This window comes from Pedobacter sp. SYSU D00535 (assembly GCF_017355855.1).
Classification (GTDB): domain Bacteria; phylum Bacteroidota; class Bacteroidia; order Sphingobacteriales; family Sphingobacteriaceae; genus Desertivirga.
Genome location: NZ_JAFEWD010000015.1, coordinates 1 through 57671, shown reverse-complemented (window position 1 = coordinate 57671; position 57671 = coordinate 1). Strand labels below are relative to the sequence as shown.

The following is a 57671-nucleotide window of genomic DNA, read 5'->3' as shown; positions in this document are numbered from 1 at the left end:
CATGGATCTTTAGAGAGGTAAAACATTTTTTTAAAACAGGAGAAATTTTGCCTGGCCCCACAATTTCTGAACGGGTAGAAGTCTGCAGAACTCATCTGGAAAAGTCAATTGCCTGGAAGGGTCCCAAAACAGGTATTTTTGAGATGCGAAGGCATTATGCAAATTATTTTAAGGGCATTCCAAACTTCAAGGAATATCGGATGAAATTAGTGTCTTCAGACAATCTCGAAACTATTTTTAACTTGTTGGATGAGATAAAATTGAATTTTGAAATTGAGATGGCTTGATTTTTGAAATTGAGAACTACATCTTTATCTTAAACCCGAGAAAGCTATGGTAACACAAATTACTGAAGGCGTTAAAATATCGGTAGATACTGTCTACCAGCCTGAATATTCCAATCCGGCAAACGATCATTATATGTTTGCCTATAAAATCACCATAGAAAATTTGACAGATTACAGTGTCCAGTTAATGCGCCGCCATTGGTACATATTTGACTCGAATGGTACACACAGGGAAGTAGAGGGAGAAGGAGTAGTTGGGCAACAACCAGTCATTGAGCCAGGTAGTTACCATGAGTACGTATCGGGATGTAATTTGAAAACTGACATGGGAAGCATGAAGGGTACATATGAGATGAGACGCCTTGTTGATGACGAGGAATTTGATGTTCAAATTCCTGAATTTTATATGGTTGCCCCATATAAACTGAATTAAACTTGTTTGTACCCCATAAAAAGAGAGGCTGCCACTTTTTGGGACAGCCTCTCTTTCTATATAAAAGCGCCAGCGCTTAAAACCCCTTACAAGCTGTAGATTAGCACTCGGCAGCAGTTATTCTAAATTATTCAGTACAGCATCCTACGGCACGTTTGGACTACGTTCTTATCACGCAGTTACCAACTTTCCTATTGCAAACTGGTGCGGAAAGGGATTTACCCGTTAAAAACATGTAATGGAGGTTGATATAAAAGCTTAAGTTAAGAAGAAGAGGAGCAAGGAAGCCCTGACTACCAGTATTGAGTGTAAGTGTAAGAATAGTCACAAGGTAACAAGTAGATAATAAGTGCAGGTTTTTCCGGCAAAACCTGCACTTAAGGTGCTAGCAACGTGCACTCACCGTGCACTCAAAAGCAATGTAAAGCGCACAAGAGCCGTGCTGGTACATTAGCGCAGTACTTTTTGTGCCATTCTTCACCGTATTTACGAATAAGATGGGTCCTCGAGGAATTTATAAACAGGGGCCTTTAACCCTTTACAAAGGAACAAAAAAAGGAAGCCCATACAAACAGGCGAGCAGAGTACCAACTACTGCGAGCAAAGATTTGTTAGTGTCTAACTGGTCTTCGGAAATATAAAAAGCAATTATGCTTGCAAGCGCTCTGTTTCGGGGATAACCAAGGTGGAGATTGGGTTGCTTTCGATCCTTCAAAGAGAAAGTAGAAAAGCAAGCGTGTTCTTCTCGTAGTCGCTGACAGAAGCAATAACCTGTTTGAAAAGCCTTCTCCTGATAACAAAAGCTAAATCTTCCCTCTAAATAATATCGGGCTCGGCAGGCCATAAAAAGAAGGCGCCTCATAATTCACTTATGAGACGCCTTTTTTTCTAATTAGCCTTCAATCTTTACTAATCGTCACTTCTGCCACCAAATAGCATCATTGCTAAATAAAGCAATTGCGCTACTGATCCAAGCGCCGCAACCACGTAGGTCATGGCAGCCCACCATAGTGCATCTTTCGCTTGTGTATGTTCTGTGCTTGTTTGCATAATTCCACGGTTCGTCTGCAGCCAGGCTAACGCTCTGTTGCTTGCATCAAACTCCACGGGCAGTGTTACCACGCTAAATAAGGTAACAACAATCATTGCTCCGAAGGCGACCAGTAATAACGTGTGGCCTATACCGGAAGCAAATAAGATGATTCCCAACATAAAGACCCATTGAAGCAGATTGGAAGCAATATTCACTACCGGAACCATTGCTGAACGGAATTGCAACCAGGAATATGCTTTAGCATGCTGAACAGCATGACCGCACTCATGTGCTGCTACCGCGGCCGCTGCAATACTACGTCCATGATAAACTTCCGGGCTCAGATTTACCGTTCTGTCACCCGGATTATAGTGATCAGACAAAGAACCTTCTACAGAACGGATCTGAACGTCATAAATTCCGTTGTCATGAAGCATTTTTTCAGCAATATCTCTACCTGTTAAGCCAGCATGTAGTGGCGTTTCTGAATATTTTCTAAACTTACTTTTAAATCTGGCCTGGACAATAAAACTGATTATTGCGATACCAATAAATAATATCAAACCCATAGTGTTATGTTTTTATGCTTATATGTTATCAAAAAGTGTTCCCTGCTAAATTTAAAGGATTTTATAAATTTTAAACGAATTAACGTCAGAAAAAATATGCTCTCTGCTGACATTTCTGCAGTTTTCGATCGTCCAGATTTCCCTCGCCTCTTCTTTCATTCCTTCTGTTATAATCATTATTTTTGATAAAATTTTTAGCAATGTACATACAAATACTTCTGGCAATAATAATTTTATTAGTTGTTCTACTATTCCTATCACTGCTAAAGAACAGTTCTCTCCGCGCTAAAGAACAGGAGAACCAAAACCTGAGAGTTGAACTGGCACGGTCAGAAGAAAAAGCTAATTTTTTTAAATCAGAAAAAGAACGGATAGAAGATGAATTGAAACAGGAACGTCAGAAATTATTAGAAATTAATCAATCTTACGAAAGTACCCGGTCGTATTTCCGTGCTCAGCAAGAGAAAATTGCTGAACAGAAACTAGAAATTGAACGACTGCAGGAGAAATTCAACAAGGAGTTTGAATTGATAGCAGGAAAAATACTGGAGGAAAAATCGGTCCGCTTCACAGAGACTAATAAAAGTAACCTCGATTCTTTGCTTAATCCATTAAAGGATAAAATTAAGTCGTTTGAAGAAAGAGTAGAAAAAGTATACAAGTCTGAATCGGACGAAAGAAACGTTCTGAAAGGCGAAATTTCCAAATTGATCGAGCTGAACAAGCAGATAAGTCAGGAGGCTCATAATCTTACCAGAGCCTTAAAAGCAGACTCAAAAAAACAAGGGAACTGGGGTGAGGTGGTACTTGATCGGATATTGGAAGCATCGGGTTTAATAGCGGGGGAAAGCTATCAAAAGCAAAATAGCTTTACGGACGAAATTGGAAACCGCTATCAGCCTGATGTACTTATTTCGCTCCCTGATAACAAGCATTTGGTTATTGACTCTAAAGTTTCTCTCCTGGCTTATGAGCGACTGGTTAACTGCGAGACGGACGATGACAAAATTATTTACTTAAATGATCATCTTTTCTCTATTAAAAATCACATCAAAAACCTGAGTTCAAAGAATTACTGTGACTTGTATGGGATAAATTCACCAGATTTTGTCTTACTTTTTATTCCAATCGAGTCCTCGTTTTCGATAGCTGTTCAGCACGATGTCGAGCTGTTTGAATTTGCCTGGCAGAAACGGGTAGTAGTGGTTACTCCTTCGACCTTGCTGGCTACTTTAAAAACTATTGCATCTATCTGGAAACAGGAGCAACAAACACGGAACGCCATCGACATTGCTACAAAAGCTGGCGCCTTATATGATAAATTTGTTGGCTTTGTAAGCGATTTGCAGAAAATCGGATCTAGTTTAGATAAAGCCCGAGATTCTTATTCAGAAGCTTTCAATAAGCTGAGCACCGGTTCAGGTAACTTGGTGGGTAGGGTGGAAAACCTACGCAAACTAGGTGCAAAAACATCTAAAGTATTGGAAGAAAAGTTGTTAAACAACGAGTGAATCACCACTTCTCCTCCTGTTCCTCGTGGAACTAAGACTAATCTTTTTTGAAGGAATTCCAGCCCTGCGCTTTCAAGGGATGCACATTTCCCGACTTGGAAACAATATTCATCCCCGCACTTTTTTCGGTGATATGACCGATAACACTGATATCAGGACTGAATTTTATCTTCTCATAATCCGACTGCTTGATTGTGAATAGCAACTCATAGTCTTCACCTCCGCTTAACGCACAGATTGTCGGGTCAAGGTTAAAATCGCGAGCTGTTTCATAAGTCATCGGATCAATAGGTATCTTATCCTCATACAAATTGCAACCCTTTTCTGATTGTGTACAGATGTGAATAACTTCAGAAGAAAGCCCATCAGAAACGTCAATCATGGAAGTTGGTTTCACTCCTAAATCGCGGAGTATTTCTATGATGTCTTTCCTCGCTTCCGGCTTCAACTGTCTTTCGACGATATAGTCTTTCCCTTCCAAATCGGGTTGAATGTTTGGGTTCTCAAGGAAAATCCGCTTTTCCCGTTCCAGTAGTTGCAATCCAATATAAGCCGCTCCTAAATCACCGGAAACACAGATCAAATCTCCTTCCCCGGCAGTATTTCTATAACAAATCTCCTCTACGTCTGCGTAACCGATACTCGTTACACTGATTACTAAGCCCTGTTTTGAAGAGCTCGTATCACCTCCAACCAAGTCGATATTGTACTTTTTGCAGGCTATCAATATCCCTTCATAAAGCTCTTCTATCGCTTCTAGCGGGAACTTGCTTGACAACCCAAGTGACACGGTTATCTGTGTAGCCGTCCCATTCATGGCATAAATATCACTCAAATTAACCTGAACCGCTTTATAGCCAAGATGCCTCAATGGGGTATACGCTAAGTCGAAATGGATGCCCTCAAGCAGCAAATCGGTCGAAACCAACATTTTCTTACCACTAAAATCCAGTACGGCGGCATCATCACCAGCACCTTTATTGGTCGAAGGATTTCTTAATTCGATGTTTTTCGTAAGATGATCTATTAGACCAAATTCCCCCAGCGTACCAATATCGGTTCTTTCTTTATTTTCAAACACAGAAATTAAAATTAAAAATTAAATTTTGCCAATTTGAACAACTAGCGCAGGTAACTGATAGAAGATGAATTATTTACAATCCAAGTCTCGCTGAAATTTCCAGCATCCGTTCAATTGGTAACCTTGCTTTTTCTATCACGTCCATAGGAACAGATACTTCAGGCAATTCATTTTTCATACACAAATACAGCTTCTCCAGTGTATTTCTCTTCATGTGCGGACAATCATTACATGCACAAGTATTATTTGGAGGGGCAGGAATGAACACTTTTCCCGGATTTGCCTTCTCCATTTGATGAATAATTCCGCTTTCTGTTGCTACAATGAACTCTTTCGCCTCGCTGTTCATTGTGTATTTTAACAATCCTGTAGTAGACCCGATATAGTCTGCTGTTTTTAAGATGGCATCTTCACATTCAGGGTGAGCTATAAACTTTGCCTCAGGATGCTGAGCTCTTAGCTTCGCTATCCGCTGCATCGAAAATATCTCATGAACCATGCAAGCACCATTCCACAACACTAAGTCTCTTCCCGTTTTCTTCGCTACGTAAGTACCCAAGTTTCTGTCGGGACCAAATATGATCTTCTGATCTTTCGGTAGGCTCTCGACAATCTGAACCGCATTTGAAGACGTACAAACAATATCACTTAGTGCTTTCAGCTCAGCAGAGCAATTTACGTACGTAATCACCAGGTGATCAGGATATTTCTCTTTAAACTTCGAGAACAAATGCGGCGGACAACTATCCGATAAAGAACATCCGGCTTTTAAATCCGGCAGCAGTACCTTTTTCGTTGGTGATAATATTTTTGCCGTCTCTGCCATAAAATGCACGCCAGCAAAGACAATAATATCAGCATCTGTTTTAGCTGCTTCCTGCGATAAACCAAGGCTGTCCCCGATATAATCAGCTATATCCTGAATGTCCGGCTCCTGGTAATAATGCGCCAGGATCACTGCATTCTTTTCTTTTTTTAATTTCTCTATTTCTTCAAAAAGATCTAGAGTGGGATCAATAGGTTCGTCGACAAAACCCTTGATATTTATTTCTTCAAAAATATCCATTTCTGACACTTCAATAAAATACAATTATTCTTTTAAAAGATATTCTTATGGTTTATTAGGGTGTTAGTTATGTGAAGAAGATGTGAAACTAATTTTTGATTTTTTTGTTTTCTACTACTTTTCAACATATTACTAACACTGTGGACTATACAATCGCTTGGTTTCTAAGTTTTTGAATTTCTAAAATTTTTCTGGCTGGATTTTTACAGTGAATTTCTTTCAGTAAGTAAAACGTTAAGAACTCCCATTTCTTCTGCTGAAAACTTTCTTAAAATACGGCGGTTTTAACACTTTAATACCGTCAAGTTTTTCTTGTTAGAAAATATTAAACTTCTTTTTGTACAAAATTAACATCTTTACAGTGTTTATCCACATAAGCACGGTAAGATTACAATTAGCAAATTATTTATTAGATGAAGAATGTTGATTTCTTAGTTGTTGGTTCTGGTATTGCTGGTTTAAGTTTTGCACTTAAGGCCGCCAAACATGGTAAAGTTCTGATAGTTACGAAAGCGAATGAAGACGAATCAAACACTAAGTATGCTCAAGGTGGAGTTGCCGTAGTTGTGGATAAAACAGATTCTTTCGACAAACATATAGAAGATACCCTGATCGCAGGGGATGGTTTATGTGATCCGGCCATTGTGGAAATCGTAGTGAAGGAGGGTCCAGAGCGCATTCAGGAGATCATTGATTATGGGACTAATTTTGACCAGACAAAGCCCGGTTCATACGATCTGGCAAAGGAAGGAGGCCATTCAGAGCATCGTATTTTACATTATAAGGATATCACAGGATTTGAAATAGAAAGGGCGCTGCTAGAGCAAATACATCAGAATCCGAACATTGAGATTCTCACGCATTATTTTGCTGTTGAAATCATCACTCAGCACCATTTAGGTGAGTTTGTGGGTAGACGCTCTGATAATATAACTTGCTACGGAATTTATGCATTGAACACGCATACTAATACTGTGGAAAAGTTCCTTTCGAAGGTTACAGTGATGGCAACGGGAGGTGCGGGACACATTTATTCGAATACTACAAATCCAACTATTGCCACCGGTGACGGTATTGCTATGGTGTACCGGGCGAAGGGAAAGGTGCGAAACATGGAGTTTATTCAGTTTCACCCCACTGCTTTATATAATCCGGGGGAGTATCCGTCTTTCTTGATATCTGAAGCTGTTCGGGGATTTGGTGGGGTTTTGCGTGATCGAAATGGAAATGAGTTTATGCAGAATTACGACGAGCGCGGTTCATTAGCCCCAAGGGATATTGTCGCCCGCGCTATAGATTCGGAGATGAAAAAGTCGGGAGACGATTTCGTTTATCTGGACATTCGTCATCGCTCGAAAGACGACATTCTTTCACATTTTCCTAATATTTATGCTAAGTGCTTAAGTATCGGTCTGGACATGACCAAAGATCTTATTCCGGTTACGCCAGCTTGTCACTATATGTGCGGGGGAATTTTGGTTGATGAATTTGGTCGCTCTTCTATCCAGCGCTTATACGCTTGCGGCGAATGTTCCTCTACTGGGCTTCATGGTGCTAATCGTTTGGCTTCCAACTCTTTGTTAGAGGCAACCGTTTTTGCTCATCGGATTTATCTCGCAGCTATGGAGGAGTTTAACAAAAATATCATTCCTGAGGATATTCCCGAGTGGGACGATACAAACACTAAACTTTCAAACGAAGATATCCTCGTGACTCACAATCTGCGGGAAACACAGAAGATAATGAGTGACTATGTAGGAATTGTGCGCTCGGATTTTCGTCTTGACCGTGCTTTCAGAAGGCTAGGATTGCTGTATGAAGAGACGGAGGACTTTTACAAAAAGACAAAGCTTTCAGTAAAATTATGTGAATTGCGAAATGTGATTCAGTGCGCCTACATTGTTATTAAGTCTGCTATGATCCGTAAGGAAAGCCGCGGTCTGCATTATACAACTGACTATCCCAAGCATTTAAAAAATCCTACCGACACCGTGTTTTAATATTTTAAGAATCCTACAGATGGCATTAATATTACCAGTAAAAGGAAAGTCGCCCGCTTGGGGCCAGAACTGCTTCATAGCGGAGAACAGTACCCTTGTTGGCGATGTAGTAATGGGCAACAATTGCTCAGTTTGGTTTAATGCGGTGGTTAGGGGAGATGTTAATTTTATTAAGATTGGGAACAACGTGAATATACAGGACGGAGTAGTTATTCACTGTACGTACCAGAAAGCTGGAACTACTATCGCCGATAACGTCTCCATAGGTCATAATGCCTTAGTTCACGGCTGTACTCTACAACGTAACACGCTAATAGGAATGGGAGCCATTGTTATGGACAATGCTGTGGTAGAGGAATTTACTATAATAGCGGCTGGCTCAGTGGTACTGGAGAATACAGTTTGCGAATCTGGTTTTATATATGCAGGCAGCCCTGCAAAGAAGGTGAAGGCAATTACTGAACAACAACGACAGATGTTGGAGCAATTGCCTAAAAACTATGTAATGTACTCAAGCTGGTTTACGGAAGAGGAGGAATAGTTAATTCTTCCTCTAAGTCCCAGTTGGCCCTTAACGTTATTTCCTTACCACTATTCCAGATCTTTTCTGGCTGTTTTCCCTCTTTAACGTTCCCTGTATCCCATTTCTGATTTTTGTTTTCATCGTATATTACCCTGAAGGTGTATTTTCCGAGGGAAAACATTTGGTAATTAAGCGTAGTGTTAGAAGTGATAGCATCAGTTTGCATCACTTCATCTTCAGCATCGAGAAGCTCAATAACGTAATTTCCTGATTTTGGCGGTACTGTTACTTTTAATGTGAGATTACCATAGTTCTCTTCATCGTCTCTTAGATATTGCTTGTTGAAAAGCTTATTTTTTCCTCCAAACAAGCCCGTAACAGCGTTATCGTCAATATTTAATATATATTGTCGTTCCTTCCGCCAAGGATAACGGAACGCAAAACGCCTTGTCGAACTGCTATCCGGTATTATTCGTAAGCCGGTTACGGGAACGGAATCTTGCAGAAGGCTTATCTTTTTTGGATCGATACTGGCAACAGGGCCTGAAAAGCTGATCGTTAGGTCGGTACCGGGTTTAATCCTGCCGCCTGATGTGTTGTCAGTTGCTGCTAATGTCTGGTTATAGGTATCTCGTTTGCTCCTTCTTATGACAGTAGTGTCGAGGTTTTTACCCATATTTTGGATAGCTACCGTGATAGAGTCAAAGTTCATGTTCTCTGTCCAAACATAGGCTGTATCTCTTTTTTTGCTAAACTCAACAACTTTGTTTCGGTCAAGAGCTGCTGGGTTTAAGATTTTGATAGAAGGCTGTTCAAGCTGTTTATTAAAGGCATAGACAATGCGACCGCTGTTTTCAATTTTGCGGTCTGTAATCCGGAAGTTTGCAGGTTCCTCCTGGAATATCTCGAGCTTTATGTCTGCTGTATCTTTAGTAAGTGCAATAGGATTATTTAAAAACGCTATTGCCTCGTTAGCAGAGTTGTAAATTTTATCTCCTCCTCCTTGTTCTTTAAGCGCGTATATACGGTAAGTATTCTCCCGAAGATAGCTTAGCTTGAAGTTACCAGAAGAGTCGGTAGTGGTAAATATATTTGGGCGTCTCTTTCCGAAAATGGTATCTTGACTTAAGGGAAGCAGAAACACCGTTGCGTCTAGTTCGGGTTTTTTTGTAACCGCATTGGTAACAGTACCGCTTATTGACAATGAGTCTATTTTAGCTCCTGTAGAGAAAACATAGACATAATTTTTCAGAATGTTATTTTCGTTGTAGTCGCCAATCGCTCTACCAAAATTGATCGTATAAGTTGTATTTCTTTCGAGCGTGTCCTGAAGTCGGATATTTAACGTTTTCTTTCTAATTCTGTATTCTGGTATTTTATCAACCGCTGGTGAAAGACTGATTTCTTTAAAAGCTTCATTAAGTTTAAAAAACTCATCAAACACGATGTTGATTTCGTCAGCTTTAAAATTGACGGTAAAATTCTTAGGTGACTCCTCAAGGATCTTAGGAGGGGTCGTGTCTTTTGGCCCACCAGTAGGAGCTTGAATACTAGCACAGCCAGAAAGCAGAAAAAAAGCAAAAATCTGCTTTATAAAAACGAGCCAAATATGCTGTTTTCTGTTATTAGTCATTTTTAGGCGTTTTAAGCGATTTTACTCGTTTTTGGAATATTATCATTCGATTTTAGAGATCTTCTTTTATATGGGTTTAAATCGAGTCATTTATTTAAAATGTAACTTCCTGTATATCAGTAATTTACTCTTATTTGGATAGATGAACCATTAAAACTGATATATCGGATGGTGAAACCCCAGAAATACGTGAGGCTTGCCCCAGAGTTCGTGGTTTTATCTTTACCAATTTTTCCCTGGCCTCTTTAGAAAGGGACACCAACTTATGATAGTCAAAATCAGGGTTAATTTCCTGATCTTCCATTTTTCTCATTTTCCCAACGATCTCCATCTCCTTTTCGAAATAGCTTTCGTACTTAACCTTTATTTCGGCCTGCTCAATAGTTTCCTTAGGATAGTTTTTTAGGAGATTGTCGAAGGCGTTGTTCATCTTTCGTAAATCAGAAAGCGCTACCTGGGGGCGGGTGAGAAGCTGGAACATTTTTACATTTTGAGAAAGGGGAGAAGTTCCCAGTTCCTCCAGCAATCCGTTCACCTCTGGCGCTTCAACAGAAGTGTTTTTCAGGAAGCGGACGATTTCATCTGACTCATTAATTTTTCTTTTTACCTTTTCCATACGGTCCTCGTTAATTAAGCCAAGCTGATGACCAATTGGTGTTAACCGAATGTCAGCATTATCCTGACGAAGTAGAAGACGATGTTCAGCTCGGGAAGTAAACATTCGATAAGGTTCTTCAGTTCCTTTCGTTACCAGGTCGTCGATTAGTACACCGATGTACGACTCAGACCTTTTCATAATTAGCTCATGTCTATCGTTAATTTTTTGGTGAGCGTTTAGGCCTGCGATGAATCCTTGACTCGCAGCTTCCTCGTAACCTGTTGTGCCATTGATTTGACCTGCAAAAAATAAATTACTAATGCGCTTTGTTTCTAACGTTAGACTCAGTTGAGTAGGAGGGAAGTAGTCGTACTCAATAGCATATCCCGGGCGAAACATCTTTGCTTTTTCAAATCCTGGAATCAACGTTAACGCCTTGTATTGAACGTCTTCGGGCAGGGAAGTAGAGAAGCCGTTAACATAGATCTCAACAGTATTCCAGCCTTCAGGCTCAACAAATATTTGGTGCCGCTCTCGCTCTGCAAAGCGATTTATTTTGTCTTCTATAGAGGGACAGTACCGGGGGCCTAGGCCCTTAATCCGGCCAGTGAACATAGGCGATTTTTCAAATCCCTCTTTTAGGGTTTCGTGAACTTTGTCGTTGGTGTATGTTATCCAACAGCAACGTTGTTCAGTCGGAAGCTCTACCTCGGTATAAGAGAAGCGGCCTCGTTCTTCGTCGCCCCATTGTTCTTCCATCTTCGCGTAATCCAGACTTCTTCCATCAACCCTTGGGGGAGTGCCTGTCTTCATTCTACCTGCTTCAAATCCCAGCTCTACAAGCTGTTCAGTTATTCCTGTTGCAGCCTTTTCAGCAGTCCTTCCACCGCCCATTTTTTTCTCACCGATATGTATTATACCGTTAAGAAATGTTCCATTGGTGAGGACTACAGCTTTCGATTTAATCTCTATACCTAAGGAAGTAACAACTCCGCAGACTGTCTCGTTCTTCACCAGAAGGCTCTTAACCATATCTTGCCAGAAGTCGACATTTGGCGTTTGTTCCAAAATTAGGCGCCATTCTTCTGCGAAGCGCATGCGATCGTTTTGAGCTCGAGGACTCCACATAGCTGGTCCCTTAGATCTGTTAAGCATTCGAAACTGAATCATCGACTTGTCAGTAACTATTCCCGAGTAACCGCCCATAGCGTCAATCTCCCTTACAATCTGACCTTTTGCTACTCCTCCCATCGCCGGATTGCAGCTCATTTGAGCGATCGTCCCCATGTTCATAGTAATGAGCAAAACAGAAGATCCAAGATTTGCGGCAGCAGCAGCAGCTTCACAACCCGCGTGTCCTGCTCCAACAACAATTATATCGTATTCTTTAAACATTCCTTTTGTTCCACGTGGAACGTTTTTCTTTTGTTCCACGTGGAACAAAAGAAAAACGTTCTTTTTTAACTTTCTTTAATTTCTACAAGTTCCATCCACCGAAGTGTAAACTCTTCAAGCGACCGTTTTTTGTTTTCTATTTCAGTAGCGATTTTAGCTAGCTCCTCCGGATCTTGAGTGTCATTCAAAGATCTTGTTAGCTTCTCGATTACCAATTCTGTGTCTGTTATACTCGATTCAAGGCTCTCTAATTCTCGCTCTTCTTTAAAACTTAGTTTGCTTTTTGGTGACGACTCAGTCACTTTCTCAACTTTGGCTTCCTTCGCCCTGTTTTTATTTTGCTGATCTTCCTCTTCTTTGTCGAGGCGATATTCTGTGTAATTTCCTGAATAAATCCTAATATATACACTCCCATCAAGGATAAAGAGCTGATTGGTCAACTTATCCATCAAGTAGCGGTCGTGGGAGACCAAGAGGAGGACGCCATTGTAGTTCTCTAAAAACTCTTCTAGTACATTGAGGGTATCAATGTCTAAATCGTTAGTAGGCTCGTCAAGTATTAAAAAGTTTGGGTTGGTCATTAATACCCTCATTAATTGCAAGCGCTTTCTTTCTCCACCGCTCAGTTTATTTACGAAGGTATGTTGTTTGGCGGGAGGAAAGAGGAAGTGAGTAAGTACTTGAGAAGCTGTCAGTGTTTTTCCATCGCTCATAGTAATGTATTCAGCCACGTTTTTAACTACATCAATTACACGCTCATCCTCTTTTATTGTCAATCCATCCTGACGATAGTATCCAAACACTGTTGTTTCGCCGATAATGACTTCGCCTTGAGCAGGTTTAAGCGTTCCTGTTAGAATATTTAATAAGGTACTTTTTCCGGTTCCATTTCGTCCTGCTACACCTATCTTATCTCCCTTTTTGAAGGTATAACTGAAATTGTTGAAAATCTGCTTTTCCTGATATGCGTGAGACACGTTATGCAGTTCCAGAATCTTATTCCCTTGTCTTGAAACCTTCGTGGCTAATTCTACCTTTTGATTGATTTTTTGGCCTCTTGTTTTTTGTTCTAAATCATAAAAAGCATCAATTCTTGATTTTGATTTTGTCGTTCTGGCCTTAGGCATCCTTCTCATCCATTCCAGCTCCTTTTGTAGAAGATTTCTGTTTTTCTGAAGTGTCGAAGCTTCTTCTGCTTCTCTAGCAGCTTTTTTTTCTAGGAAGTAGCTGTATTTACCATGGTAGTTATATAGTTTCTTGTTTTCGAGCTCTATTATATGGTTACACACATTGTCCAGAAAATACCTGTCGTGTGTTACCATGATAATAGTCTTGTTTCCAGTAGTAAGATAGTTCTCTAGCCACTCAATCATTTCTATATCCAAGTGATTAGTTGGCTCATCAAGAATGAATACGTCGGAGTTGTCTATTAGAAGCTTCGCAAGCGCCAGCCTTTTTCTCTGACCACCTGAAAGACTTTCAATTTCTTGATCGGGATTGTAGATGGAAAGCCGTTGTAAAATTGTTTTAATCTCGTGTTCATACTCCCATGCATTTAACTCACTAAGTTCGTTTATCAATCTATTTAGTTCGTCTTCTTCGTAGGAGGGAGAGGCTAGTAACTTTTCGTATTTCCTTATTAACTGCTGCTGAGGATTTTCTAGACTATAGATGTAATCAGCAACAGTTCGCTGCCCTCCGAAGTTGGGATCCTGTTCCAGGTATCCTATATTTAGATCCTTTTCTTTAACTACTTTGCCTTCTGTTGGGGCAATTTTTCCGGCTAGAATTCGCATAAGCGTCGTTTTGCCTGATCCATTAATCCCAACAAGTGCTACTCGCTGTCCGCGCGCAAAACCCACGGTAACATCTTTAAATAACCAATTATCGTTAAAGGAATGACCTAATTGTTCTCCTGATAGAATGCTCATGCTAATCGCTTGATAATATTTGAAGGGAAGATTTGTATCCCCAGTTTGTTATAAAATGTCTGATTTACCATCGCCTGTGCGATGGTTTCAGCTTCAATGCTTTTGTATTTTTCTAGCGGCCCCCATAAAAAAGGATTAATAGTGCTCATAAAGGCCGCTGCCACTTTTTCAAACGGTCTTGATTCTAATCTATTGCCCGTTATCAGCGATGGTCGGTATATCAGGGTGGAAGGCAGGTTGACTGCTCCGATATCTCGCTCTGTCTCTCCTTTAACCCTGTTGTAGAAAATTGAGGAGTTGGCGTTCGCTCCCATAGCTGATATCAAATGATACTGGTTTATACCGTTCCGAGAAGCAAGCTTTGCTAGCTCAACCGGGTAGTCGTGGTCTATTTTATAATATGTGTTTAGATCAGGAGTTTTCTTTCTGGTCGTTCCCAGGCAACAGTAGACGGCATCTCCTGTAATTTCCCGACCGTAGGAGGAGAGCTTGTCAAAGTTTATCATGATCTGTTTCACTTTGGTCGATAGCCCGGGAATTAACGTTCTAACCAATAGCACAATCTCCGTTACTTCAGGCTGCTCATTTAGAAGTCTCAGAAGGTGACTGCCTACCAGTCCAGATGCGCCGGCTATTACTACTTTTTTCAATTCAAATTATTAGGGACACAAAAATACAATAAAATAAGGCTATTATATTTTGATGTTTAAACATCTATCTGTAAGATAATTCGAAAGATTCAGTGTAGATAATAAAAGAATTTAGATAATGTGATTGTCTTAGAACTCCCGAAGAGCTAGGTATTGATCTTCTTTCTGAGTCATAAGAGCTTTTTGATCCTTTGACTTGTCTTTATATCCCAAAAGGTGCAGAGTTCCATGAATAATTACCCTATGAAGTTCGTCTACAATATTCACTTCAAACCGATCAGCATTCTCATGAACTCGTTCATAGCTTATAAACACATCGCCTACTATCAAATTTACTGCGTCGGAATTGTCAAAAGTGATGATGTCAGTAAGGGTATCGTGATTTAAGTATTCCTGATTGATGCGTAGCAAATACTCGTCGCTGCAGAAAATAAAATTAAGCTCGCCAAGAGATTTACCTTCTCTGTTGATGGTGTCCCTGATCCAGGATTTTAGCTTAATTTTATCTTTGATTCTTAAGGTTAGGTCTTCTGTGAAAAAGTTAATCTTGCCCATTAAACCTTGAAATGTAGTTCTACCTCATTTCCTTTAAGGTTAAATATACATTGATCCGCCAAGTGCTTGATTATAAAGACACCTCTTCCTGTAAGATTCTCTAAGTTCTCCGGTGCAGTAGGGTCTGGTAGTCGGTTGTAATCAAATCCATCTCCCTCGTCAGCTACAGTAAACTGCATTCTTTTTCCGTGATGAACTTCAAGATTGATATAGACCTTTTTGTTCTCGTCTTGTTTATTTCCGTGAATGATAGCATTGATAGTTGCTTCACTTAAGCAAGTAAGCATATTGGCGTAGGTATCATCCTCCAGCCTGTATTCCTCTTTTAAGTTGTCTATAAAGTTCTCAACCGTGGTAATGCTTTCAATTTTTGACGGCAATTGCAACGTGTATAATACAGTGTCTTCTGTGTCTACCCGGTTAGTTGTCATAATATTATTTAGTATTTAAAAGTCTAAAATAATCGCCTACTTTCAATTTATAAAATGAATTTAACGAAGGGGGTACAGTTTTTAACAATTCCACCTCACCTTGCTTGAGTTTTTTAAACTCTTCAAGAACTATTTTATAATTTGGGGCTTGATCTCGGCCCTGATTGCTCTCCCGCTGCGTATCTAGCTCGCGTTCCCGATCAGCTTTTTCAGCTTCAAGTAATTTTGTTAAAATTTCTTGCTGCCTTATTAACGTTTCCTGCTGAATTTTCTTGTGTACGAGATCAGCCTCACTTTGTTCCATTTCTTTAGCCAGCTTATCTAAATTACCTAACCCTGCTTTGCCATCTTTGTTTAGATCTCTGTTAATTTCCTGCAGCGCCTGCCTGATCATTTGCTGTTCTCTTGCCATTTTCGCAAGTTGTTCACTCATAGGACCTTTGCCTTGTGCCCGTTGTGCAGATTGCTGACCCTGTTGCTGACCCTGCTGTTGCATTTGCTGTCTTGCCCTCTGCATGTTCTTGTTCAGTTCTTCCTGCATTTTGCTTAGTTGCGACAGACTTTTTTGCTTGCCTTTTCCTCCCTGTTGCGCATTTTGCATCATTCGTTGCAGTTGCTCCTGCACCTCGCTTAGCATCAGCGCGAGATTATTAATAGAAGTCATCGCATATTGCTGATTTCTGTTCGCCTCCGAAGTACGTCTTTCTCCCAAGTGTGTAAGGGCCGCATCTATATTCTGGTTGATTGCCTGAATCTCTTTATTTATTACAGATTCAATCTGCGGTGCTTTTTTACTAAGCGCATACAGGCTGTCCTGTACTGTTCTTAAATTATCTTTAATGTCTTTTTGTTTTTGAGTAAGACGAACATAATTTGGGTCGTTAGCTGAAATACCCCTTAATTCCTGCATAACTTTCTCCTGATCAAAAGATGAGGTTAGAAGATTATCCAGAATCTCCCGGAGGTTTTGCATGTTAACCTGATTTTCCTCCTGTTCATTCTCCTGCTGCATTTGCTCCAATTTTTTCGAAAGCTGTCGCATCTGCTGAGCAGCATTTTTTTGATTATCAGCCGCTTTTTTAGAGTTCTTGCTTTGGAGGTTTTTCTCGCTTTGTTCTAGTTGGTTTTCGATTTGATTCTGTTCCTCTTTAGGATTTTCAAAATCGTTCTTTTTTTCAAGCTCTTGATTTTTTTCTTCGAGCTCTTTTAGATCATCCTTCACGTCCTGGAACTGCTCATTAATTTCTTGCTGCTCGTTTTTTAGCTGCTGCATGCCGCTCTGGGCAGCAGCGTTATCAGTTTTATTTTTCAGTACTTCCTGTTTCTTTGCCAGATCTTCCAACTTATTGGCTGTTTCGGCGAGTTTCTGATCAAACTCCAATTGCTTATACAGCTCCAAAATGCGGTCAAGTTCCTTCTGTAACGTCTTATTATCTGCCTGCATTTTAGAAAGTTCCTGCTGCGTTTGAGTCTTGTTATTTTGCTCTAACAATTTTTCTATGTTTTTCAGTAGCTCTTTTGTTTTCTCGTCTAATACATTGTTGAGCAAGTCTTCAATTTGTTTCTGCTTCTCAAGGATTTCCTTGTTTTGTTCTCGTAAGTCCTGGCGCTCGAGCTGATTCTGTTTGTTCTCTTGTTTTACCTCATTCACGAGTCTCTCCAGGTCTTTTTGTTTTTGTAGTAGTTGCTCTACCTGTTTTTTCTCGTCGAAGGAAAGGTTTTTCTTGTTAAGAAGTTCTTGGTGGAGCTTTTTAGCTTCCCGCTCCACATGCGAAGCCTGCCGGATGGCTTGCTCCATCTTGTGTTCAATTGCACGGCTCGTTTGTTCTATTTTCTTTTCAGTTTCCGTTTCGGAGGGGAGTCGGTATGTTTTAATTTCAGATCTGGTAGTCTTGGGTCCATTAACTGCATCGTTGTCGACTATTTCGAAATAGTACTCAATCTGTTCTCCAGGGTTCAAGGCTGCGTCCTTGAGGTTCCATACATGGAAAAAATTACTTTGTACTGCATTCCTGCCGACAGAAAGTTGTTTACTGATAGTTTTAAAGACCTTGCCCTTGTCCAAGACTTTGTAATTGAAGCGCAAGGCCGAAAAGCCGTAATCATCGTTCACCTGACCTACAAAGTAAAGCATTTTGCTGTTTAGAGAGTCAGCGCGCTCATTGACTTGAATAGTAGGCGATAAGTCTGCAATTACCTCCAGCTTATAAGAAACACCTTCATTTGAGCTAGCGTCCTCATTCAATGGCTTAATCGCAACTTCGGTACTTTGCAGGGCGCGATAGGAGAAATTGAAGGTGTTATCTTCGCTCGGTTTGATGTTATGGCTTCTGTTGCCCATCGTTACTGCCATAGCGCTGGTATTTCCCGTTTTGAATCGCCAGTTGACTCTGGTGCCAGCAGGAACTTTTAAGTCGCCAATATTACTGAGTGTCTCGTTTCTTTTACCCGTATATGCCGGATATTGGAGGAATATATCGAAGTTCAGAAGAGACGGTTTCTTTTTTACTTTAATAAGACAGGGTTCTGAGGAGAACTCTCCGGCTACTAGACGTATTTCCTTACTGTTCTGAATATTTCGAAATGTATAATTAAAATTAACTATGTTCTCCTTTTCCAACTTGAAACTGTTGACTCCGTCCTCCAGGTAAATATCCTGGGGGATTTCGTTCCCGGTCATTTTTACCTCCAACACAAAGTCATCTCCCTGCAGTGCCGAAAGGTTTCTATTCACAATATTGAATTGAAAGGGAGCCTTCTTGACAAATTTTTGATCGTGTTTAAGTAGCCTTCTGGTGCTTTCGCTCAGAATAGAGGGTGCAGTGGCTCCAATAAACAGTAAGATGGCAAGGGGAGGGAGGACGAACCTTAGGTATTTGCGGTTCTCTTTAATTTTGATTGCTGAGCTAAAGGGTACCGGTCTCAGCTCTATAATTTTTTGGTCGATACTCGCCTCAATCAACTCTCTCTGCTCCGGATTCTCTTCCGCAAGTTTTTTTAACTGCAGAGTGTTTAATAACTTGTCTTTTACGTCGGCGAAGTGTTGCCCTATAATGGCTGAAGCCTTTTCATGGGAGATCGTGTTTCCGAGTTTGTAATAGGAGAGCAAAGGGATAATAATCCATTTCGATAAAATTATCCCGTTAAGGAAAAGAAACCCGTAAAAGAGTAGTGTACGGACCAAAGAAGAGAAATTTCCAAAATATTCTGCCAAAGCAACCAGAACGTAGCTGGCAAAAAATGAAGCAAGAAGGTAGAAGCACCCCCGCACTACCATATTGAAGTAGTACTTCCGGATAAACTCATCTATTTTAGATAGGAGATAAGAGTAATTATCGGTAGAAGTTCTCATAACAGTGCTGTCCAAATTATGAAGTTAACGATTTTTTGTCAGGAAATCGTATTGTAATAATAGATTACGTCCGCTCTTAGAGTGGGAGGTGAGATACGAAAGCCAACAGTATAGAAATAAAAAAGTTCGGTGCCAGCCCGAACTTTTTATATATCACTTCCCAGCGTGAAGTACTGGTCTTATACGAACCGTTAGATCAACATGCAAGCACCAACAGTAGTGTGAGCGGTCTCGTCAATCAAAATTGCTCCGCCGTTCGCTCTTAGTTTGTTATAGCTATCGAACACTACAGGAGCAGCGGTCTTGATAGTAACATGTACTACGTCATTCAAGCCAGCCTGATCGATGTTTTCAATCTTTTCAAGTGTGTTAACATCGAGCTTGTAATTGATTTCCTTTACGATGCAACGAACTCTTTTACTCTGAACCTGCAAAAGGTACTTGTTGCCAGGAATCAAAGGACGAGTATCCATCCAGCATAGGGTAGCTTCAATATCCTGCGAAACTTTGGGCGAACTGCTTTTAGTTACAATTACATCGCCCCGGTTGATATCGATATCGTCCTTTAAGCGTATTACTGCACTTTGGGGAGCAAAAGCTTCTTCAACTTCTTCTCCGTGAACTTCTACCGCCTCAATCACTGAATCTATTCCGTCAGGAAGAACAGTAACAGCATCTCCCTTTTTGTATGTTCCACTGATCACCTTTCCTGCATAGCCCCGGTAATCATGGAGTTCGTCTACCTGTGGTCGAATTACATACTGCACAGGGAAACGGGGATCAGTGTAATTTACATCATGGGCAACGTCTATGTTTTCGAGCAAGTGCAATAGGGTTTCTCCCTTGTACCATGGTGTATTTTCAGAAGGATTCACAATATTATCCCCCTGCAGGGCAGAAATAGGGATGAAAGTAACGTCCTTTATGTTTAGCTGCTGTGCGATCTTTGAATACTCAATGACGATATTATTGTACACTTCTTCAGAATATCCCACCATGTCCATCTTATTAATGGTCACAACTACATGCGGAATTTGCAGGAGTGAAGCAATAATACTATGACGGCGTGTTTGCTCGATAACACCCAGACGAGCATCGATCAGGATGATAATCAAGTCAGAGTTTGAAGCACCGGTAACCATATTCCGGGTATACTGGATGTGACCAGGAGCGTCAGCGATAATGAATTTTCTTTTTTCGGTATTAAAGTACTTGTACGCTACGTCAATAGTGATTCCCTGTTCACGTTCAGCACGAAGACCATCCGTAAATAAAGCAAGGTCAATTTCACCCTCTCCTTTATTCTTACTTTGCTTTTGGATGGTTGCCAGCTGGTCAACCTTAATAGAATCTGTATCATATAAAAGGCGGCCGATTAAGGTACTTTTACCATCATCAACACTACCTGCAGTTATAAATCGAAGTAAATCCATGTTTATATAAGTATGAGGATTTAAGTATGAAGGTCAATACTTTTCCTGCCAGTACTAGTTTTGTTATGCCTTTTTAAAAATACCCGTTTTTCTTTCTGTCTTCCATTGCAGCTTCAGATACCTGATCGTCGATACGGGTTTCTCCACGCTCGCTGATATTAGTTCTGTTGATTTCTGCTATAATATCGTCGATGTTAGATGCAGTAGATTCAACTGCCGCAGTACAGGTCATATCTCCAACGGTACGATACCTAACGTTACGCTTCTCAATGATATCTCCTTCATCGATCCGGATGTAAGGCGAATTAGCCACCAGGAACTCTCCGTGTACTAGCACTTCCCGCTCATGAGTGAAGTAAATTGACGGAAGTTCAACCCCTTCGCGTTTGATATAGTTCCATACGTCCAGCTCCACCCAATTGGAAATAGGGAACACACGCACGTTCTCCCCTTTAGCAATTTTACCGTTGTAAAGGTTCCAAAGTTCAGGACGTTGTTTTTTAGGGTCCCACTGACCGAACTCATCTCTTACAGAAAATATCCGCTCTTTCGCTCTGGCTTTCTCTTCATCACGGCGCGCGCCACCAATACAAGCATCAAATCCAAACTCTTCGATAGTATCTAACAGCGTGTAAGACTGCAGCGCATTTCTGGAAGCAAACTTACCTCCCGGTTCTTTCAACCCTTTAGCTTTGATCGTGTCTTCTACTTTCCGAACAATCAGCTTCGCGCCAGTTTCTTCTGCCAGACGATCCCGGTATTCAAGTGCTTCCGGAAAATTATGTCCAGTGTCAATATGAACCAGGGGAAAGGGAATTTTTCCCGGTTTAAATGCTTTTAATGCTAATTGAACAAGTGTAATGGAATCCTTACCTCCCGAAAACAAAAGGGCGGGACGCTCAAACTGACCTGCTACTTCACGCATAATGTGTATCGATTCAGCTTCAAGCAGATCCAGGTAATCTAATTTAGATGGCATAGCTATTTTTTCCAATATTTATGAATGTGCGTGCAGTCCGCACTCTTTACTCGTTTTATCTTCCCACCACCACCGGCCGGCACGGAAATCGTCTCCAGGCATAATCGCCCTGGTACATGGGGCGCAACCAATACTTACAAATCCTTTATCATGCAGGGTATTATATGGAATACCATTCTGGTTAATAAATGCTCTCAGGTCGTCGGTGCTCCAGTGAAGAAGTGGATGAAATTTGATGATACTGTTTGTTTCGTCGAATTCGATCATTGGAAGGTCGCTTCTTTCCGGCGAGTGTTCGGCACGAAGGCCGGTAATCCAAAGCTCATTTCCAGAGAGTGCCCGCTGCAATGGCTCTACTTTTCGAATATAGCAGCAGCTTTTTCTGTTCTCCACTGAGTCGTAAAAGGCATTCGGTCCTTTTTCGGTTACAAACTCTTCCAGGAGGGTTGCGTTCGGATAGAAGGCCTCAATGTGGGTATTATACATCTCGTTCGTGCGGCTCCATACATAATATGTTTCACCAAACAAACGGCCGGTATCTAACGTGAAAATCTTAATGGGCAAATTTTGTGATAAAACCATGTGGGATATCACCTGATCTTCCCAACTAAAGCTGGTTGAAAGGATTATTTTCCCTTCAAATTCCTGAGCGAGCAAGGCAAGCGCTTCTTGCGGAGGCATGCTCGTTACTTTAGCAGATAGATCTGCCATTTTTTGTTTCAGGATGTCTGCTGTCATCGTAATAATTTGAATTGCTTTTCTAGGAACTAATGTATAGTCTATAGAAAAAGTAGGCAAAAATACACAGAATTAGCGACTTACAAAGGATCAATTTTAATTTAGGATCATCAAGAGGTAATCTTTAAAGCAGAAGAGCTATATTTTTACAGGAAGCTTATCTTTGGCCCGTCACTAAAATAATTGCCTTATGTCAGAGAAAGTACGCGTTCGTTTTGCCCCGAGTCCCACTGGTGGATTGCACCTTGGGGGGGTAAGGACAGTGTTGTTCAACTATCTTTTTGCTAAACAAAATGGAGGAGATTTCATCCTCCGGATTGAAGATACCGACCAGACGAGATTTGTGCCCGGAGCAGAAGAATACATCATCGAATGTTTGAAATGGTGTGGCTTAAACCCTGACGAAGGAACTGAGGCTGGAGGAGCCTACGGTCCCTACAGGCAAAGTGAGCGGAAAGAGATTTATAGAAAATACGCCGAGCAACTGGTAGCAGATGGCAAAGCATACTACGCCTTTGATACCCCGGAAGAGCTTGAGGAAAAGCGGGCTGAGATTCCCAATTTCCAGTACGGACATACCCATCGCATGCAGTTGAAAAACTCGCTCACCCTTCCGGCAGAAGAGGTAAAGCGACTTCTTGATGCTGGCGAGAGATACGTTATCCGGATCAACATGCCTTCCGAGGAAACCATCCGATTTGATGATCTTATCCGCGGAGAAGTTAGCTTTGATACTACTTTGGTAGATGATAAAGTTCTGCTAAAGGCCGACGGAATGCCTACCTATCACCTGGCAGTTGTGGTAGACGATTATTTGATGAAGATAACGCATGCTTTTAGGGGAGAAGAGTGGCTGCCTTCGGCACCAGTTCACCTGTTGCTTTGGCGATATTTAGGCTGGGAAGAGCAAATGCCTCAGTGGGCCCATTTGCCATTAATCCTGAAACCCGATGGAAACGGCAAATTAAGCAAGAGGGACGGGGCTCGTTTAGGATTTCCTGTTTATGCTATGACTTGGACAGACCCAGCTACTGGTGATGTGACTCCAGGTTTCCGTGAAATAGGATTTCTGCCCGAAGCCTTCAACAATTTGCTGGCGATGCTTGGCTGGAATGATGGGACAGATCAGGAGATTTTTGGCATTGACGAGCTGATAGAGAAGTTCTCTCTGGAACGCGTAAGCAAATCTGGTGCGAAGTTCGACTTTGAAAAGGCGAAGTGGTTCAACGCTGAATGGATTAAAAGGCTTCCTGCCGAGCGGCTGAAACCCGAAATTTTAACCATCCTGCAAAAAGAAGGGATCGAGGTTTCAGACGAGGATAGACTGTTGCAAGTGATAGATTTGGTAAAAGACCGTTGTACGCTGTTAACTGACTTTGTAGCCCAGGCATCTTACTTCTTTCGCGCACCTCAGGAGTACGATTTGGGAGCAGTTACTCCAAAATGGAATGAGCAGAAGGAGGAATTCTTTAAGAGTTTTGCCGACAGTATAGGTAGTGCTCAGAATTTTGCTGCCGCGGATCTCGAAGCAGAATTTAAAACATTGGCGCAGGAGAAAGGATTTAAAATAGGCGACGTAATGTTACCTTTCCGAATCATGTTGGTGGGTGGAAAGTTCGGACCGACCGTTTTTGATATCGCTGTTCTTCTTGGTAAAGATGAAACAATCAGCAGAATCAATAAGGCCCTTCAAGCCTTTAAGTAATTTCTGAAATGAGTCGTGCGCGGGCAGAGCTGCGCATGACTTAACTATTTCTACTAACTAAAAGCAGCTAAGACTCCACACTGCTGTCCATTTTTGTGACTGGCTTAGCTTGACGATCCCGTCCTTCTCCTCAATATTTTGATTATGATTTTCCCTGTCCGGTAGTCCAAACCAGGGCTCAATACAAACAAACGGGGCGTTTCTGGCGGCCCAAATGCCCAAGTATGGGAATCCCTTGAAGTCGTAATGCAGTCCGTGGGCAGTTTTATCACTGCAAATGGAGATGCGCTTAGATTTCAGATCTTTAAAGATGAGCGCGTCTTCATAAAAAAGGCTTTCTTTCAACTGCAATTGGCTTTGATAGTGTAAATAAGGAATAGAGCCAGTCAGAAGATTGCCCTTCAGTGTTAACCTGTCTGAGTTCTCCTCTTCACTGAACTCCAGATAGTAGTCCTCATAGCTCGTTCCCTTAACTAGAGGAATGTTGAAGGCCGGGTGAGCACCAATTGAAAAAGGCATGATATCATTCGACAGGTTTTCTACCTCGTAGCGGATAGATACGCTATTACCATTCAATTGATACTTAATTCTAAGTAGAAATTCAAATGGGTAAATATCCAGAGTCTCATTAGAACTTCTGAGGATGAATGATACTGAGTCACCGAACGATGCCTCCACCTCGAACTGCATGTCGCGGGCAAAACCATGCTTGCTCATCCTGTATTCCTTATTTTTGTAGTGGTAGGTGTCGTTAAGCAATCCGCCAACGATTGGAAATAAAACGGGAGAATGTCGCGGCCAATAGCGCTCGTCTCCGTTCCATAGATACTCAAGGTTGTTCTCTTTGTTAAAAAAGCTCTGTAGTTCTGCTCCTTGCGGGCTCACCAGAGCTTTTATAAAGGCGTTTTCCAGGACGATCATTTTCACTCAGGTATTTAGATAAAACGTAAAAGTGTTTGAACCGTTTAAAGATATATTTTTGCCAGCGCTAGTATTCTCATTTTTATGAAAAAAACACTCATTCAAATCATATTTATCTCTGCCTTTATTTATTCCTGTTCATCTAATCCCTACGCACCCGCAAATAAGATTTACAGGCGGCAAGCTAAAGAATTGACCAAGTCTTTGCGAGAAGTTCCCCCGGTTAGCACAGTGGGTATGCCAGCCACTCATCCTGCAGGGACAGTAAATTTCAACCTTCGCAAACCAAATTACGTTGTTATCCATCATACCGCCCAAAGTGCCTGTGAGCAAACGCTAAAGACTTTTATGCTTACAAAAACACAAGTGAGCGCGCATTATGTAATTTGTAAGGATGGCACAATTCATCATATGTTAAATGACTATTTCAGAGCCTGGCATGCAGGAGTGGGAAAATGGGGTAACCTGACAGATGTTAACTCAGCATCTATTGGAATTGAGTTGGATAATAACGGTTCGGAGGTTTTTCCAGAATCCCAGATACAAAGTCTTGTACGATTGCTGGGAAAACTGAAGAAGGATTATAATATACCACAAGCAAATTTTATCGGTCACTCTGATATAGCTCCATCCCGTAAGGTAGACCCTAATGCTTTTTTCCCCTGGAAAAAGTTATCAGAGCAAGGCTTTGGCTATTGGCCTGATGCAGTTTTAGACTCTGTGCCTGCTAATTTCAACTCCATACATGGTCTTCGGATGATTGGGTATGATACTAAGGATAGCGTTGCTGCTATTAAAGCATTCAAACTTCATTTTATCCAGAGTGATTTAACACCTGTACTCACGGATAGCAATAAGATGGTTATTCAAAATCTCGTTAGAAAGTACTGAAAGGCGGTTCTTTAAACTTTTTTCAAAAAATTTTTCAAATTCATTTTCCCTTCATCTTGCCATTGTTGCTTTGTATAAGAAATCACACAAAGATTCACTTAAAAACGAACAACATGAAAAGAATAGGATTATTTGCTACCGCCCTTTTTATAGCTGGGGCAGCTGGGGCGCAAACATCAGAACCGAAAAATGAACATGGGGTAAAAGTAAGTTCGGCTGCTAAATCACACACAGAAGTAAGTACTAACAAGGGGGAAAACGTTAGTGCTATTGCATCTTCAAAATCACAAGCATCAGTTTCTGCCGCTAACACACACACTTTAGATAAAGCAGAAAGAAAAGAAGAAACCAAAGCGTTAGCCCGTTCTAAAAAGGCTGAGGCTAAAGCTAGCCTGGAATCAGAGCTTGAAGCGAGGAAAGAATTTGCATTTGATCGTTCCAGCGAGGCAAAAGAGTCGGCTAGAGAAAAAAATGCTACTGCGAAAGCAGAACTCAGAGCTGAGCTCGAAGCTCGTAAAGAGGGCTTAGAAGCGGGTAAAGCTGAAGTTGCTGCAGCAAAAGCAGAACAGAAGGCTGCCCTGGAAGAGCGAAGTGCAGAAGTTAAAGCAAAAGCTCGTGCAAATGCAGCAGTAGACGCTACTTCAACTGTGGGGGCTGAAGTAAAAAATAGTGCTAAAAAACGGGTGAAAGCCGCGAGAGTTGATGCAGGCGTTAAATCTGCAACAAAAGTGCAACTTCGCCGAGCAGGTGTATCAGGTAGGGTTGGTGCAGCAACTCGCTTACACTTGTAAGGCTTCCTAATATAAACACACACTTTACTTTGTTTGCCTCATAATTGAGGCAAACTTTTTAATTTTATTTTTTATGAAGGCGCCATTGATATATAGACTGATTTTAGGGAGTATGATGCTGGCGCTGCCTTTCGGGGGAGTGGCAAAAGAACTGGGCTTTAAAAATGAGCTTATCGAAGATTCCGGTGCTTTACGGGAATTCCAAAGCGATCAAAGTTTTCAGGAGGAACCGAGGCAAGAGGACCCTAAGCAGGAAAAGAAGCCTAAAAAGGGCGAAAGTACACCCTCCGATGATCGGAAACCGGATAGCCGTAAGCCAGAAGTTAAGGAAGTTCCAAAGTCGCGCCGGCTTCCTAAACCAACCGCTGTCACTGACCGGGTAAAAGTAAAGCGACCGCCTGTGAAGGTTCAACGCCCTAAGTTGATCAAGCGACATTAATAGAAATCGACTAATCCAGTATACATGAAAAATACTTATTCTCTTTTAGCGATGATGTTTACCATGTTGGCTGGTGCTGCTTCAGCTCAGGACAGCGCGGATTCGAGCAAGTTCTCGATTTTTACTGTCGGAGCTAGTGCCGGAAATACCGCCAATTATTACGGACAAACTACTGCGGCTAAGCTGCCTTACGGGTCCTTCGATGTTTCCTACAGTCATAAATCCGGTTTATGGCTTTCGGGTACCACGCTGAAGTTTAAGAACACAGCCGATGGAATATCGGAAGTAGATATAGCTGCAGGATATGATTTTGATATCTTACGGAATCTTTCCGGGTCACTTAGCTATACAAGGTTCTTCTTTCCTAAAGATTCACCCTTGCCACAATCTATAAATCCAAATACAGCTAGCGCAGGATTGAAGTATTCCTGGTTTCTTGAAACTGCTGGCTATGGCGATTACGTATTTGGCAGCCAAGGGAGTGATTATTATCTTACCCTAAGTAATTCAAAGCTGTTTGACCTTGGAAGTCTTTTCAGTAAATCAGATTATATCACCATTGAACCCTCTATCAGCTTGACAGGAGCTACACAGGTGGTAGGATATGAAACTACTGAATCTGGCTCGGACAACAATGAAAGTGGCGGGAGCATCTTGGATGATTTAACTGGAGGTAAAAAGCCTCTGAAAGATAAAAAGAAGTTGCCGGGACCGAAGAACGGCCTTTTAGGCAGCGACGACGTTACAACCGTTAACTCTTACAACCAATTAAGCCTACTAAATACGAATGTCAGACTTCCTTTAGCATATAATCGGTCTAACTACTCGATAGAGGCAGCTTACCAGCTTTCTCTGCCGAATAAGAACTTTGACGGTATTGATCAAAAGGTTCGCTCATTTTTTACTTTAGGTTTTTACTATTCCTTTTACTAATACGCTGTTGAAAGTACTAATTGTAGAAGACGAAAAAACGCTTGCATACGAAGTAGAGGCATTTCTTAAGAAAGCCTTTTATGTGTGTGATTTGGCCCATAATGCCCACCAGGCGTTAGAAATGATAGATCTGAATCAGTACGATTTTATCCTCCTCGATTTGGGCTTGCCTGATAAAGATGGGTTGATCGTCTTAGAACAAGCTAAAAAGCAAAATTCAGAAGCTGCATTCATTATACTTACAGCGCGGGGGAATATTGAAGATCGGGTTAAGGGACTTGATTTAGGTGCTGATGATTATCTCCCAAAACCCTTTTCGTTGCTTGAGCTTCAATCAAGGATGCAGGCGATAGCGCGCAGAAAATTTGGGATTAAAGATCAGGCAATTAAGTTAGGAGATTTTTCTGTCGACTTGCAGAAGCGCGTGGTGTTACGCGATACGACTGAGGTTGAACTGACCCGGAAGGAGTTTGATTTGCTGAGTTATATGCTTTTGCATAAGAATCGCGTTCTTACCCGTATTCAGCTAAGCGAACACATTTGGGGAAGTTTTGTAGATGATGATTATGATTCGAACTATATCGACGTTCACATCAAGAACATTCGGAAAAAGCTAAGCGCTCATGCTTCAGTTGATTGGTTGGAGACAGTGAGAGGGGTTGGATATAAAATTAAAAAACAGGATTGAGATTACGTACCAAGCTTACACTCTTCATTACTTTATCGAAATTGGCAGTTGTATTACTGTTTGTTTTGATGTTGCCGTACCTGGTAGAGGAAATAGCTTTTACCTACACAAACAATTATTTGCAGGAGCAAAAGAAGAAGGTAATGCAGGTAATCGCCAAAGATGGCATTGATTACTACCTGCAGGGTGAAGACAGCTACGGTAGTTATACGATGCTGAAGGAAGAGTACATTTCTCTCGAAGAAGTAAATGCCGGGTTTAACCTTGATACCATAGAGACTACGCAACGCGTGTTTGAAGGGACAGACACGTTAGAGTACCGATTGCTTAGTCATACTTTTAACGCCGGTAACAGCAATTATTTGCTGGAGATTGGAAAAACGACGGCCACAATCAATCAGTATAACCGACCGCTTCAGCGAATTGCCTCCTATGTCCTTGTTGCCTTAATTCTACTGACAACAATTATCGACCTGTTTTACACACGCTTTCTTCTGCGTCCGCTGGAACTGGTTATCAAAAGTAAGCTGGTGGATCGTAAATTCCCCTTTAACGAAGATCCGGTGCCGATTCAAACCAGCACATCAGATTTCCAATATCTAGACAAATCGCTGATTCTGCTGATGGATCAGATTCACGAAGCGTTTGAGAAGGAAAGGGAGTTCACTGCAAATGCTTCCCATGAACTAATGACACCCATTAGTATTCTTCAGAATAAGATCGAAAATTTAATGGCTGATGCAGAGGTAACTCCTCAGGTACAACAACGTTTGGTCGAAATGCACCGGACCTTAAACAGGCTCAAAAAGATCGTAAGCTCCCTCTTGCTGATATCCCGGATCGATAATGAACAATTTACTCGAGGCGATGAAGTAGTCGTAAATGAACTGTTTGAAGATGTAATGGAAGATATTTCGCATCGGCTGGAGGAGCATGAAATTCGCTTCCAAATGCAGTTAAGCAACGTGTTGCTGAAAAACTGTAACCGGGACCTGCTTTTCCAATTGGTTTACAACCTTATCAATAATGCTATAAAATATAACAAGCCGCAGGGAAGTATATCGGTCACTGATAATATTACTGATCCAAGGTTCTACACGATAATGATCGCTGATACTGGAATTGGCATCCCACAAGATGATTTGCCCACTATTTTCAATCGCTTCAAGAAGTCAAACCTATCTGAGGGCGGCGGTTATGGATTGGGACTTTCCATAGTTCAAAGCATCGTACAATACCATGGTTATACTATTTCCGTAGAATCAGCCGTAGGTAAAGGCACCGCCTTCAAATTAACAATACCTCAGAGTGCTATATCTTTTTGAGTCCTCATAGATTGTATCTATAGCGTATAGAAAAATGCAATGCCAATTGTCTTGCTTCAAGCGCTCCCATTAGTATCTTTGCAGAAAATTTTAAAGAAGTAAATAATGATAACTATAGGACAAAAATTCCCATCGTTTGAGAAAAAGGCAGTAGTAAGTCTTGAAAAAGGTAAAGAATTCGAAACGCTGACTTCTGAGTACTTGGCCAATGAGGATAACGTTTGGACCGTAATGTTTTGGTGGCCAAAAGACTTCACTTTCGTTTGCCCGACAGAAATTGCTGAGTTCAACAAAGCTTTCGGTGAGTTCCGTGATCGTGATGCACGTTTAATTGGTGCTTCTACTGATTCTGAGTTTGTTCACCTTGCTTGGAGAAAAGATCATGACGATTTACGCGATCTTAAATTCCCTATGTTGGCTGATACTTCTAAATCACTAGCAGAAGATTTAGGTATTCTTGAACCAAACGAGAAGATCGCTTATCGCGCTACTTTCATCATCGATCCTCAAGGAATCGTTCGTTGGGTATGTGTGAACGATTTGAGCGTTGGTCGTAACGTGAAAGAAGTTCTACGTGTTCTTGATGGTTTACAAACTGATGAGCTTTGCCCATGTAACTGGGAAAAAGGTCAGGAGACATTGAGCGCGTAATTGAAAATAACAGATTATTAGTCCCCGTTTATCGGGGATTTTTTTTGTCGACTAATTATTAAAATAATGAGCGAAACTACAGAAGTAATCAAAGAATTATTAGAAAGTATTAACCTCCCAGCCGAGTATCGGACCAATAGTTTGGAACTACTTGAAAAGGGTGAGTCGCGATACGTGCGGGATTTGAAAGTGAATTTTAGCAGTACCCTTACCTCCGATCATTTATCAGCAAAGGAGATCGGTCTAATAGGTGCGAGCATAGCTGTTAATAATCATAATAAGCCTCTGCTATCGTTTTTTACAAACTTTGCAGAAAGTAACGGTGCTACAGCAGAAGAAATAGCAGAAGCAGCTGCCTGTGCATCTCTGTTGGCTTCCAACAACATTTTTTACCGTTTTAGGCACTTCACACAGAAGGAGAAGTATACCCAGATTCCTGCTCGTATCCGCATGCAAATTATGATGAAGCCCGTTACCGGTAAAGAATTTTTTGAACTGATGAGCCTTGCTATATCTGCGGTTAATGGTTGCGAGATGTGTGTGAATGCCCATGAGGATTCCCTGATTAAGCTTGGCACTACGGAAGAGAGGATCTTTGATGCGGTGAGAATTGCATCCCTAATAACGGCAACAGGAAAACTAATTTTTTAATAAAATTTCAGCGGTTGAGTGAATTTAAAGCTAAAATTGAAAAAGGTAAAAAAGCCGTTATAACATTTTTTTTAAACCAGCAAACTTTCGTATTTTAGCTTTAAGGTTAACCGCCTTGAAGCTCGAAAAATTTTCTCCCAAGGATTAGCTCGTTATTGAGCGGAGGCTTTAAGGGTAAGGTTTTTAATTGTTAATTTTGGGATACCGTTGTATGAATAGACCATACAACGGTTTTTTTATGCTTTAATTAATTTAGCTTAAATACTATACGAATAATTACTTTTGAAAAAAAAATGATATGAAACTACAAGAGAAAGAAAATCAGGACGGGCTTTACTATATCCTTGCAGTAATCTTTGGAGTATTAACAGGCTGGGTAGTTACTGAATCGATACTATGGGCTTTTGCCGGATCTATATTTGGGCTTTTAACAGCGGCATTCTATGTTAACGTGGTCGTTAATGGCAGCAAAAACAGGAATCTATAGATGTATAAAAAATAAAGCGTCCCGAACATTGCCGGGACGCTTCAACCTAAACCTTATCACAATTAAACCAACTCTCGCTGGTTATAAATAGAAACGGCACTACTTGCCAAATGTTTTGTGAATATTAAATTTTCTTAAACTTTATCTGCAATAAGTTCACTATCCTGGTAGCGTTTAACAGTGTTGTACGCGTCTGCAATCGAGTCACTAATGATGGTGATAAGCTCTCCCGGGCGGACTTTTCCAATAATATATTTCCAAGCCTCCTCACTGTTCGGAATTATTTTTATGTCCAGCTCTGGTTTTATCTCCCGAACACCCTCGGATAATAAACGAATCATGTCTTCATAGGTGCGTCCCCGGAAGTATTTCTCCTGGCATATTACAATATCGTTAAACATCTGAGCCGACAGTCGCCCAATTTCCCGGATGTCGTCATCCCGGCGATCGCCCGTTCCGGATATGACACCGGTATGGTAGGTAGCATCCGAATGTTGTAAAAAGGACTGGATTCCACGCAAGCCGTCAGGATTATGAGCATAGTCAACCAAGATTTTAAACTCCCGGAAGTCAAACACGTTCATCCTACCTGGCGTATGCGCTGCCGAGGGTACAAATGTCTCAAGCGCTGTGCGGATATCTTCAATCTTGAATCCCCAAAGGAAAGTCGCCAGACTCGCTGCCATAGCGTTCTGAGTCATGAAAGTGACGGTACCGTTGAAGGTAATGGGAATATGGGTTATTTTAGCGACCCGTATCTTCCATTCACCTTTTTTTATAGTAAGGAATCCATTTTCGCAGATTGCAGCAACCCCGCCTTCACGGCAATGCTTTTCTACCACGGGATTATTTTCGTTCATGCTGAAGTAAGCCACATTACAATGCGTGGTTTCTTCGCCAACCCTTACACAGTATTCATTGTCTGCATTTAAAACTGCCCATCCATCCTGCTTTACCGACTCAACAACGACTTGCTTAACCCGGGTTAAGTCATCAAGGTTGTGAATGTCCGCTATGCCTAAATGGTCTTCCTGAATATTAGTAAGAACCGCAATGTCGCAACGATTAAAGCCTAGCCCGGCTCTTAAGATCCCTCCCCTTGCGCACTCCAGAATTGCAAATTCTACGGTCGGATCTTTCAACACAAACTCTGCGCTGGCAGGCCCGGTAGTATCTCCCTTCAGCATCATCGAGTTCTGGATGTAGATGCCGTCGGATGTGGTATATCCTACACGGTAGCCGTTATTTTTAATGATGTGAGATATGAGACGGGTAGTAGTGGTTTTTCCATTAGTGCCGGTTATAGCGATAATTGGGATGCGGGCGTTTTTTCCGGGAGGAAACAGCATGTCGATGATAGGTGCTGCCACATTCCTCGGTTTTCCTTCACTTGGTGCAAGGTGCATTCGAAGACCGGGGGCCGCATTCACTTCAAGCACAACTCCACCGGTTTCTTCGAGGGGTTGATGCAGATTTTGGGCCATAATGTCGATGCCGCAAATATCCAGACCTACTACTTTAGCGATACGCTCACACACAAAAACATTGTGAGGGTGAACCATATCGGTTACGTCTATTGATGTTCCTCCTGTGCTTAAATTCGCAGTAGATTTCAAATAAACCACTTCATCTTTCGAAGGAACGGTCTCCAGGGTATATCCCATCTTTTGGAGGATATCAAGCGTATCTCTATCCACCGTTATTTCTGTCAACACATTCTCATGTCCATAGCCTCTTCGCGGATCTTCATTCTCGATCTCAATCAACTGTTGCACACTATGTATACCGTCTCCTGTCACATGAGCAGGTACTCTCTGCGCTGCAGCGATCATCTTATTGTCGATGACTAAAACCCTAAAGTCGTAGCCAGAGATGAATTTTTCGACGATTACTACCTCTGAGTATTTTTGCGCATGTGCAAAGGCGGCAATCACCTCCTCCTCCGTTTTTAAATTTATAGAGGCACCCTTACCATGGTTGCCGTTCAAAGGCTTCAAAACGAGTGGAAAGCCGATTTCAGCAATTGCCGATTTCAAGTCTGACTCACTCGATACAGTGGTCCCCTCGGCAACCGGAATTGCTTGCTCCTTCAGAATACGTTTAGTTTCTTCTTTATCGCCAGCAATGTCCACCGCGATGCTGCTGGTTTTATCGGTTAGGCTGGCCTGGAAGCGGATCTGGTTTTTCCCAAAGCCAAGCTGTACCAGCGACGACTTATTTAGGCGGATGTACGGAATATCTCTGGATACAGCTTCATCAACAATGGCCCCGGTGGTAGGCCCAAAGCGTTCCTGATCGCGCATCTGACGCATCTTCGTGATATCTTCCTCCAGGTTATACTCTCGGCCGTTTATCAGCGCTTCTGCAATCCTAACAGCGGCCTGCGCCGCAAATTCTCCCACACTTTCTTCCACATAAGAGAAGACAACGTTGTATACACCCTCTGTCTTGGTACTCCTGGTTCTTCCGAACCCGACATCCATCCCCGCAAGGGTTTGGATTTCGAGGGCGATATGCTCTATAATATGGCCCATCCAGGTGCCTTCTTCCACCCGCTCGAAAAAGCCTCCTTCATATCCGGGGGAACAGTAGTGTGTGTATAAGCTTGGGATCAACTTTTCCAGGCGCTCCTTAAATCCTGGGATTTCATTACTTGGTCTGTGTTCCAACTCCTCCAGATCCAGGCGCATCTGGATTAGCTTCGTTTTTTTTATAGACCAAATGTTGGGTCCACGAAGCACTTGAATATTTAGAATTTTCATACTATCCGTTAAGTGAATTAGATAACCAGACAGGTTTTATAAAGTTTTTTGGACGGGGATGAAAAACTTATTGGACATAGAATTGATATATTATTATATATAAAAAAGGTAATACGCGATAATATGATTCCAAAAGGGAAGCTGGTAATTATAGGTGGTGCAGTTGATCTGGGAAGTTCATTGAGCTATAACGAAAATATTAGTCATCCTCATTATATAAAATTTTTTGAGAGGGGAATACTTCGCAGAATAATAACGGAATCATCAAAGAAGGAGAATTCTGTTGTGGAAGTGATCACCACTGCTTCTAAAATCCCGGAAATAGTGGGGGTGGAATATATTAAATCGTTCAACCAACTCCAGGTGAACAATGTACATGTGCTCGATATCCGGACAAGGGAAGAGGCAAACACTGAAGAAGCTTTGGAAAGAGCAAGAAAGGCCGATGTAGTGATGTTTTCCGGCGGCGATCAACTAAGACTTAGCTCAATTTTTGGAGGCACTGAATTTCTAAGGATATTAAAAAAGCGATACGAAGAGGAGAACTTTATAGTAGCCGGCACTTCTGCAGGAGCAGCGGCGGCTTCGGTGAACATGATCTATCGGGGCAGTAGTAGCGAGGCTTTAATTAAGGGTGAAGTTCAAATTACGGGGGGGCTCGGTTTCATTGATGACGTAATCATTGACACGCACTTTGTCCAACGAGGCCGAATTGGACGGCTTTTCTACGCCGTTGCCAGTAATCCGGGAATGTTGGGCGTGGGTTTGGGCGAAGATGCGGGATTACTAATCACAGAAGGGTTCTGCCTGGAAGCTATTGGGTCGGGACTTACTATTTTAGTTGATGGCCGATATATAAGCGAAACGAATATTTATGATGTAGATGTGGGGTCGCCGGTATCTATAGATAATTTGCGAGTGCATGTTTTATCAATTTTTGATAAATACGATTTACACAAGCATGAACTTAGGATTAATAACGCCATAAAGGTACAAGAAGACGTGTATCTGAAAGTAAAAGACTACGACTAATGCAGGAAAAGATCATCATTCATGGAGGATTCTTTAGCGAATCATCTGATTCGGAAGAAGTAAAAGTAGCAAAGCAAAATGCTCTCGCAAACATTGTTAAGGAGGCTTTTGAATTCCTTAAAACTCATTCGGCTATGGACGCAGCTGTCTACGCTGTTTCTTTGTTGGAAGACTGTGACCTTTTCAATGCGGGACTCGGCTCCCAGATCCAGAGCGATGGGAAAATCCGCATGAGCGCTTCAATTATGGACGGAGAATCGAAAAAATTTTCAGGGGTTATTAATATCGAGGATGTTAAAAACCCAGTGTTCGTAGCAGAGAAGTTGATGAGTTTTGAAGATTCTGTACTGAGTGGGCCAGAGGCGCTTTCCTTTGCAAGACAACACGGCTTTTCATATTTCAATCCCGAAACATCCAGCAGGAAACAGGCCTATGTAAAAAAACTGGCGGAGTCGGCGGGTGTAGGTACAGTTGGTTGTGTGGCTTTGGATAGGAACGGTAAACTGGCCGCTGCTACTTCTACCGGTGGTAAAGGATTTGAACTTCCGGGTAGAGTGAGTGATTCGGCAACGGTAGCCGGAAATTACGCTAACGATTTTGCAGCGATATCCTGTACTGGGGTGGGAGAGGATATTGTCCGGGCAGCCCTTGCAGCAAAAATAGTAACACGGGTTACCGATGGTCTTTCTCTCGAAGATGCCTGTAACAAGTCGATGCAGGAGCTTAAAGAATTTGATGGCTTTGCAGGTGTAATAGGAATTTCTTCAACAGGCGAAATTTTCAAGGTAGATTCTCATCCGTTTATGGTTTGGGCCTCTTACTCTGATACTCTGGAAGTGTTTCAATAGCAGCAACTGCCAATACTTTTCGCAGCAGACTAACGTTTCCTTCTCAGTCACAATGAATATAGCACACACACAGATAGTTAATGCTATATTTGTCGCAAATTTATGAGGGTTAATTTACCGTTATTTGTAGGAGCACTGCTGTTCCTTACCAACTTTAGTCAGGCACAGGCGATCGATTCTCTGGGGACTAATACCATAAGTAAAGAGGTTAGGATCGGTCCCCGCAATTTAGTTCCGGAAGATTTGATGGATTCTACCACTTTGAGGAAACTAAAGGTCGATCAATATTTCCGGCTGAAAATAGCGGAGGCCGGCAAGCTGCGGGATTTACAGGATAAGCAATATTTAAGGTTGGCATTGGCGGATCCGGCGGGTACAGCTGCAACAGCTACTACTCTTCACGTGCTTGATGACCTGAATCGTATTTATGCTGAAGCAGATGATACAAGGGGTCAGGCAGATATTTTAATAAGCTACGGGCTGTATTACGGGAAAAGCGGCGATCTGAATAAAGCAGTTGGGTATTTCTCTCAGGCTTTAAGATTAAAGGAGTCTCTACAAGATAAGCAGGGAATAGCCCGAACCGCAGAAAATCTTGCGCTGCTTTATAAAGCTCTGGGTAAATTTGATGCCTCTATCCTTCAGGCGCGTACCAACATCAAGGTGAACAGTAGTTTAAAACGGTCAGCTGAAACAGCTGGTGGTTATTTGCTGGTCGCTCAAAATAAGATCTTACAGGGTCACTACCGTGAGGCAGAATCGATCATCCTACAAAAGTCGCTACCGCTTTTTCGGCGCGTAGGAAATAAGGTAGGACGAATGCGATCCTTTGAGACGCTCGGGCATTTATATTATTTGGATGGAAAATTCTCAGAAGCGAAGTGGTTTTACATCCAAGCCAATATGATGGCGGATAAGATCGGAGATACTGAAAGTAAGATTTCCAATCTTATCGGCCTGGCAGAGGTGAAGTATGCGCTGGGAGAAAACGAATTAGCGCTCGGCGATTACCGAAAAGCGGAAATCCTTGCTATAAACAAAAAGAGTTTGGTGAAACTCGTGCAGATAAAGGGCAGTTTAGGGGAGGTTTACCGGGAGATGGGCAACTACCTGGCAGCAGGGCTCGCTTTCGAAGAGTACAGTAATCTAAGGAAGAATATCCCGGAGATGGCCAACTTGTAAAGCGGTCACATTGTAATATTTTTATTTGCGACGTCACAAATAATACTATTTTTGGCTCTAAGATGTTTAAGGAGGCAGTAACAAAACTGCCTCTTTTTTATTTAATTAAAAACGTGGTATAGATTTAGATAATAATATCTAGAATGGATTATAAATCTTTTAGAGAAATGCTTAAAAAAATATTTCTGTCATTATTTGTAGTAGCAGCAATAGCGTGCAAGGCAAATTTAAGGGTAAACACAAACGTCGACGGATCCAATAATCTGAAACCTGAGCCGCAACAAATGTTAGTTGCAAAGGAACTTGTGAAGGCTATTGAAAATTATCACTATAAAAAAGTTAAAGTTAATGATTCGATTTCTTCGGTGATTTTTGATCGTTATTTAAAAAGAATGGATGAGGGTAGAAATTATCTTCTTGCAAGTGATATCAAAGAGTTTGAACAATATAGGTATGAACTAGACGACTACCTGCGGGAAGGAGATTTGAGTGCATTCTTCAGGATGTTCAATGTGTTCCATAAACGGTATGAAGACCGCCTTCGCTATTCTATTTCTCAGGTAAATACTAAGTTTGATTTCAACAAAAGTGATACTTATACCTATAACCGGGAAAAACTTCCGTGGTTAGCGTCTGTTCAGGAAGCGGATGATCTTTGGAAAAAACGAGTTAAGTATGACCTTCTTAATTTGCGCCTTACCGGAACGGATGAACAGAAAAACGCGGAAACGCTGAAACAACGGTACCAAAACCTTCTTTCCCAAATTGAGAAAACCAATTCGCAGGATGCATTCCAAACCATGATGGATGCTTTCACCGAGGCAATTGATCCACATACCAATTATTTCGTTCCTCAGCGGGCTCAAGAGTTTAATGAGGAGATGGCTCGAACTTTCGAAGGAATAGGTGCCCGCTTACAGCTTGAAAATGAGGTTGTAAAAGTAGCTGAAATTATCCCTGGGGGTCCTGCCTTCAAAGCAAAAACACTTCAGGCAGGTGACAGGATTATTGCTGTGGCCCAGGGAAAAGATGGTGAGTTTGTAGATGTAATTGGATGGAGATTGGATAATACAGTATCCAAAATTAAAGGTCCACGTGGAACAGTAGTGAGATTGAAAATTATTCCAGCTGGACAAGAGCTTACGGCTCAACCTAAAATCATAAACCTGGTAAGGGAGAAGGTGGTATTAGAGGAGCAGTCGGCTAAGAAATCGATAAAAACTATCAAGTCAGGAAATAAAACCTATAAGATCGGTGTAATTGATATCCCTGGGTTTTATGTTGACTTCAAAGCATACCAAGCGGGAGATCCTAATTATAAAAGTACCACTCGTGATGTCCGCCGAATCATAGATACTTTAAAGCGTGAAAATGTTGATGGTATCATGATTGATCTGAGACAAAATGGTGGAGGCTCGCTGATGGAAGCAATCGAATTGACAGGCCTTTTTATTAAGTCAGGTCCCGTAGTGCAGGTTAAAGATGCACGCAGAACAGAGGTGAATGAGGACGAAGATCCTTCTATCGCTTGGACAGGTCCACTAGGAGTAATGGTTGATCGTTTTAGTGCCTCTGCATCAGAAATTTTTGCTGCGGCGGTGCAGGATTACAATCGAGGAATTGTTGTGGGCACTCAAACCTATGGAAAGGGTACAGTGCAGTCAGCGATCGATATGTCCAGGTTCATAAGTACAGTGGATGATCTGCTATTGAAAGCGCAAGGATCCAAAACTTCTACCGCTGGGACGGCACCGAAGTTCGGACAGATAAATTTGACGATGGCAAAGTTTTATCGGATAAACGGTAGTAGTACTCAGCATAAGGGCGTTATTCCTGATATTCAGTTTCCTATGGTATTCCCGGCTGATACATATGGAGAGAGTTCTGAGCCTTCAGCACTTCCTTTTGATTCAATCAGACCTGCAAAATACTCCCCGGTTGCGAACCTTGCTTCAATTAGGGGGCAACTCGAGAAACAGCATGATCAGCGAATGAAGGGATCACCTGAATATAAGTATTTAATGGAAGATATTAACTTGTTCCGTAAGCGCGAAGCTGAGACCTCTGTTACTCTCAATGAGCAGCAGCTGAAGAAGGAGCGAGAAGAGCAAGACGCACGTGCTCTTGCTAGGGACAACGCTCGTCGTGCTCTTCAGGGCTTGCCTCCGCTTAAAAAAGGTGAAGTGAAACCTAAGGAGGACAGTGACTTTATACAGGACGAAAGTTTGCAGGTGATGGCCGACTTCATTAAGTTGAATGAGAACGGTCAATTTAGCCTGAAGTACTAATTAGAGATTCAAAGATTGTAATGGCTCAGATGGCGATAGCTATCTGAGCCATTTTTGTTTTAAAGCCTTACTCAACGCGAAGTGGAAGAGAGGTAAAAGGTGGACCTGTTATGGACACAAGGCCCGGTAGACTAGAAATAGAAAAAGCTCCTCGAAAGGAGCTTTTATATCAGCAGTTAGCTTTTTAAGCTTAAACTTATACTCTTTTTGATTTGATACGAGCAGCTTTACCAGTAAGTGCACGTAGGTAGAATAATTTAGCTCTGCGAACTTTACCGTAGCTGTTTACTTCAACCTTTTCGATATTAGGTGAATTAACAGGGAAAATACGCTCAACTCCCACACCATTTGATACCTTACGAACAGTAAATGTTTCTGTAGCACCAACGCCATTACGTTGAATAACTACTCCCTGGTAAATCTGGATACGTTCCTTATTTCCTTCGCGGATTTTATAGTGAACACTAACGGTATCTCCAGATTTGAATGCAGGAATTTCTTTCTTTACAACTGCCTGCTCTTCAACAAATTTTACTAAATCCATGATTTTAAGCTCTTAACAACGATTTTTATCCCGTAAAAATCGGATTGCAATATTAGGAATTTTTCTTGAGGAATAAAAGGATAATTTTATTTTTTCCACATTTATTCCGAAATCCACATTTGGAACAAAAACTATCTTAGAAGATCTGGTCTCCGCTCTTTTGTGCGTTGTAGCGCCTGCTCGTCCCGCCATTCGTCGATCTTTGCCTGGTTACCGCTTAATAAAATGTCAGGGACTTTATTACCCCTCCAATCCGCTGGCCGGGTGTAAACAGGAGCGTCGAGTAATTCCCCCTGAAAGGAATCAGAAAGGGCCGAGGTCTCATCCGATAATACGCCTGGAATCAGCCTTACGATCGCATCTACCAGCACGGCGGCGGGAAGCTCTCCGCCAGATAAAACATAATCTCCAATCGACAGCTCTTTAGTTACGTACAAATCTCTAATGCGCTGATCGATTCCTTTATAGTGACCACACAGTATTATAATATTTTTTTTTGAGGAAAGGTGGTTGGCAATGGTTTGATTCAAGGTCTGACCATCGGGCGTCATAAAAATTACTTCATCATAGGTCCTTTCCGATTGGAGTTTCTCAATACACAATGCAAAAGGTTCGACCATCATTACCATGCCGCTGCCACCCCCGTATGGATAGTCATCAACGCTTTTATGTTTGTTGGTGGAATAGTCCCTGAGGTTATGAACCACAATCTCTGTCAGGCCTTTTTTTTGTGCACGTTGTAAGATGGAGTGCGCGAAAGGACTTTCGAGTAAGCCGGGGAGCACCGTAATTATGTCAAATCTCATATCTTTAAAGCTGAAGTTTATAGAAGGTGGCCATGAGATCGTCTCATTCATTTAAATAGACATCAAGCAGTCCGTCTGGTAATCTAACCTGAACAACACCCTCATCATCGTCAATTGATCTGATAATTTCCTCGTTAAGAGGGAACATTATTTCCTGGAATTTATAGGCGACTACAGCAATGAATTGCTGAGGATATTCGTGTACCTCTATAATTTCTCCAAGTTCACCGTGCTGTTCGTCTATTGCGATAAACCCTTTCAAATCCGTATAATAGAACTCGTCATCTTCTCGTTCGGGTTTTTTAGTATTGGGCAGGAAGACGCTTTTTTTCAATAGCTTCTCCGCAACTTCAATAGTAGGCACATCTTCAAAATATATATATCCCGTTTTGTTTGTTTGCAATTTTACTGCAGCAGTGAAATAGGGAATAAGTTTTCCGTTGATTTCAATGAATACTGTATCGAGCTCGAGATCCTGATAGTCATCAAATTCAAAATAAATTTGCACCTCACCCTTCAGTCCTTTTGTTTTTGTGATATATCCTATATAGAAGCAGTCTTCGATCTTCATGGTCCAAAAATAAAAAAGCCATTGCGAGAGATATCACAATGGCTAAAAGTAAGTTTATAGAATATTACTCTGCGTTTTCTGCTGGAGTTTCTTCTGTTGCACCTTCTGCAGCACCTTCTTCAGTAGCAGGCTCTTCTTCTGCCGGAGGTGTATTTTTTGCAGCAATCGCAGCAGCTCTTTCTTCTTTCTTCTTAGCCTCAGCAGCCAGGGCAGCTTTTCTTGCTTCTTCCTTGCTTGAAGTTAATCCTTCTTTCTTGCCTTGGATTTTAGCATCTTTTGACTGAAGCCACTCGTTGAACTTTGCTTCTGCTTGTTCTGCAGTTAAAGCTCCTTTTTTAACGCCACCTTCCAGGTGTTTTTTGTAAAGCACGCCTTTGTAAGAAAGGATAGCACGGGCAGTATCAGTAGGCTGAGCTCCTTTGTTTACCCAGTCTAAAGCTTTATCGAAATTGATGTCAATAGTTGCAGGGTTGGTGTTTGGGTTGTAAGAACCTAAACGCTCAATAAATTTTCCATCTCTTGGAGCACGTGAATCTGCCACCACTACGTAGTAAAAAGGCTTCCCTTTTTTACCGTGTCTTTGCAATCTGATTTTAGTTGCCATTTTTAAAATTTATATTTATGTATTCAACATAGTTCCCGGAGCTTCATGCTGCGGGGCTGCAAAGATAATAAATTTATTGTTTCTTCAAATACAATTACCTCTTTTCTAGTACTAAAGCAGTATCCGCGTTTGTATAAATGAATTCCTTTATTACCTTTAGAAAACAATACTTAACTAACCAATAGTATTAGCAGTTTAAGAACGCTTTCACTTACGTTTTTCGGTAATAATTCATGAGGGGTATTTTAAATGCAGGGACTTTCTAAAATCTTGTCCTCTATTAATGATGCTGTGTGGTCATTTGATCTGGGCGAACAGAAGTTTGCCTATACAAACGATCGCATTCAGGAGCTATTTGGCGTTTCTGTTGATACCATTCAAAAGAAGGATCCTTTCTTTTTTATTGACTTCGTTTATCCGGATGACTACGATTTTGTAAAGATTGAGGCGGAAAGCGCCTTTCTTGGGAAAAACGTGGAGTTGGAGCACCGGTTATTGGTGGGCGGAAAGGTTAAGTGGGTTCAGAATAAGATTTCGGTGCTATTTGACGATGCTGGCCAGCCAGTTCTGGTAACCGGAATTGTATCAGATATAACAAGGAAGAAGCAAGACGAGATTACGTTTAGTGAGACGGAGAAGACCTTCAGGTATCTCTTCATAAACAATCCGAATCCGCTCTGGATTTATGACCGCGCAACGCTGAAGTTTTTAGCGATTAACCATGCAGCAGTTGTTAAGTACGGATATTCTGAGCGGGAGTTTCTGTCAATGACTATTGCTGATATCCGGCCGGAGGAGGATGTGCAGTCTCTGCTCGACAGCGTAAATGCTGTTGGTGACTCTTACTATAATTCCGGGAAATACTGGCGTCATATAAAAAAGAATGGCGAAATGATCTATGTCGACATCTCCGGACATGGACTGAAATACCGAGGTCGGGAAGCGGAGATAGTGATGGCGCATGATATCACTAAAGAGGTGGAAAGCCGTAAAAAGATTGCGCTCGCTCGAAGAAATCTTAACGCCTTAATCAACAACATTAACGACGAAATTTGGTCTATCGACTCTACTTACAAAATCATCTCTTCAAATGATGCCTTCAAGGAAGTTGTAAAAACAATTATAGGAAGGGAAATAGTGCATGGCGAATCGATATTCTTCCCAGAACTTCCACCTAACCTGATATTGGAATGGAAACAGTGCTATGAGCGGGCACTTAAGGGAGAATCTTTCTCATTTGTCTCTGTTTCGGACTTTGGACCAGGGAAGAAGTATTATCTGGAGACCAAGATGAGCCCGATCAGAAATAGGGAGGAGGTGATTGGGGTTTCTTGTATTTCCAGTAATATAAGTGCAAGGATCGAGGGCGAAAGAAAAATGGTAGAACAGAATAAACTCTTATTGGAGCTCCTTTCTATAGCTTCGCATGAGCTTCGTGGCCCAGTTGCCTCGCTTTTGGGGCTTACTAACGTTTTCAATACACGCAATTATGCGGATCCTTTTAATGCAGAAATTATTAAGCATGTTCAGGAACTTACCAGCCAACTCGACGAGGTGATCCATACGCTGGTAGACAAGACGTACCTCTTGCAGCAGGAGAACAAAGTTAAATATGCCGTTCCACGAAATCAATAAGGGAATGGATCACTTTTATGTGAATTTCTTGTGCACGATCTGCGAATGGGGATCTTGGAGCTCTGATCTCTACATCACACAGTTGCGCCATTTGTCCCCCATCTCTACCGGTTAGCCCGATTACCTTTATATTCTTTGTCCTGGCAGCCGTAATAGCTTTTAGTATATTTTCTGAATTTCCGCTTGTGCTTATTGCAAGTAACACATCGCCTTCCTGCCCGATCGCTTCTACCATCCTCGAAAATACAGAGGAATAACCGTAGTCGTTGGCAACGCAGGAAATGTGAGAAGGATCTGAAATGGAAATGGCAGCTAATGCAGGACGATCGTTTCTATAGCGCCCTGAAAGCTCTTCTGCAAAATGCATCGCGTCACACATAGAACCACCATTCCCACAGGAAATAACTTTTTTGCCAGCGGCAAAGGCTTGTACCAAGAGTGTTCCGGCTTTCGAAATCTTGTCAAAATTTTTCTCGTCGGCTAAAAACTCGGAAAGGACGTCCTGCGCTTCTAAAAAATGCTGTTTTATAGTATTCATCTGCAGTTCTTTCAGTGCTACAGGGAAAGGATATCAACAATACGAAGAAGATTAGGATTAATTTCCGAGATGTGCTTTATAGCATTATGGAAAGGTGTAAAATGAATGTTGTTGTTTACGATACCTGCCATCTCACCTTTTCGTCCCTGGATCAGAGCTTCTACCGCTGCAACTCCTAGTCGACTCGCCAGAACCCGGTCCATACAAGTTGGACGACCGCCTCTCTGAATATGCCCTAAAATGGAAAGTCGGGTGTCGAAGTGCGGGAAGCGCGCTTTGACTTTTTCAGCAACCTCAAATCCGCCAGCGTGCCGGCCTTCGGCTACCATGATAATACGCGATGCCTTATCCCGTCTTCCTTCCTCAAGTCTGCGGAAAAGTGCCTCAATATCTGTCTCTGATTCTGGTATCAAAATCGCTTCTGCGCCAGCTCCAATTCCGCTTCTTAAAGCGATCAACCCTGAATCCCGTCCCATCACTTCTACGATGAAAACACGGTCATGAGATTCGGCGGTGTCGCGTATTCTATCTACCGCATTTACAACATTATTGATAGCGGTATCATATCCAATAGTAAAATCTGTACCAATCAGGTCGTTATCGATGGTTCCCGGAAGTCCGATAACGGGAACTCCGTGTTCCTGGAGGAACACGTTTGCTCCGGTAAATGTTCCCTCTCCACCGATGGCAACCAATGCATCGATTTTATGCTTTTTAAGGTGCTCAAACGCTTTCATCCGGCCCTCCGGCGTTTTAAATTCTTCGCTTCGTGTGGTTTTTAATATTGTTCCCCCCCGCTGAATGATATTGGCTACTGATTTTCGGTTCATTGGAATAAATTCCCCGGCAATCATACCTTCATAACCCCTCATGATGCCCGTAACTTCCAAATTATGATATAAGGCGGTTCTTACAACTGCACGAATAGCGGCGTTCATTCCCGGAGCGTCTCCTCCTGAAGTATATACACCAATTTTTCTTATTGATTCCATTTTACTTATAAAAAGCAGCTTTGCCGCTGTCTAAAAATTGAATATAATTCTTAACGTCTAAATTAAATGCTTGTGGCGGAACTATTGTATTCCCGTCGGTATCTACAACCACATAATAGGGCTGAGAGTTTGTGCCGAACTTTTCGGTTTGTAAATGGCTCCATTTCTGGCCTAAATTCTTAATTTTTTTACCGCTTTTCGAAATAAATTTTTCGCTCTCGGGTAACTCGGTGCGGTCATCTACATAAAGTGATATTAATACGTAATCGTTTTTCAACCTTTTCAACACCTCTGGTTCAGACCACACTGATTCCTCCATTTTTCGACAATTTGCACAGGAATGTCCTGTAAAATCAATCAGAACCGGTTTGTTTACCTTCTTAGCGTGTGCTAGTCCTTCGTCAAAATCGTAAAAAGCATCGATTCCATGCGGAGCTTCAAAAAGCCCCATGTATTTTTTTACGGTCAGTGAATTTTCTTCTGAGTTGCTCCCGACAATGAAGTCTTGAGTAGCTCGGGGTGGAAGCCAGGCGCTCAGACTTTTTAATGGCGCTCCCCAAAGTCCCGGCACAAGGTAAAAAGCAAAGCCGAGAACGAGCATGGCAAAGAATAGTCTAGTAAGAGAGATAAACTCTACCGGAGAATCGTGAGCAAGTCTGATTTTTCCGAGTAAATAGAATCCCCAGATGAAGAATATGACAATCCATATTATCAGAAAAATGTCGCGATTTAAAAGTCCCCAGTGGTAGGCTAAATCTACATTCGATAGGAACTTGAACGCGAGGGCCAATTCCAAAAATCCAAGAGAGACCTTAATTACGTTCATCCAACCACCCGATTTCGGCATTTCCTTTAACCAGGATGGAAAAATTGCAAAAAGGGTAAAAGGGACGGCAAGAGCAGTTGAAAAGCCTAGCATTCCAGCTGCCGGTCCAAGTAGCTCTCCCTTGGCTACTGTTTCTACCAGCAGCGTTCCAATAATAGGTCCGGTACACGAAAATGAAACAAGAGCCAAAGTAAAGGCCATGAAAAAAAGGCCGATAAATCCGCCGCGGCTCGATTTTTCATCCATCTTATTTACCAGAGCTGATGGTAGGGTTATTTCAAAGGCCCCCAGAAATGATGCCCCAAAGATGATGAGTACAGCAAAGAAAATAAGGTTAAACGTTGCGCTGCTCGCTGCTTCATTTAGGGCTGAGGCGCCAAAGATTACAGTAACTAATAAGCCGAGGGCCACATAAATCAGGATGATAGATAAGCCGTAAATAGCAGCGCTTTGTATTCCTTTCGATCTAGATCCCGCTCTTTTAGTGAAAAATGACACGGTTAGCGGAATCATGGGGTAAATACAGGGCATAAAAAAAGCCAGCAGGCCACCAGCAAAGCCTGCCAGAAAAATTCCCCATAGCGTATTCTTTTCCGGGTCTTTCTTTGCTGCGGCAACAACAGTATTTTCAATGTTGGTAACCTCCGCTTTGCTCGTATCTATGATGGGAGAGGCGGCAGTAAGAGAAGCAGTATCGGGTAGTGGAACAGTAGAGGAATTAACAGCAGGAGCGATAGTTCCTGAAGGAGAGGAGGTCGTGACCGGTTTTTTTAAGGCTACAGGAATCGCAAATTCTACTTCCTCCGGAGGAAGGCACCGCTGATCGTTACATACCATAAACTCCAGTGTACCTGTCACCCTCGTTTGTGGCCTTTTAAGTTTTACCCGCTGAGTAAATATAACTTTCTTTTCATGCCAGGCGATGGGCATGTCGAAAGTTTTATCGTGAGCACTAATTGCTTTCGGTGTTTCTGAGACTTTATTTATCAACGAGTAGTCGGGCGAAGAAGCAAATTTGAAGGTTGTAGGAACGGGGCCTCCTTCTTGGATAAACTGAGAGTAAACATGCCACCCTGGCTCGATCTGGGCAGTAGCGGTTACTTCGGCTTCATCTTCTGCTACTTGCTTTGATGCAAAAGACCATTTCACAGGATTTTCAATCATTTGAGCCTGCGACTTTCCAAACAAAAGCACCAGCGTTAGTAGTAAAAGAGATTTTTTCATTGTCAAGGAATTATATAAGATAACTCTTTAAATCCATACGTATTCTCCTCGTCCGCAATTTTAAGCCTCAGAAATCCTTGCTCCGTTACACCTGTAATCACTCCTTCAACTTCTTTGTTTCCTATCCGAAACCTGGACGGCGTATTTAACTTATAGAGGTTTGTAACGTACTCGGCCATTAGGGAACTTCTGTCGCTCTTCAGCTGCTGGTAACGAATGGACACTTTATCGCAAATTTCCTTTAAGACATTTTGTAAATCATAATCCTGATGTAAGATTTTCTTAAGGGACGTAACATTGGTAATACCGGCTGGAAAATTAACCTGGTTTACATTTATCCCAATACCTACTATTGCGTATTTCCAGCTCGTTCCCTGCACGATGTTTTCAATCAAAACCCCGCCTAATTTTTGATTTTTAACATAAATGTCATTAGGCCATTTAATTTTCAGATCACGTCCAATAATAGGGGTCAGGGCGTCGTTAATAGCTAAGCTAACTGCGAGATTAAGTTGAAATTGATTTTCAGGTAAAAGAAAAGAGGGACAAAGTAGTATACTGAAAGTAAGGTTCATACCTGGTTCTGATACCCAGGTATTATTTACCTGTCCCCGCCCGGCAAATTGTTCTTCTGCCATTATTACAGTGCCTTCTGCTAGTGGCTCGCCTTTTGACAATAAGTTCTTTAAATAGGTATTAGTAGAATCTACTTGTCGTAAGGAGACAATATTTTGTCCAACAAATAATCCTGAAAAAGTGTTATTTTGCAAAATAGCGGAGTAGTAATTAAATTCATCCAAAACTAAATTTTTTTAATGGTAAAACACAAAGCAATTAATGAATCTACTTATGTTTCTGAACTAGTAATACACGGTATTCAGGAGAAAAAGGGAAATGAAATTGTTAGACTTGATTTAAGAAATATACATAGCTCAGTAGCAGACTATTTCGTGGTTTGTCATGCTGAATCCTCTACCCAGGTCCGGGCGATCGCATCAAGTGTTGAAGAGGAGGTTTATAAGGCTTCGCAGCAGTCCCCTGCTCGCATGGAGGGACTAGAACATGCCGAGTGGATCATATTGGATTACGTTGATGTAGTTGTACATATTTTCAAAACGGATAAGCGCGAGTTTTACGGAATCGAAGAGCTTTGGGGCGATGCCGAGATGAAGTATTTTAAAAGTGCCTGATTGGGGCTGAAACGCTTAAATAAATAAGAAAGTGAAAAACGACAATTATAAAAAAAACCTGAAAAAACGAGGTTCCAAGAAGATCGTTCCGAAGCCGCCAAAGTTCAATATAATGTGGCTGTATGCCGCTATCATTATTGGCCTGTTTGTGGTTCAATATCTTTTTAATGATAACAACGCCAAAAAGATTAGTTATCAGCAGTTTGAAACGCAGATGCTTCGTCCTGGTGACGTTGAAAAAATTGTAGCTTTCAAAAGCAATGATCTGATTACAGCAGAAGTTTATATCAAGCAGAATAAACTAAATCAGCCGAAGTACAAGGATGTTCGTGGCAATGAATCGTTCAATATGTCGGGGAACAATCCTCAATATTTTTTCACCTACGGATCGTTCGATGCCCTTACCGCGAAGCTAAACGAAGCTGAAAAGGAGCTGCCGGCTGAGCAACGCACTCCGTTAGTGTTCGATTCGCGTGAGAACTTTTGGGCTAGTTGGTTCATGTCTATTATTCTGCCCGTGCTCTTGCTTATCGGTTTCTGGATCTTCATCATGCGCAGAATGGGTGGTGGAGCAGGCGGCGGTGCTGGCGGCCAGATTTTCAATATTGGGAAATCTAAAGCCACGCTGTTCGATAAAGAGTCTCAGGTGAACGTTACGTTTAATGATGTGGCCGGGTTGGAAGAGGCGAAGCAGGAAGTCATGGAAATTGTAGATTTCTTAAAGAACCCTCAGAAATATACCAACCTTGGGGGTAAAATCCCTAAAGGAGCTTTGTTGGTAGGATCTCCTGGAACAGGAAAAACCCTGCTTGCAAAGGCGGTGGCTGGGGAAGCGCAAGTGCCATTCTTCTCACTCTCGGGCTCTGACTTTGTTGAGATGTTTGTGGGGGTGGGTGCGTCTCGTGTCCGCGATTTATTCCGTCAGGCGAAAGACAAAGCCCCTTGTATTATTTTCATCGATGAGATCGATGCTATCGGCCGCGCTCGCGGTAAGAATAATATTGTCGGAGGTAATGACGAACGTGAGAATACGCTGAACCAGCTACTTGTTGAGATGGATGGTTTTGGTACTGATTCTGGTATTATTATCATGGCTGCTACTAACCGACCTGACGTTCTTGACTCTGCATTGCTTCGTCCCGGACGTTTTGACAGACAAATTTCTATCGACAAACCAGACTTGGTAGGTCGAGAGCAAATATTTAAGGTTCACCTTGCGCCGATTAAGTTATCCGAAGAGGTGGATCCAAAGAAACTATCAGCACAAACTCCAGGGTTTGCAGGAGCGGAGATCGCCAACGTATGTAATGAAGCTGCCCTGATTGCCGCCCGGAAGAACAAGGAGTCAGTTGATATGCAGGATTTTCAGGACGCAATTGACAGGGTTATTGGTGGTCTTGAGAAAAAAAATAAAATTATTTCACCAGAAGAGAAAAGGATCGTGGCTTACCACGAGGCAGGGCATGCCATTGCCGGATGGTTTTTGGAGCATGCAGATCCATTGGTTAAGGTTTCTATCGTGCCACGTGGTGTTGCTGCGTTGGGGTATGCGCAATATCTGCCGAAGGAACAGTTTTTATATACAACTGAGCAGCTAATTGATGGGATGTGCATGACGATGGGAGGAAGAGTTGCAGAAGATATCATCTTCGGCAAAATTTCTACCGGTGCACAAAACGACCTGGAGCGCATTACTAAATTGTCCTACGCGATGATTACACTTTACGGGATGAATCCTAAAGTGGGGAATATTTCCTTTAACGAGCAGCAGGAGCAATTCAATAGACCTTATTCCGAAAAAACAGCAGAGCTTATTGATGAGGAGGTTAGAAACTTGATTGGTTCAGTGTATAGCCGTACTAAGCAGCTGTTAACGGATAAACAAGAGGGGCTAGAGAAGCTTGCTCAGAAGCTTTTGGAGAAAGAGATCTTATTCCAAAGCGATCTGGAAGAAATTTTAGGAAAGCGTCCTTTCAGTCATCGTACTACTTACGATGAATATGTGAATGGAGATGATGACAGTGGGAACCAGCGTCCCGTAGCAGAAAATCTGCATCCGGAGCCGGTTGGTGATACATCCGACCCATTGAAAAGTTCAGAGCAAGGAAACGTTTAAATGAAGTTAGCCCCGGAATTTCCGGGGCTTTTCTTTGAACTAAGGTTTTGATAACCGATTTTTGCGCAGTTTTATAGAGGCAGGATAATGAAAGAAACAACTTCAAAAGAAAAAATGCTGAAGAAGATTAGGAAGGCTTTGCTCGAGAAGCGCGATAACCCTTATCCTAATCTGGAAGAAGCTCCCTTGTATCCTGCTTACGACGACTTCCTGGAAATACTTTTTGCCGAACAATTAAGTTTAGTTGCTGGCAAATTTGTGTTTTGTGAAGACCAAATTCAATTTGTCGAAAACCTTTTATTGCTCGCTGATGAGAAGGGCTGGCGAAAAATCTACTGCTGGGAGCCCTCACTACAAAAGCTTCTTCAGACCTATGAGTTCCCATTTTACAGCACTGATACCGACTTCAGTCAGGCCGAGGTGGGCATTACAGGTTGCGAGTCGTTAATAGCCAGAAACGGAAGCATATTAATTTCTAACGGCAATGAGAGTGGGCGTCGGCTAAGTATATTTCCTCACTATCATATAGTGGTAGCCTACACCTCACAGCTGGTTCTTGATTTAAAAGACGCGCTAAAGAAGGTGAAGAGCAAGTATGGGGATCGCCTCCCTAGTATGCTAACGACGGTTACCGGACCCAGCCGGACTGCCGATATAGAGAAAACCTTGGTTCTTGGTGCTCATGGCCCCAAGGAGCTGATCGTGTTCCTCCTTGAAGGCTAATTATTTCGACTGTTCAACACATTGTTGATTTTTCGGAGCAGATCGTCGGCAACAAAGGGTTTAGTAATAAATTCGTTCATACCTGCCAGATAACACAATTTCTCGTCCTCAATCATTGCTGAGGCGGTTAGCGCAATTACCGGAGTAGACAATTTCAAATCTTTACGAATCTGCCGCGTAGTCTCCAAGCCGTCCATATCGTCCATTTGCATATCCATAAGCACAAGGTCGAACTTCTTTTGTTTTAAAAGGAACAGGGCTACAAACCCATTGTCTGCCACTTCAACTTCGACACCAGCTTTTTGAAGCGTTTGTCTTACCACGCTTTGGTTCAACAAATTATCTTCTACCACTAAAATCTTTTTTCCGGACAGACAGAGATCAAATGAAGAAGTTTCTTCTTCCATGTTTTCTGCAATTGGCTGGGTGGTGATAGTAAATGGAATTTTTACTTCAAACGTACTTCCCTTTCCCGGTTCACTTTCTACAGTGATGGTTCCAGCCAGTAAATCTACCAGCTCTTTTACGATGGTAAGACCGAGCCCCGTTCCTCCATATTCTCTGGTAATGCTCGCGCTACTTTGTGTAAAGCTTTCGAAAATTGCTTCCAGCTTGTTTTTAGGAATGCCGATGCCAGTATCACGGACCATAAAACTAATGTAGAATCGCTCCTTTTCTTTATACTGGCTTCGCATAAGAAGTTCGACGATACCACCCTGCCCCGTAAACTTAATGGCGTTACTAAGCAGATTAGAGATTATTTGGCTTAGTCGAGTTGGATCACCCAATACTCTGCCGGGTAATGTAGGATCAAGGTCAAGTTTGAGCATCACCCTTTTTTCCTCTGCAAGTGGGCGGAAACTGAGCAATAGCTGCCGCACCATCGAGCTAACATCAATTGAAATCCTTTCAACATCGAGGAGGCCCGATCTTATTTTTGAGAGATCCAAAATGTCATTAACAATAGCAATAAGTAGGTTAGAGGATTGGCGAATGATCGAGACATATTCTTGTTGCTCCTTGTTCAGCGTCGTAAGGTCAAGCAGATTAGTAATTCCGATCACATTATTCACAGGAGTGCGTATTTCGTGGCTCATATTGGCAAGGAATCTTTCCTGATGAACCTTGGCTTCCTCGGCCAGATGCCGGGCTTTCTTAAGCTCGTCTTCGTATCTCTTCCTGTCAGTAACATCCGTAGCGATAGCGGCAATACCGAATATCAGACCTTCCTCATCGCGAAGAGGAAACTTGTAAGTTAGAAAATCCCTCTTTTCCCTGTAGATTACAACGCGCTCCAAAGCTTCAGCCGGCTGCCCCTTAGATAATATTTCTGTTTCATCTTGCTGGTCGTACTGGACATAGTTCCCCGACACGAGCTCGGAATGGTGCTTTCCAATGATCTGATTGTTTCGAAGGTTCATTAACTGCCTGAAGCGGTCGTTTACCAGTGTATAGCGACCCGTAGTATCTTTAATATAGATCACCGAAGGGTTATTGTTTATGAGCAATTGTAGTAACTGTTCGTGTTTTCTTCGTTCAATGTTGCTTTCTTGCTCTTTCCGTTGAGCTGCTAGCTGGTTTTTGAAAGTTTGTGAAAGCGCCAAGAAGCCCCAGAGGAATACACTGATAATAAATATGGACCCGACTAGGGCGGTCCATAGCGAAATTAAACTCGATTTCTGTGTGTCGAATGATGCTGTCGCTAATAGCTTTTTCTGCTGAGTGTTTATCTCCTCTAGTTGAAGCCAGAGGATGTTAAAATCCGAGTTATTCTCTTCAAAGAACCGAAGCGTTTCTGTTCCGTCCAGAGGAGCTGCTAACCTGCTTAATTGACTTAGCATTGCCCCTTGTTTTAATTTGAAATAGAAACTTAGTGAATCAACGCTTGCGCGAAGGGTGCTATCGCTGCCAACGGCCTGGCTCAAAGCGTGTAGAGCCTTTTGAAACACTTTAGCACTTTGTAGTACCTTGTCTCTATTTTGCCCGTTCGGAGCTAGTACAAAGGATTTAAAGTTTTCTTGGACATTGCCGAGAGCCGAGCTAGCCCGTAAATACTCTGAGTTTGTATCCTGTGCCTTCAGTACCACTTGTGTGTTGGTGAAGATCTGGTAGTTAGTTTTAACAAGCAAGGATGAGAACAGAACAACAGAAAGCAGGATAATAACACCAACTATACTCAGTCGACTTTTCGAATTCATCAGTATTTCAATGTGAAAAGGTGTTTATTATCAAACTTAAATGAAAAAGCTAATAATATTAGGTATTATTTTTTTAAAATCCAAGGTGTTGGAAGCTTGCCTGTTGCAGGCGGAGGAGGTAGATGGGCTTTAAAAAGAAAAAGCCGCTTGATGCGGCTTAGAGCTTATAGTTTTTCTCTTAACGATTCAATCAAACGGCCACCCTTATAATAATACCTTTTCCAGTACGATTCATTCAGGTTACTAATCATGACACCCCGACTACTGGATGCATGAGCAAACTTATTGTTCCCCAGGTAGACGCCGACGTGAGAGATGGCTCTGCTATTTATTTTGAAAAAAACCAGGTCTCCCTCTTGCAATTCTTCCTTGTTAATTGGGTTGACCATGCTGAAAATATTCCGCGAATTATTTCCGATTACGGTGTTGAATACTTTTTCATAGAGCTGATAAGCGAATCCCGAACAGTCAATGCCTCTTTTGGTATCGCCTCCCAAGCGATAAGGCGTACCCAACCAGTCGTATACAAATTCGTAAAGTTTAACATTTTCGGTAGCTGAAACGGCTAAACCCATTATCTGCGAGAAGTAATCCTTTGCAAGATTATCTGGATCTTCAGTTTTTTTCGTTGTTTGTGCCTGGGAAGACACAGTTCCTAACACTAGCAGCAACGCCGCTATTACTTTTTTTCCCATTTTTTAAACTCGTTTATCAGTTAAACAACAAGTACTTATAAACGCCCTCTTTACCTTTTTAGGTGCGAGCAGTGCAAAAGTAGAAATTAAAACCACTAAAAAAAGGATTTATGTCTCTTTTTAACAACTTTTAACTACCAATCTGTATAATCTACTGGACAGATCTCACTTAGAACAGCAGGGTACGAAGGTTTTACGTATGTGCCAAAGGGAGGTTACGCCGAAAACAAATTGGTCACCCTGAGTGTTGGCGGATGCCCAAAAAGGGGGGGTGTTGGTTTTTAATAAAAAAAACCCCGCCGAATGAGTCGACAGGGCTAACCTAAACCTTATCACAATTGTGACGGAACAAAGGTAACATATTAGGTGTTGGAACATTTAATAATTTTGTAATATTTTTTTGACCTGGTTGGTGGAGTTGGTATAGCAATTGCGTAGTAGAAGTGTCAAATACCCGAATCTCCTTAATTTTTTCTTGAGTAGAAGATTTCTGCAAGTTGTAGAATAGTTCTACAATCCCCTTTTTTCTGTTTTATATCACCTGCCTGTATATCAGCTATTTACATAATTCTTTCTCACTGGCACGAGTTTCTCGCCTTGGTTTTGCGTGTGAGTGCTTTAACAACTGCGTTCTTTCTAAGTTTTAAATTTTTGTAACACCTTCTGACGCCCGGCGTAAGAAGGTGCTAAGTGTGAATGAGTTATGAGAAAAGTGAATCGTTATTTTTTAATTTTATTAGGGCTAGTTGTGTTCTCTTGTAAGAAGGACAACAGCGAAGAAAGCCAGAATTTCAGTGTTAGAGATATTGCAGTGTCTGCAACCAGACTAGCAGGAGTGAGAACCGATGGTTTATCTGATAAAAAGCAAGAACTTCAGGAACTAATTGACAAATATGCCCGCCAGCGCAGAGCTATTCGTTTGGATAAGGGGAAATACGTCATTTCCGGAGCTCTGAATATCCCTTCCAATACATCCTTAGAGGGTACAGAGGATGGGACAGAAATCGTGTTGCAAGCGGGCAGTTCTGCTTCTCAAGCAGTATTGAATATCGCTGAGGGAAGTAGGAATATTACTATAAAGAATATCAGGATCAATGCCGATCAGGCAAAAAATTCCGGGGCTAACCTTTCAGCTGTATTGATCAGTGAAGGGTCAAGCGACCTATATTTTAGCAATGTTGTTTTCGCTGGTGGAAGAGACCGCGCTAGCGTGCAGGTAGAGGGTTCAGAAAGTAGCAATTTAAGATTTTTGAACTGTGTGTTCTCTGAGTCAGGAAAAAGCGCAATGGTGCTTAAGGGAGCGAATAATGTGATTGTGAGTGAATCGACTTTTGAAAAGTGGGGTTCACAGGATGCGAATTCGCCAGCAGTTCTTTTTACAGGACAAGACAATAGTGAAGTACAAGTAGTAAATAATACCTTTAGCAATAGTTTGGGTAAGCGTTTTGCAATTGAAAGCGCAGGAGCTAAAGTAACGGCTTCGAAGATTTCGGGCAACAAGTTGAACGACGCACTTAATCTTGGCGGAAACGGCATCTATGGTCATTTCTCAAAAACAGAAGTATCAAACAACGTTTTAGCTGGGGGATCTGGTTCAGGTAGCACTATCGAACTAATAGGTACAGAAAACGTCGTTTCGAATAATACCACAGCGTCTGCAGGTACAATCGAGGAGCCAGTGGCTACACCTGTTACTCCTGCACCAGCACCAGCGCCAGCACCAGCTCCGGTGTTAGATCCAGTAATTACACCTGCACCTTCTACAGGAAGTGCTAGCTATCCTTTCCAGAACGTAGGTGATCAGCGGAATAACTTACAGCAGTTGATCAACACTCATGCTTCAAAAGGTACAGTTTTAAGGTTGCCAGCCGGCCGTTATGTAATTTCTAATGTGATTACCCTGCCTTCTAATACGAGCATTGAGGGTGTAGGCCCAGGTACCGAAATATTCTTAACAGGTGGCAGCGCTGCGGGCCGTAATGTATTCAGAATTAATAAGGGAACAAGCAACATTAAACTGAGAAATCTTAAATTGAATGCAAACCAGTCTCAGAACTCTGGTGCAGACCTTGTTGCTCTTTATGTAACAGAAGGGGTTAATGGAATTGACTGTGAAGGTGTGACGATTGCCGGAGGAAGAGACAGAGGCGTAGTGCAAATAAAGGGTCTAAATCATGCGCAAACTACGAACGTGAGATTCGTAAATTGCGTGTTCCCTGAGTCTGGACGGACAGGAATTGAATTAAGGGGAACCCGTAACGTAGTGATTAGCAAATGTTTGTTTACTGATTGGGGATCTCAAAATCCTCATTCGCCAGCAATACAACTTCAGAGTCAGGACAACGTAAACGTTCAAATCACAGAGAATACCTTTAATAATACCATGGGAATTCAGTTTGCTATCGAGTGTGCTGCTGCCTATGTAGTTGATTCAAAGATCTCCAATAACAGATTGAACGACCCTAAGAATTTGGGCGGTAATGGCATCTCTGGATATTTTAAAAATACCGAAGTGAGCAATAACGTATTGACTGGCGGTAACGGTAACCAGCGTAGCGGATTAGAGATCTTCGGAGTAAGGAATAATATTATCTCCAATACGATCAGCGCCGGTTTAATAGCTATTGCACATGGGCTTGGTGAAGACGGGGCTTATATCAATATTAAGAACAATACAGTAAAATCTAAGGGCCAAAATGCTTCTGGCATTTTGATGGGGAACGGTAGATATGATTTGCACGACATTACTGTAGCAAATAACTATGTGGACACCAGAGCAGCAACAGGGAACTCGTCAGGAATTGTAGTAGGTACTTACGGATCTCGTCGGGTAGTTACAAACGTGAAAGTCGAGAACAACACAATTTTCTCTAACGCTTTTTGTATTCGCATGGAGTCCCTTCCCGTAAGTAGAAACATCTATCTGACAAGCAATGTTTGCAAGGCTGGAATGGCATGGCTGGGAGTGATAACTAACACATTTGAAAATGTGGTAGCTACCGGAAACGTAAAAGAAATGGCCAACAAGGGAATTATATATAGCACCTCAATGGCGAAAATAAGTGAAAGGTAAACGAATTTATCCTTAAGAAGAGGCTGTCTCAAAAGGGCAGCCTCTTTTCTTGTATAAAGGAGTAGATTTCGGTAAATTGAGGCATGGGAACAAAGCGCTCAACAGCGGTAGTTTTTAAGCCTTACGATCCGGCTCAGATGTCAC

General features: G+C 41.9%; 49 protein-coding genes (1 of these 49 running past the window's edge). 24 read left to right on the top strand and 25 right to left on the bottom strand.

Annotated elements, in window-relative coordinates:
- Both dusB and apaG read left to right on the top strand, forming a co-directional pair.
- On the top strand, positions 1–287 hold the 3' portion of the coding sequence (gene dusB, locus J4N23_RS19700) for a tRNA dihydrouridine synthase DusB (protein WP_207429562.1). The gene continues 706 nt to the left of window position 1, outside the view; the window shows 287 of its 993 coding nt (coding positions 707–993); its start codon lies beyond the left edge, outside the window; it ends in the stop codon at positions 285–287.
- 46 nt (positions 288–333) lie between these two features.
- Positions 334–720, top strand: a complete 387-nt coding sequence (gene apaG / locus J4N23_RS19695; RefSeq protein ID WP_207429561.1) for a Co2+/Mg2+ efflux protein ApaG — start codon at positions 334–336, stop codon at positions 718–720.
- A 909-nt stretch (positions 721–1629) separates the two neighbouring features.
- Here the strand turns inward: apaG and J4N23_RS19690 are convergent.
- A complete protein-coding gene (locus tag J4N23_RS19690; RefSeq protein ID WP_207429560.1) occupies positions 1630–2322 on the bottom strand; it encodes a zinc metallopeptidase in 693 nt (230 codons plus the stop codon).
- A 200-nt stretch (positions 2323–2522) separates the two neighbouring features.
- On the opposite strand from J4N23_RS19690, the gene rmuC reads away from it, so the two are divergent.
- Positions 2523–3833: a DNA recombination protein RmuC gene (gene rmuC, locus J4N23_RS19685; protein WP_207429559.1), complete on the top strand. Its 1311-nt coding sequence runs from the start codon at positions 2523–2525 to the stop codon at positions 3831–3833.
- 37 nt (positions 3834–3870) lie between these two features.
- Here the strand turns inward: rmuC and thiL are convergent, their stop codons facing one another.
- Positions 3871–4914 (bottom strand): thiamine-phosphate kinase, encoded by a 1044-nt coding sequence (gene thiL / locus J4N23_RS19680; RefSeq protein WP_207429558.1) that lies wholly within the window; start codon positions 4912–4914, stop codon positions 3871–3873.
- Between the two features lie 73 nt (positions 4915–4987).
- Entirely contained in the window at positions 4988–5980 is a 993-nt protein-coding gene (gene nadA, locus J4N23_RS19675; protein WP_207429557.1) for a quinolinate synthase NadA, read from the bottom strand.
- Between the two features lie 413 nt (positions 5981–6393).
- Here nadA and nadB point away from each other — a divergent pair, with 413 nt between their 5' ends.
- Both nadB and J4N23_RS19665 read left to right on the top strand, forming a co-directional pair.
- On the top strand, positions 6394–7980 hold the full coding sequence (gene nadB, locus J4N23_RS19670; protein WP_207429556.1) for an L-aspartate oxidase: 1587 nt from the start codon (positions 6394–6396) through the stop codon (positions 7978–7980).
- A gap of 19 nt (positions 7981–7999) precedes the next feature.
- On the top strand, positions 8000–8521 hold the full coding sequence (locus J4N23_RS19665; protein ID WP_207429555.1) for a gamma carbonic anhydrase family protein: 522 nt from the start codon (positions 8000–8002) through the stop codon (positions 8519–8521).
- On the opposite strand, the gene J4N23_RS19660 is transcribed toward J4N23_RS19665, so the two are convergent.
- From J4N23_RS19660 to J4N23_RS19615, 10 genes are all read right to left on the bottom strand, one after another.
- The gene (locus tag J4N23_RS19660) at positions 8502–10136 is read right to left on the bottom strand and encodes an Ig-like domain-containing domain (protein WP_207429554.1); all 1635 of its coding nucleotides are present in this window, start codon (positions 10134–10136) and stop codon (positions 8502–8504) included. The genes J4N23_RS19665 and J4N23_RS19660 overlap by 20 nt on opposite strands.
- 130 nt (positions 10137–10266) lie before the next feature.
- Entirely contained in the window at positions 10267–12129 is a 1863-nt protein-coding gene (mnmG, locus tag J4N23_RS19655; protein ID WP_207429589.1) for a tRNA uridine-5-carboxymethylaminomethyl(34) synthesis enzyme MnmG, read from the bottom strand.
- Positions 12130–12194: 65 nt separating this feature from the next.
- Positions 12195–14060, bottom strand: coding sequence for an ABC-F family ATP-binding cassette domain-containing protein (locus J4N23_RS19650; protein WP_207429553.1), 1866 nt, complete (start codon positions 14058–14060; stop codon positions 12195–12197).
- Complete coding sequence (locus J4N23_RS19645; protein WP_207429552.1) at positions 14057–14710, bottom strand: NAD-dependent epimerase/dehydratase family protein; 654 nt, start codon at positions 14708–14710, stop codon at positions 14057–14059. The genes J4N23_RS19650 and J4N23_RS19645 overlap by 4 nt, the downstream gene beginning before the upstream one ends.
- A gap of 129 nt (positions 14711–14839) precedes the next feature.
- Positions 14840–15265: an rRNA maturation RNase YbeY gene (gene ybeY / locus J4N23_RS19640; RefSeq protein ID WP_207429551.1), complete on the bottom strand. Its 426-nt coding sequence runs from the start codon at positions 15263–15265 to the stop codon at positions 14840–14842.
- Positions 15265–15696, bottom strand: coding sequence for an ATP-binding protein (locus J4N23_RS19635; protein ID WP_207429550.1), 432 nt, complete (start codon positions 15694–15696; stop codon positions 15265–15267). The genes ybeY and J4N23_RS19635 overlap by 1 nt, the downstream gene beginning before the upstream one ends.
- Before the next feature lie 4 nt (positions 15697–15700).
- Complete coding sequence (locus J4N23_RS19630; protein WP_207429549.1) at positions 15701–19048, bottom strand: DUF4175 family protein; 3348 nt, start codon at positions 19046–19048, stop codon at positions 15701–15703.
- A gap of 191 nt (positions 19049–19239) precedes the next feature.
- A complete protein-coding gene (locus tag J4N23_RS19625) occupies positions 19240–20481 on the bottom strand; it encodes a sulfate adenylyltransferase subunit 1 (RefSeq protein ID WP_207429548.1) in 1242 nt (413 codons plus the stop codon).
- 73 nt (positions 20482–20554) lie between these two features.
- A complete protein-coding gene (cysD, locus tag J4N23_RS19620) occupies positions 20555–21460 on the bottom strand; it encodes a sulfate adenylyltransferase subunit CysD (RefSeq protein ID WP_207429547.1) in 906 nt (301 codons plus the stop codon).
- Between the two features lie 18 nt (positions 21461–21478).
- Positions 21479–22198, bottom strand: a complete 720-nt coding sequence (locus tag J4N23_RS19615; RefSeq protein WP_207429546.1) for a phosphoadenylyl-sulfate reductase — start codon at positions 22196–22198, stop codon at positions 21479–21481.
- Between the two features lie 190 nt (positions 22199–22388).
- On the opposite strand from J4N23_RS19615, the gene gltX reads away from it, so the two are divergent.
- Positions 22389–23903 carry a glutamate--tRNA ligase gene (gene gltX / locus J4N23_RS19610; RefSeq protein WP_207429545.1) on the top strand — a complete coding sequence of 505 codons (1515 nt, stop codon included), beginning with the start codon at positions 22389–22391 and terminating at the stop codon, positions 23901–23903.
- Positions 23904–23960: 57 nt separating this feature from the next.
- Here gltX and J4N23_RS19605 read toward each other — a convergent pair whose 3' ends face one another.
- The gene (locus J4N23_RS19605; RefSeq protein ID WP_207429588.1) at positions 23961–24824 is read right to left on the bottom strand and encodes an aldose 1-epimerase family protein; all 864 of its coding nucleotides are present in this window, start codon (positions 24822–24824) and stop codon (positions 23961–23963) included.
- Positions 24825–24908: 84 nt separating this feature from the next.
- On the opposite strand from J4N23_RS19605, the gene J4N23_RS19600 reads away from it, so the two are divergent.
- From J4N23_RS19600 to J4N23_RS19560, 9 genes are all read left to right on the top strand, one after another.
- Entirely contained in the window at positions 24909–25715 is an 807-nt protein-coding gene (locus J4N23_RS19600) for an N-acetylmuramoyl-L-alanine amidase (protein WP_207429544.1), read from the top strand.
- Between the two features lie 113 nt (positions 25716–25828).
- Positions 25829–26506 carry a hypothetical protein gene (locus J4N23_RS19595; RefSeq protein WP_207429543.1) on the top strand — a complete coding sequence of 226 codons (678 nt, stop codon included), beginning with the start codon at positions 25829–25831 and terminating at the stop codon, positions 26504–26506.
- Positions 26507–26579: 73 nt separating this feature from the next.
- Positions 26580–26945: a hypothetical protein gene (locus tag J4N23_RS19590; RefSeq protein ID WP_207429542.1), complete on the top strand. Its 366-nt coding sequence runs from the start codon at positions 26580–26582 to the stop codon at positions 26943–26945.
- A gap of 24 nt (positions 26946–26969) precedes the next feature.
- Positions 26970–27878: a hypothetical protein gene (locus J4N23_RS19585; RefSeq protein WP_207429541.1), complete on the top strand. Its 909-nt coding sequence runs from the start codon at positions 26970–26972 to the stop codon at positions 27876–27878.
- A gap of 7 nt (positions 27879–27885) precedes the next feature.
- Complete coding sequence (locus tag J4N23_RS19580) at positions 27886–28566, top strand: response regulator transcription factor (protein ID WP_207429540.1); 681 nt, start codon at positions 27886–27888, stop codon at positions 28564–28566.
- Positions 28563–29891: a cell wall metabolism sensor histidine kinase WalK gene (locus J4N23_RS19575; RefSeq protein ID WP_207429539.1), complete on the top strand. Its 1329-nt coding sequence runs from the start codon at positions 28563–28565 to the stop codon at positions 29889–29891. Before J4N23_RS19580 ends, J4N23_RS19575 begins: the two co-directional genes overlap by 4 nt.
- Before the next feature lie 105 nt (positions 29892–29996).
- On the top strand, positions 29997–30542 hold the full coding sequence (locus tag J4N23_RS19570; RefSeq protein ID WP_207429538.1) for a peroxiredoxin: 546 nt from the start codon (positions 29997–29999) through the stop codon (positions 30540–30542).
- A 66-nt stretch (positions 30543–30608) separates the two neighbouring features.
- On the top strand, positions 30609–31193 hold the full coding sequence (locus J4N23_RS19565; RefSeq protein ID WP_207429537.1) for a carboxymuconolactone decarboxylase family protein: 585 nt from the start codon (positions 30609–30611) through the stop codon (positions 31191–31193).
- 298 nt (positions 31194–31491) lie between these two features.
- Positions 31492–31680, top strand: a complete 189-nt coding sequence (locus tag J4N23_RS19560) for a hypothetical protein (protein ID WP_207429536.1) — start codon at positions 31492–31494, stop codon at positions 31678–31680.
- A gap of 134 nt (positions 31681–31814) precedes the next feature.
- Here J4N23_RS19560 and cphA read toward each other — a convergent pair whose 3' ends face one another.
- Positions 31815–34442, bottom strand: coding sequence for a cyanophycin synthetase (gene cphA / locus J4N23_RS19555; RefSeq protein ID WP_207429535.1), 2628 nt, complete (start codon positions 34440–34442; stop codon positions 31815–31817).
- Positions 34443–34565: 123 nt separating this feature from the next.
- On the opposite strand from cphA, the gene J4N23_RS19550 reads away from it, so the two are divergent.
- The 4 genes from J4N23_RS19550 to J4N23_RS19535 all read left to right on the top strand — a co-directional run bounded on the left by J4N23_RS19550 (position 34566) and on the right by J4N23_RS19535 (position 39792).
- Positions 34566–35474 (top strand): cyanophycinase, encoded by a 909-nt coding sequence (locus J4N23_RS19550; protein WP_207429534.1) that lies wholly within the window; start codon positions 34566–34568, stop codon positions 35472–35474.
- Positions 35474–36322 carry an isoaspartyl peptidase/L-asparaginase gene (locus J4N23_RS19545; RefSeq protein ID WP_207429533.1) on the top strand — a complete coding sequence of 283 codons (849 nt, stop codon included), beginning with the start codon at positions 35474–35476 and terminating at the stop codon, positions 36320–36322. The genes J4N23_RS19550 and J4N23_RS19545 overlap by 1 nt, the downstream gene beginning before the upstream one ends.
- 102 nt (positions 36323–36424) lie before the next feature.
- A complete protein-coding gene (locus tag J4N23_RS19540) occupies positions 36425–37504 on the top strand; it encodes a lipopolysaccharide assembly protein LapB (protein WP_207429532.1) in 1080 nt (359 codons plus the stop codon).
- 167 nt (positions 37505–37671) lie between these two features.
- A complete protein-coding gene (locus J4N23_RS19535) occupies positions 37672–39792 on the top strand; it encodes a carboxy terminal-processing peptidase (protein WP_242689298.1) in 2121 nt (706 codons plus the stop codon).
- A 196-nt stretch (positions 39793–39988) separates the two neighbouring features.
- On the opposite strand, the gene rplS is transcribed toward J4N23_RS19535, so the two are convergent.
- The 4 genes from rplS to J4N23_RS19515 all read right to left on the bottom strand — a co-directional run bounded on the left by rplS (position 39989) and on the right by J4N23_RS19515 (position 42317).
- Positions 39989–40336 carry a 50S ribosomal protein L19 gene (gene rplS, locus J4N23_RS19530; protein WP_207429530.1) on the bottom strand — a complete coding sequence of 116 codons (348 nt, stop codon included), beginning with the start codon at positions 40334–40336 and terminating at the stop codon, positions 39989–39991.
- Between the two features lie 131 nt (positions 40337–40467).
- Positions 40468–41142 carry a tRNA (guanosine(37)-N1)-methyltransferase TrmD gene (gene trmD, locus J4N23_RS19525; protein WP_207429529.1) on the bottom strand — a complete coding sequence of 225 codons (675 nt, stop codon included), beginning with the start codon at positions 41140–41142 and terminating at the stop codon, positions 40468–40470.
- A 43-nt stretch (positions 41143–41185) separates the two neighbouring features.
- Positions 41186–41713: a ribosome maturation factor RimM gene (rimM, locus tag J4N23_RS19520; RefSeq protein WP_207429528.1), complete on the bottom strand. Its 528-nt coding sequence runs from the start codon at positions 41711–41713 to the stop codon at positions 41186–41188.
- 64 nt (positions 41714–41777) lie between these two features.
- Positions 41778–42317 carry a 30S ribosomal protein S16 gene (locus J4N23_RS19515; RefSeq protein WP_207429527.1) on the bottom strand — a complete coding sequence of 180 codons (540 nt, stop codon included), beginning with the start codon at positions 42315–42317 and terminating at the stop codon, positions 41778–41780.
- A 249-nt stretch (positions 42318–42566) separates the two neighbouring features.
- On the opposite strand from J4N23_RS19515, the gene J4N23_RS19510 reads away from it, so the two are divergent.
- The gene (locus tag J4N23_RS19510; RefSeq protein ID WP_207429526.1) at positions 42567–43952 is read left to right on the top strand and encodes a PAS domain S-box protein; all 1386 of its coding nucleotides are present in this window, start codon (positions 42567–42569) and stop codon (positions 43950–43952) included.
- Here the strand turns inward: J4N23_RS19510 and lpcA are convergent.
- From lpcA to J4N23_RS19490, 4 genes are read right to left on the bottom strand one after another with little or no spacing between them, the layout of a single operon-like run.
- Positions 43924–44490 carry a D-sedoheptulose 7-phosphate isomerase gene (gene lpcA, locus J4N23_RS19505; RefSeq protein WP_207429525.1) on the bottom strand — a complete coding sequence of 189 codons (567 nt, stop codon included), beginning with the start codon at positions 44488–44490 and terminating at the stop codon, positions 43924–43926. The genes J4N23_RS19510 and lpcA overlap by 29 nt on opposite strands.
- 17 nt (positions 44491–44507) lie before the next feature.
- The gene (gene pfkA / locus J4N23_RS19500; RefSeq protein ID WP_207429524.1) at positions 44508–45482 is read right to left on the bottom strand and encodes a 6-phosphofructokinase; all 975 of its coding nucleotides are present in this window, start codon (positions 45480–45482) and stop codon (positions 44508–44510) included.
- Position 45483: 1 nt separating this feature from the next.
- The gene (locus tag J4N23_RS19495; RefSeq protein WP_207429523.1) at positions 45484–47532 is read right to left on the bottom strand and encodes a thioredoxin family protein; all 2049 of its coding nucleotides are present in this window, start codon (positions 47530–47532) and stop codon (positions 45484–45486) included.
- Positions 47533–47534: 2 nt separating this feature from the next.
- Positions 47535–48332: a biotin--[acetyl-CoA-carboxylase] ligase gene (locus J4N23_RS19490; RefSeq protein ID WP_242689297.1), complete on the bottom strand. Its 798-nt coding sequence runs from the start codon at positions 48330–48332 to the stop codon at positions 47535–47537.
- Between the two features lie 15 nt (positions 48333–48347).
- Between J4N23_RS19490 and rsfS the strand changes: the two genes are divergently transcribed.
- The 3 genes from rsfS (at position 48348) to J4N23_RS19475 (ending at position 51561) form a co-directional block, all read left to right on the top strand.
- Entirely contained in the window at positions 48348–48722 is a 375-nt protein-coding gene (gene rsfS, locus J4N23_RS19485) for a ribosome silencing factor (protein ID WP_207429522.1), read from the top strand.
- Positions 48723–48834: 112 nt separating this feature from the next.
- Positions 48835–50838, top strand: a complete 2004-nt coding sequence (ftsH, locus tag J4N23_RS19480; protein WP_242689301.1) for an ATP-dependent zinc metalloprotease FtsH — start codon at positions 48835–48837, stop codon at positions 50836–50838.
- Positions 50839–50925: 87 nt separating this feature from the next.
- Entirely contained in the window at positions 50926–51561 is a 636-nt protein-coding gene (locus J4N23_RS19475) for a lactate utilization protein (protein ID WP_207429521.1), read from the top strand.
- Here the strand turns inward: J4N23_RS19475 and J4N23_RS19470 are convergent.
- Both J4N23_RS19470 and J4N23_RS19465 read right to left on the bottom strand, forming a co-directional pair.
- Positions 51558–53759 (bottom strand): ATP-binding protein, encoded by a 2202-nt coding sequence (locus J4N23_RS19470; protein WP_207429520.1) that lies wholly within the window; start codon positions 53757–53759, stop codon positions 51558–51560. The genes J4N23_RS19475 and J4N23_RS19470 overlap by 4 nt on opposite strands.
- Before the next feature lie 164 nt (positions 53760–53923).
- The gene (locus J4N23_RS19465) at positions 53924–54454 is read right to left on the bottom strand and encodes a C40 family peptidase (protein WP_207429519.1); all 531 of its coding nucleotides are present in this window, start codon (positions 54452–54454) and stop codon (positions 53924–53926) included.
- Between the two features lie 703 nt (positions 54455–55157).
- On the opposite strand from J4N23_RS19465, the gene J4N23_RS19460 reads away from it, so the two are divergent.
- Positions 55158–57527 (top strand): right-handed parallel beta-helix repeat-containing protein, encoded by a 2370-nt coding sequence (locus tag J4N23_RS19460; RefSeq protein WP_207429518.1) that lies wholly within the window; start codon positions 55158–55160, stop codon positions 57525–57527.
- The last annotated feature ends 144 nt before the right edge of the window (positions 57528–57671 follow it).

What these genes read in the sequence shown, in the direction of transcription:
- apaG (WP_207429561.1), top strand. Translation starts at nt 334, where the DNA reads ATGGTAACACAAATTACTGAAGGCGTTAAAATATCGGTAGATACTGTC.
- J4N23_RS19690 (WP_207429560.1), bottom strand. Translation starts at nt 2,322, where the DNA reads ATGGGTTTGATATTATTTATTGGTATCGCAATAATCAGTTTTATTGTC.
- rmuC (WP_207429559.1), top strand. Translation starts at nt 2,523, where the DNA reads ATGTACATACAAATACTTCTGGCAATAATAATTTTATTAGTTGTTCTA.
- nadA (WP_207429557.1), bottom strand. Translation starts at nt 5,980, where the DNA reads ATGGATATTTTTGAAGAAATAAATATCAAGGGTTTTGTCGACGAACCT.
- nadB (WP_207429556.1), top strand. Translation starts at nt 6,394, where the DNA reads ATGAAGAATGTTGATTTCTTAGTTGTTGGTTCTGGTATTGCTGGTTTA.
- J4N23_RS19665 (WP_207429555.1), top strand. Translation starts at nt 8,000, where the DNA reads ATGGCATTAATATTACCAGTAAAAGGAAAGTCGCCCGCTTGGGGCCAG.
- J4N23_RS19660 (WP_207429554.1), bottom strand. Translation starts at nt 10,136, where the DNA reads ATGACTAATAACAGAAAACAGCATATTTGGCTCGTTTTTATAAAGCAG.
- mnmG (WP_207429589.1), bottom strand. Translation starts at nt 12,129, where the DNA reads ATGTTTAAAGAATACGATATAATTGTTGTTGGAGCAGGACACGCGGGT.
- J4N23_RS19650 (WP_207429553.1), bottom strand. Translation starts at nt 14,060, where the DNA reads ATGAGCATTCTATCAGGAGAACAATTAGGTCATTCCTTTAACGATAAT.
- ybeY (WP_207429551.1), bottom strand. Translation starts at nt 15,265, where the DNA reads ATGGGCAAGATTAACTTTTTCACAGAAGACCTAACCTTAAGAATCAAA.
- J4N23_RS19635 (WP_207429550.1), bottom strand. Translation starts at nt 15,696, where the DNA reads ATGACAACTAACCGGGTAGACACAGAAGACACTGTATTATACACGTTG.
- J4N23_RS19630 (WP_207429549.1), bottom strand. Translation starts at nt 19,048, where the DNA reads ATGAGAACTTCTACCGATAATTACTCTTATCTCCTATCTAAAATAGAT.
- J4N23_RS19625 (WP_207429548.1), bottom strand. Translation starts at nt 20,481, where the DNA reads ATGGATTTACTTCGATTTATAACTGCAGGTAGTGTTGATGATGGTAAA.
- cysD (WP_207429547.1), bottom strand. Translation starts at nt 21,460, where the DNA reads ATGCCATCTAAATTAGATTACCTGGATCTGCTTGAAGCTGAATCGATA.
- J4N23_RS19615 (WP_207429546.1), bottom strand. Translation starts at nt 22,198, where the DNA reads ATGACAGCAGACATCCTGAAACAAAAAATGGCAGATCTATCTGCTAAA.
- gltX (WP_207429545.1), top strand. Translation starts at nt 22,389, where the DNA reads ATGTCAGAGAAAGTACGCGTTCGTTTTGCCCCGAGTCCCACTGGTGGA.
- J4N23_RS19605 (WP_207429588.1), bottom strand. Translation starts at nt 24,824, where the DNA reads ATGATCGTCCTGGAAAACGCCTTTATAAAAGCTCTGGTGAGCCCGCAA.
- J4N23_RS19600 (WP_207429544.1), top strand. Translation starts at nt 24,909, where the DNA reads ATGAAAAAAACACTCATTCAAATCATATTTATCTCTGCCTTTATTTAT.
- J4N23_RS19595 (WP_207429543.1), top strand. Translation starts at nt 25,829, where the DNA reads ATGAAAAGAATAGGATTATTTGCTACCGCCCTTTTTATAGCTGGGGCA.
- J4N23_RS19590 (WP_207429542.1), top strand. Translation starts at nt 26,580, where the DNA reads ATGAAGGCGCCATTGATATATAGACTGATTTTAGGGAGTATGATGCTG.
- J4N23_RS19585 (WP_207429541.1), top strand. Translation starts at nt 26,970, where the DNA reads ATGAAAAATACTTATTCTCTTTTAGCGATGATGTTTACCATGTTGGCT.
- J4N23_RS19570 (WP_207429538.1), top strand. Translation starts at nt 29,997, where the DNA reads ATGATAACTATAGGACAAAAATTCCCATCGTTTGAGAAAAAGGCAGTA.
- J4N23_RS19565 (WP_207429537.1), top strand. Translation starts at nt 30,609, where the DNA reads ATGAGCGAAACTACAGAAGTAATCAAAGAATTATTAGAAAGTATTAAC.
- J4N23_RS19560 (WP_207429536.1), top strand. Translation starts at nt 31,492, where the DNA reads ATGAAACTACAAGAGAAAGAAAATCAGGACGGGCTTTACTATATCCTT.
- cphA (WP_207429535.1), bottom strand. Translation starts at nt 34,442, where the DNA reads ATGAAAATTCTAAATATTCAAGTGCTTCGTGGACCCAACATTTGGTCT.
- J4N23_RS19550 (WP_207429534.1), top strand. Translation starts at nt 34,566, where the DNA reads ATGATTCCAAAAGGGAAGCTGGTAATTATAGGTGGTGCAGTTGATCTG.
- J4N23_RS19545 (WP_207429533.1), top strand. Translation starts at nt 35,474, where the DNA reads ATGCAGGAAAAGATCATCATTCATGGAGGATTCTTTAGCGAATCATCT.
- J4N23_RS19540 (WP_207429532.1), top strand. Translation starts at nt 36,425, where the DNA reads ATGAGGGTTAATTTACCGTTATTTGTAGGAGCACTGCTGTTCCTTACC.
- J4N23_RS19535 (WP_242689298.1), top strand. Translation starts at nt 37,672, where the DNA reads ATGCTTAAAAAAATATTTCTGTCATTATTTGTAGTAGCAGCAATAGCG.
- rplS (WP_207429530.1), bottom strand. Translation starts at nt 40,336, where the DNA reads ATGGATTTAGTAAAATTTGTTGAAGAGCAGGCAGTTGTAAAGAAAGAA.
- trmD (WP_207429529.1), bottom strand. Translation starts at nt 41,142, where the DNA reads ATGAGATTTGACATAATTACGGTGCTCCCCGGCTTACTCGAAAGTCCT.
- rimM (WP_207429528.1), bottom strand. Translation starts at nt 41,713, where the DNA reads ATGAAGATCGAAGACTGCTTCTATATAGGATATATCACAAAAACAAAA.
- J4N23_RS19515 (WP_207429527.1), bottom strand. Translation starts at nt 42,317, where the DNA reads ATGGCAACTAAAATCAGATTGCAAAGACACGGTAAAAAAGGGAAGCCT.
- J4N23_RS19510 (WP_207429526.1), top strand. Translation starts at nt 42,567, where the DNA reads ATGCAGGGACTTTCTAAAATCTTGTCCTCTATTAATGATGCTGTGTGG.
- lpcA (WP_207429525.1), bottom strand. Translation starts at nt 44,490, where the DNA reads ATGAATACTATAAAACAGCATTTTTTAGAAGCGCAGGACGTCCTTTCC.
- pfkA (WP_207429524.1), bottom strand. Translation starts at nt 45,482, where the DNA reads ATGGAATCAATAAGAAAAATTGGTGTATATACTTCAGGAGGAGACGCT.
- J4N23_RS19495 (WP_207429523.1), bottom strand. Translation starts at nt 47,532, where the DNA reads ATGAAAAAATCTCTTTTACTACTAACGCTGGTGCTTTTGTTTGGAAAG.
- rsfS (WP_207429522.1), top strand. Translation starts at nt 48,348, where the DNA reads ATGGTAAAACACAAAGCAATTAATGAATCTACTTATGTTTCTGAACTA.
- ftsH (WP_242689301.1), top strand. Translation starts at nt 48,835, where the DNA reads ATGTGGCTGTATGCCGCTATCATTATTGGCCTGTTTGTGGTTCAATAT.
- J4N23_RS19475 (WP_207429521.1), top strand. Translation starts at nt 50,926, where the DNA reads ATGAAAGAAACAACTTCAAAAGAAAAAATGCTGAAGAAGATTAGGAAG.
- J4N23_RS19470 (WP_207429520.1), bottom strand. Translation starts at nt 53,759, where the DNA reads ATGAATTCGAAAAGTCGACTGAGTATAGTTGGTGTTATTATCCTGCTT.
- J4N23_RS19465 (WP_207429519.1), bottom strand. Translation starts at nt 54,454, where the DNA reads ATGGGAAAAAAAGTAATAGCGGCGTTGCTGCTAGTGTTAGGAACTGTG.
- J4N23_RS19460 (WP_207429518.1), top strand. Translation starts at nt 55,158, where the DNA reads ATGAGAAAAGTGAATCGTTATTTTTTAATTTTATTAGGGCTAGTTGTG.